This window comes from Paenibacillus sp. MDMC362 (assembly GCF_003269305.1).
Lineage (GTDB): Bacteria > Bacillota > Bacilli > Paenibacillales > Paenibacillaceae > Paenibacillus_AQ.
On the sequence record NZ_QLYT01000022.1, the window covers coordinates 1 to 57,671 of the forward strand.

At 47.5% G+C, this 57,671-nt stretch carries 51 protein-coding genes, 1 pseudogene and 1 riboswitch (1 of these 53 running past the window's edge); of the genes and pseudogenes, 16 read left to right on the forward strand and 36 right to left on the reverse strand.

Features of this window, described 5'->3' with window-relative positions:
- From DP091_RS11615 to DP091_RS11650, 8 genes are all read right to left on the reverse strand, one after another.
- Positions 1-2,541: Ig-like domain-containing protein (locus DP091_RS11615; protein WP_146746998.1), on the reverse strand; the 2,541-nt coding region annotated here is incomplete at its 3' end.
- 234 nt (positions 2,542-2,775) lie between these two features.
- A riboswitch (cyclic di-GMP riboswitch) is annotated at positions 2,776-2,863 on the reverse strand.
- Positions 2,864-3,491: 628 nt separating this feature from the next.
- The gene (locus DP091_RS11620; protein ID WP_113058483.1) at positions 3,492-9,506 is read right to left on the reverse strand and encodes a CehA/McbA family metallohydrolase; all 6,015 of its coding nucleotides are present in this window, start codon (positions 9,504-9,506) and stop codon (positions 3,492-3,494) included.
- A 108-nt stretch (positions 9,507-9,614) separates the two neighbouring features.
- Positions 9,615-10,721, reverse strand: a complete 1,107-nt coding sequence (locus tag DP091_RS11625; RefSeq protein WP_113058484.1) for an SGNH/GDSL hydrolase family protein — start codon at positions 10,719-10,721, stop codon at positions 9,615-9,617.
- Positions 10,722-10,735: 14 nt separating this feature from the next.
- Complete coding sequence (locus DP091_RS11630; protein WP_113058485.1) at positions 10,736-11,497, reverse strand: Cof-type HAD-IIB family hydrolase; 762 nt, start codon at positions 11,495-11,497, stop codon at positions 10,736-10,738.
- A complete protein-coding gene (locus DP091_RS11635) occupies positions 11,494-12,330 on the reverse strand; it encodes a carbohydrate ABC transporter permease (protein WP_071219381.1) in 837 nt (278 codons plus the stop codon). The genes DP091_RS11630 and DP091_RS11635 overlap by 4 nt, the downstream gene beginning before the upstream one ends.
- A gap of 29 nt (positions 12,331-12,359) precedes the next feature.
- Positions 12,360-13,310 carry a carbohydrate ABC transporter permease gene (locus DP091_RS11640; protein WP_113058486.1) on the reverse strand — a complete coding sequence of 317 codons (951 nt, stop codon included), beginning with the start codon at positions 13,308-13,310 and terminating at the stop codon, positions 12,360-12,362.
- Positions 13,311-13,416: 106 nt separating this feature from the next.
- Complete coding sequence (locus DP091_RS11645) at positions 13,417-14,892, reverse strand: ABC transporter substrate-binding protein (RefSeq protein WP_113058487.1); 1,476 nt, start codon at positions 14,890-14,892, stop codon at positions 13,417-13,419.
- 195 nt (positions 14,893-15,087) lie between these two features.
- A complete protein-coding gene (locus tag DP091_RS11650) occupies positions 15,088-15,672 on the reverse strand; it encodes a YdcF family protein (protein ID WP_113058488.1) in 585 nt (194 codons plus the stop codon).
- A gap of 322 nt (positions 15,673-15,994) precedes the next feature.
- Between DP091_RS11650 and DP091_RS11655 the strand changes: the two genes are divergently transcribed.
- Positions 15,995-17,179 (forward strand): ROK family transcriptional regulator, encoded by a 1,185-nt coding sequence (locus DP091_RS11655; protein WP_258394490.1) that lies wholly within the window; start codon positions 15,995-15,997, stop codon positions 17,177-17,179.
- Between the two features lie 677 nt (positions 17,180-17,856).
- On the opposite strand, the gene DP091_RS11665 is transcribed toward DP091_RS11655, so the two are convergent.
- Positions 17,857-18,408: a riboflavin biosynthesis intermediates N-glycosidase gene (locus DP091_RS11665; protein WP_113058490.1), complete on the reverse strand. Its 552-nt coding sequence runs from the start codon at positions 18,406-18,408 to the stop codon at positions 17,857-17,859.
- A gap of 2 nt (positions 18,409-18,410) precedes the next feature.
- Entirely contained in the window at positions 18,411-19,295 is an 885-nt protein-coding gene (locus DP091_RS11670) for an NUDIX hydrolase (RefSeq protein WP_113058491.1), read from the reverse strand.
- A gap of 471 nt (positions 19,296-19,766) precedes the next feature.
- Between DP091_RS11670 and DP091_RS11680 the strand changes: the two genes are divergently transcribed.
- Complete coding sequence (locus tag DP091_RS11680; RefSeq protein ID WP_113058492.1) at positions 19,767-20,876, forward strand: PRK06851 family protein; 1,110 nt, start codon at positions 19,767-19,769, stop codon at positions 20,874-20,876.
- A 185-nt stretch (positions 20,877-21,061) separates the two neighbouring features.
- On the opposite strand, the gene DP091_RS11685 is transcribed toward DP091_RS11680, so the two are convergent.
- Together DP091_RS11685 and DP091_RS11690 are read right to left on the reverse strand one after the other, a co-directional pair.
- Positions 21,062-21,466 carry a VOC family protein gene (locus DP091_RS11685; protein WP_113058493.1) on the reverse strand — a complete coding sequence of 135 codons (405 nt, stop codon included), beginning with the start codon at positions 21,464-21,466 and terminating at the stop codon, positions 21,062-21,064.
- Between the two features lie 128 nt (positions 21,467-21,594).
- Positions 21,595-21,822: a WYL domain-containing protein gene (locus DP091_RS11690; protein ID WP_306438116.1), complete on the reverse strand. Its 228-nt coding sequence runs from the start codon at positions 21,820-21,822 to the stop codon at positions 21,595-21,597.
- 70 nt (positions 21,823-21,892) lie between these two features.
- Here DP091_RS11690 and DP091_RS11695 point away from each other — a divergent pair, with 70 nt between their 5' ends.
- From DP091_RS11695 to DP091_RS11710, 4 genes are all read left to right on the forward strand, one after another.
- Positions 21,893-23,068 carry a sensor histidine kinase gene (locus DP091_RS11695; RefSeq protein ID WP_181469785.1) on the forward strand — a complete coding sequence of 392 codons (1,176 nt, stop codon included), beginning with the start codon at positions 21,893-21,895 and terminating at the stop codon, positions 23,066-23,068.
- Positions 23,055-23,702 (forward strand): response regulator transcription factor, encoded by a 648-nt coding sequence (locus tag DP091_RS11700; protein WP_113058496.1) that lies wholly within the window; start codon positions 23,055-23,057, stop codon positions 23,700-23,702. Before DP091_RS11695 ends, DP091_RS11700 begins: the two co-directional genes overlap by 14 nt.
- Before the next feature lie 152 nt (positions 23,703-23,854).
- Entirely contained in the window at positions 23,855-24,721 is an 867-nt protein-coding gene (locus DP091_RS11705) for a CPBP family intramembrane glutamic endopeptidase (protein WP_113058497.1), read from the forward strand.
- A gap of 43 nt (positions 24,722-24,764) precedes the next feature.
- Positions 24,765-25,019 carry a Rossmann-fold NAD(P)-binding domain-containing protein gene (locus DP091_RS11710; protein ID WP_181469786.1) on the forward strand — a complete coding sequence of 85 codons (255 nt, stop codon included), beginning with the start codon at positions 24,765-24,767 and terminating at the stop codon, positions 25,017-25,019.
- An 87-nt stretch (positions 25,020-25,106) separates the two neighbouring features.
- Here DP091_RS11710 and splB read toward each other — a convergent pair whose 3' ends face one another.
- Positions 25,107-26,135, reverse strand: coding sequence for a spore photoproduct lyase (gene splB / locus DP091_RS11715; protein WP_113058498.1), 1,029 nt, complete (start codon positions 26,133-26,135; stop codon positions 25,107-25,109).
- The gene (locus tag DP091_RS11720; RefSeq protein ID WP_113058499.1) at positions 26,128-26,376 is read right to left on the reverse strand and encodes a transcriptional regulator SplA domain-containing protein; all 249 of its coding nucleotides are present in this window, start codon (positions 26,374-26,376) and stop codon (positions 26,128-26,130) included. The genes splB and DP091_RS11720 overlap by 8 nt, the downstream gene beginning before the upstream one ends.
- 231 nt (positions 26,377-26,607) lie before the next feature.
- Between DP091_RS11720 and DP091_RS31845 the strand changes: the two genes are divergently transcribed.
- Genes DP091_RS31845 through DP091_RS11730 form a run of 3 tightly spaced genes read left to right on the forward strand, consistent with a single transcriptional unit; the run spans position 26,608 to position 27,739 of the window.
- Complete coding sequence (locus DP091_RS31845) at positions 26,608-26,766, forward strand: MerR family transcriptional regulator (RefSeq protein ID WP_258394491.1); 159 nt, start codon at positions 26,608-26,610, stop codon at positions 26,764-26,766.
- Positions 26,700-26,981, forward strand: coding sequence for a MerR family transcriptional regulator (locus DP091_RS31850; RefSeq protein WP_373456919.1), 282 nt, complete (start codon positions 26,700-26,702; stop codon positions 26,979-26,981). The genes DP091_RS31845 and DP091_RS31850 overlap by 67 nt, the downstream gene beginning before the upstream one ends.
- The gene (locus DP091_RS11730) at positions 26,978-27,739 is read left to right on the forward strand and encodes an SDR family oxidoreductase (protein WP_113058500.1); all 762 of its coding nucleotides are present in this window, start codon (positions 26,978-26,980) and stop codon (positions 27,737-27,739) included. Before DP091_RS31850 ends, DP091_RS11730 begins: the two co-directional genes overlap by 4 nt.
- A gap of 214 nt (positions 27,740-27,953) precedes the next feature.
- Here the strand turns inward: DP091_RS11730 and DP091_RS11735 are convergent, their stop codons facing one another.
- From DP091_RS11735 to DP091_RS11745, 3 genes are all read right to left on the reverse strand, one after another.
- A complete protein-coding gene (locus DP091_RS11735; protein WP_113058501.1) occupies positions 27,954-29,027 on the reverse strand; it encodes a hypothetical protein in 1,074 nt (357 codons plus the stop codon).
- Positions 29,028-29,219: 192 nt separating this feature from the next.
- Positions 29,220-30,281, reverse strand: coding sequence for a hypothetical protein (locus tag DP091_RS11740; protein WP_113058502.1), 1,062 nt, complete (start codon positions 30,279-30,281; stop codon positions 29,220-29,222).
- Complete coding sequence (locus DP091_RS11745; RefSeq protein WP_113058503.1) at positions 30,256-30,843, reverse strand: RNA polymerase sigma factor; 588 nt, start codon at positions 30,841-30,843, stop codon at positions 30,256-30,258. The genes DP091_RS11740 and DP091_RS11745 overlap by 26 nt, the downstream gene beginning before the upstream one ends.
- A 272-nt stretch (positions 30,844-31,115) precedes the next feature.
- On the opposite strand from DP091_RS11745, the gene DP091_RS31855 reads away from it, so the two are divergent.
- The 3 genes from DP091_RS31855 (at position 31,116) to DP091_RS11755 (ending at position 32,709) form a co-directional block, all read left to right on the forward strand.
- On the forward strand, positions 31,116-31,508 hold the full coding sequence (locus tag DP091_RS31855; protein ID WP_258394495.1) for a helix-turn-helix domain-containing protein: 393 nt from the start codon (positions 31,116-31,118) through the stop codon (positions 31,506-31,508).
- Positions 31,495-31,752, forward strand: a complete 258-nt coding sequence (locus DP091_RS31860) for an MmyB family transcriptional regulator (RefSeq protein ID WP_258394493.1) — start codon at positions 31,495-31,497, stop codon at positions 31,750-31,752. Before DP091_RS31855 ends, DP091_RS31860 begins: the two co-directional genes overlap by 14 nt.
- Before the next feature lie 324 nt (positions 31,753-32,076).
- Positions 32,077-32,709 carry an SDR family NAD(P)-dependent oxidoreductase gene (locus DP091_RS11755; RefSeq protein WP_306438115.1) on the forward strand — a complete coding sequence of 211 codons (633 nt, stop codon included), beginning with the start codon at positions 32,077-32,079 and terminating at the stop codon, positions 32,707-32,709.
- Positions 32,710-32,827: 118 nt separating this feature from the next.
- On the opposite strand, the gene rlmH is transcribed toward DP091_RS11755, so the two are convergent.
- The 3 genes from rlmH to DP091_RS11770 all read right to left on the reverse strand — a co-directional run bounded on the left by rlmH (position 32,828) and on the right by DP091_RS11770 (position 35,356).
- The gene (gene rlmH, locus DP091_RS11760; protein WP_071219366.1) at positions 32,828-33,307 is read right to left on the reverse strand and encodes a 23S rRNA (pseudouridine(1915)-N(3))-methyltransferase RlmH; all 480 of its coding nucleotides are present in this window, start codon (positions 33,305-33,307) and stop codon (positions 32,828-32,830) included.
- 269 nt (positions 33,308-33,576) lie between these two features.
- Positions 33,577-34,701, reverse strand: a complete 1,125-nt coding sequence (locus tag DP091_RS11765) for a cytochrome P450 (protein ID WP_258394494.1) — start codon at positions 34,699-34,701, stop codon at positions 33,577-33,579.
- A gap of 76 nt (positions 34,702-34,777) precedes the next feature.
- On the reverse strand, positions 34,778-35,356 hold the full coding sequence (locus DP091_RS11770; protein ID WP_113058505.1) for a TetR/AcrR family transcriptional regulator: 579 nt from the start codon (positions 35,354-35,356) through the stop codon (positions 34,778-34,780).
- A 265-nt stretch (positions 35,357-35,621) separates the two neighbouring features.
- On the opposite strand from DP091_RS11770, the gene DP091_RS11775 reads away from it, so the two are divergent.
- From DP091_RS11775 to DP091_RS11785, 3 genes are all read left to right on the forward strand, one after another.
- Positions 35,622-35,795, forward strand: coding sequence for a DUF3934 family protein (locus DP091_RS11775; protein WP_113058506.1), 174 nt, complete (start codon positions 35,622-35,624; stop codon positions 35,793-35,795).
- A 44-nt stretch (positions 35,796-35,839) separates the two neighbouring features.
- Positions 35,840-36,292 carry a HEAT repeat domain-containing protein gene (locus tag DP091_RS11780; protein WP_181469787.1) on the forward strand — a complete coding sequence of 151 codons (453 nt, stop codon included), beginning with the start codon at positions 35,840-35,842 and terminating at the stop codon, positions 36,290-36,292.
- A gap of 108 nt (positions 36,293-36,400) precedes the next feature.
- Positions 36,401-36,694, forward strand: coding sequence for a hypothetical protein (locus DP091_RS11785; protein ID WP_113058508.1), 294 nt, complete (start codon positions 36,401-36,403; stop codon positions 36,692-36,694).
- A 106-nt stretch (positions 36,695-36,800) separates the two neighbouring features.
- Here DP091_RS11785 and DP091_RS11790 read toward each other — a convergent pair.
- The 3 genes and pseudogenes from DP091_RS11790 to DP091_RS11800 all read right to left on the reverse strand — a co-directional run bounded on the left by DP091_RS11790 (position 36,801) and on the right by DP091_RS11800 (position 40,054).
- A pseudogene (locus DP091_RS11790) lies at positions 36,801-37,834 on the reverse strand (GTPase).
- A 268-nt stretch (positions 37,835-38,102) separates the two neighbouring features.
- Entirely contained in the window at positions 38,103-38,270 is a 168-nt protein-coding gene (locus tag DP091_RS11795) for a CxxH/CxxC protein (RefSeq protein WP_006207301.1), read from the reverse strand.
- Positions 38,271-38,686: 416 nt separating this feature from the next.
- Entirely contained in the window at positions 38,687-40,054 is a 1,368-nt protein-coding gene (locus DP091_RS11800) for a S1C family serine protease (RefSeq protein WP_113058509.1), read from the reverse strand.
- Between the two features lie 1,121 nt (positions 40,055-41,175).
- Between DP091_RS11800 and DP091_RS11805 the strand changes: the two genes are divergently transcribed.
- A complete protein-coding gene (locus DP091_RS11805) occupies positions 41,176-41,439 on the forward strand; it encodes an alpha/beta-type small acid-soluble spore protein (protein ID WP_181469788.1) in 264 nt (87 codons plus the stop codon).
- Positions 41,440-41,660: 221 nt separating this feature from the next.
- On the opposite strand, the gene DP091_RS11810 is transcribed toward DP091_RS11805, so the two are convergent.
- The 13 genes from DP091_RS11810 to DP091_RS11875 all read right to left on the reverse strand — a co-directional run.
- Positions 41,661-42,464 (reverse strand): MBL fold metallo-hydrolase, encoded by an 804-nt coding sequence (locus DP091_RS11810; RefSeq protein WP_071219359.1) that lies wholly within the window; start codon positions 42,462-42,464, stop codon positions 41,661-41,663.
- A gap of 7 nt (positions 42,465-42,471) precedes the next feature.
- Positions 42,472-43,221 carry a two-component system regulatory protein YycI gene (gene yycI, locus DP091_RS11815; RefSeq protein ID WP_071219358.1) on the reverse strand — a complete coding sequence of 250 codons (750 nt, stop codon included), beginning with the start codon at positions 43,219-43,221 and terminating at the stop codon, positions 42,472-42,474.
- Between the two features lie 38 nt (positions 43,222-43,259).
- Entirely contained in the window at positions 43,260-44,540 is a 1,281-nt protein-coding gene (locus DP091_RS11820; protein WP_113058510.1) for a YycH family regulatory protein, read from the reverse strand.
- Positions 44,537-46,366: a cell wall metabolism sensor histidine kinase WalK gene (gene walK / locus DP091_RS11825; protein WP_113058511.1), complete on the reverse strand. Its 1,830-nt coding sequence runs from the start codon at positions 46,364-46,366 to the stop codon at positions 44,537-44,539. Before walK ends, DP091_RS11820 begins: the two co-directional genes overlap by 4 nt.
- A complete protein-coding gene (gene yycF, locus DP091_RS11830; protein WP_113058512.1) occupies positions 46,366-47,097 on the reverse strand; it encodes a response regulator YycF in 732 nt (243 codons plus the stop codon). The genes walK and yycF overlap by 1 nt, the downstream gene beginning before the upstream one ends.
- A 915-nt stretch (positions 47,098-48,012) precedes the next feature.
- Complete coding sequence (locus DP091_RS11840) at positions 48,013-49,575, reverse strand: M23 family metallopeptidase (protein WP_113058514.1); 1,563 nt, start codon at positions 49,573-49,575, stop codon at positions 48,013-48,015.
- A gap of 271 nt (positions 49,576-49,846) precedes the next feature.
- A complete protein-coding gene (locus DP091_RS11845) occupies positions 49,847-50,533 on the reverse strand; it encodes a hypothetical protein (RefSeq protein ID WP_113058515.1) in 687 nt (228 codons plus the stop codon).
- 592 nt (positions 50,534-51,125) lie between these two features.
- Positions 51,126-52,415: an adenylosuccinate synthase gene (locus DP091_RS11850; protein WP_113058516.1), complete on the reverse strand. Its 1,290-nt coding sequence runs from the start codon at positions 52,413-52,415 to the stop codon at positions 51,126-51,128.
- Positions 52,416-52,825: 410 nt separating this feature from the next.
- Positions 52,826-54,190 (reverse strand): replicative DNA helicase, encoded by a 1,365-nt coding sequence (dnaB, locus tag DP091_RS11855; RefSeq protein ID WP_071219350.1) that lies wholly within the window; start codon positions 54,188-54,190, stop codon positions 52,826-52,828.
- A gap of 1 nt (position 54,191) precedes the next feature.
- A complete protein-coding gene (gene rplI, locus DP091_RS11860) occupies positions 54,192-54,635 on the reverse strand; it encodes a 50S ribosomal protein L9 (protein ID WP_071219349.1) in 444 nt (147 codons plus the stop codon).
- The gene (locus DP091_RS11865) at positions 54,632-56,632 is read right to left on the reverse strand and encodes a DHH family phosphoesterase (RefSeq protein ID WP_113058517.1); all 2,001 of its coding nucleotides are present in this window, start codon (positions 56,630-56,632) and stop codon (positions 54,632-54,634) included. The genes rplI and DP091_RS11865 overlap by 4 nt, the downstream gene beginning before the upstream one ends.
- A gap of 11 nt (positions 56,633-56,643) precedes the next feature.
- On the reverse strand, positions 56,644-57,561 hold the full coding sequence (locus tag DP091_RS11870; protein WP_113058518.1) for a DUF2232 domain-containing protein: 918 nt from the start codon (positions 57,559-57,561) through the stop codon (positions 56,644-56,646).
- 5 nt (positions 57,562-57,566) lie between these two features.
- On the reverse strand, positions 57,567-57,671 hold the 3' portion of the coding sequence (locus DP091_RS11875) for a MazG-like family protein (RefSeq protein WP_174819218.1). 198 nt of this gene lie beyond the right edge of the window; only the last 105 of its 303 coding nucleotides appear in the window; its start codon lies beyond the right edge, outside the window — the gene reads right to left on this strand; it ends in the stop codon at positions 57,567-57,569.

The following is a 57,671-nucleotide window of genomic DNA, read 5'->3' on the forward strand; positions in this document are numbered from 1 at the left end:
ATACTCGGTTTCGACTAAGTTCTCGGCTGTAATTTCATCGTACTTCCCTTGCAGTGCCGTTTTGTCTACTACTTCAAATTGTCTAGTCACAGTTTCCGACTGATTGTTATTTATACTAGCTGTAACATTGACCGTATATGCACCTGTACTCAGGGCCTTGTCAACTGGGAACTCCCAGTTTCCGTTCGCGTCAGCGGTCCTCTCCTCAGTGATGACAAATGTCGGGTCTGCTGCACTAACGATCTTAATCGTTACTTTTGCAAAAGGTTCTGTTACACCTTTCAACGTCGGCTTGGTCCCCGTAGTCTCACCATTGGTACTCGGTTGCGTCAATTCATTCTTGAATGATCGCCACACCAAATTATTATTACCTTCAGCATAACTTGCGAGAAGATGACCGTTATCGGCAAACAAATTACCTAGTCCTTGTAAACCGGCTCTGGCTGCTACACCAAAATTCGCTCCTACAGCCATACGATTATGTGCGGTAATACCTGCTTCTCCCGTAAAATCATCGTTTAAAGTAAGAAGCGTATTCCCTTGCAAAATAACGTTTCGCTCGGGTTTGTTCAATCCACTATTCCCTGTGATCTGTGCTGTACCGGAGAGAACCAACCGAGTGTTAGTATTCGTGCTGAGTTCAACCCCTCCGCCACTATTATCAGTGATTTTTCCTCCGGACATAATGAAATCTGCATTATCAACAATTAAGACCGCACTGTGTTCTGAAGTCGAATGCTTATTACCTGTGATTTCTCCACCCCTCATTTCTATAACCGCTTTTTGAGGGGCAGTACCTTTGAGATAGATTGCGGTTCCTCCAAATGAGGAAGAACTGTTACGCAAAATAGCGCCTTCTTCAATGATCAGTTTTGAATCATTATAGACATTTATTATTCTTCCTCTGTAGAAATCTTCCCCAAGCTTGGCATCAATAATAATATTTTCTAATGTAAGCTGGCCCTTCTCAAGACGAATAGGTGTATCTATATCTCCTGACTCACCGCTTGCCGCATCCTTTCCCGAGCCGCGCTGAATCACAGCGGTATCTACTGCATTGGGGTCTGTAGAAATCGTAACACTCTTGTTTTGGTCAAGATGAAGGTATTTTTTATCGGCCGTAACCGACAAAGCGATATTGTCCATGACATATATCGTTCCACCATCGACTACCTCCTGATAGCCTTTGTACAATGTAGCGTAAGGATTGTTCCGAGTTCCATCACCTGTGGTGTCACTGCCGCCGCTAGATACATAAACATCGGATGAAACTTCAAATTGTCTAGTCACAGTCCCCGACTGTGTTTTATTTTTATTAGCTGTAACACTGATTGTATACGCACCTGTGCTCAGGACCATATCAACTGGGAGCACCCAGTCCCCGTTCCCGTCAGCGGTTACCTCTTTAGAAACAACGATAGACTGGTCTGCTTCACTAACGATCTTGATCGTTACCTTCGCCAAAGGTTCTGTTACCCCGGTCAGCGTCGGCTTTTTCCCCATTACCTCGCCGTCGGCACTCGGTTTGCTCAAGTCATTCTTGAATGCTCGCCATACCAAATTCTTATTAGCATCATAACTTGCAAGAATTGAGCCAGAGTCGGCAATCAAATTTTCGACACTGCCCAGACCGGCATCTGTTGCTTGTCCAAACTGCGTTCCTGGTAGTATACTCTGCGTGGTAATACCTGCTTCACCAGTAAACACACCGTCTAGAATAAGATTTTTATAGTTTGCCATATTAACGTTTAACGCTTTGCCCGAACTATTGGTATTCCCCGTGATACGTGCATCACCCGACAGTAAGAGCATACCACCAGGAGTGCTGCGGAATGAAACTCCTCCACCAATATTGTCCGTGATTAGGCCCCCGGTCATAATAAATTGTGACCCATTATCAACCAAGACCGCCGCACCTGTGGAATTATTCCCTCGAATTTCTCCGCCTTTCATTACTACAACCGAACCTGTGTTGTCGACATGAATTACGCTTCCACTAAATCCTGAATTACTTCCACGTAAAACTGCCCCTTCTTCAATAATCAGTTGTGAACCTCCAAAGACATTAACTATTCTTCCATTGATCTTCTGATTATTGAAGTTACTATCAATGATAATATTTTTTAATGTTAGCTCGCCTTTAGTTAAATCAAAATGCGTATCAAGAGCATTAGTACCGCTTGGCTCGCCACGCTTAATCGTAACAGTATTTACTCCAGGGGCTGTAGTTATCGTAACACGCTTGTCTAAATTAAGCTTTAGTGCCTCTCCGTTTTTAGTTGTTTGTGTGATATTGTCCAGAAGATAGATCGTTCCTGTTCCCCCGTCGCTAATCTGACTATAAGCCTTACTCAATGTAGCATAAGGTTTACCTACAGTCCCATCACCATTGGTATCATCGCCACCGCTGGATACAAAAACTTCCGAAGAAGCAGCATAGCTGACTGGCATTCCTGAGCTTACCCCAAGGCCCGTGAAGACAAGGGTAAAAATCAGAAACATAACTCCAATTTTCCGCAAATTAATGTTGTTGCTTAGCATTTAGACCCATTCCTTTCTTGTGTGAAGTTTTCCATTTTCACCGTAGTGACGGCCCATTTTCACCTCTTTTTCACTACTTTTTCAACTGCTATGTCAGGGTCATACGAGCTGTAGTATTCGACTCAAAAAAACCGTTAGACTTACGGCTATTTCACAGCACTCGACTCCTTCAATAGAATAACTAAAAACCTCCATCCAAAAAGCAAATGCCAATAGACGGAGGTTTCCATCGTATTCGGCAACTGGCTGGCATAGGTCAATAGCACCATTAGCCCCTATAGCTTTGCGTCCCCGCTTTTCAACAGGTTTGCTCTTATCGTACGAGCTTTATATGTAATACTTGGTAACAAAACTACTTAAATTTTGATTCTTTTTTCATAAAAATACAAGGTACTCAGGTCTTATGTTTGTTGTATTTTATCAAATTATGTCTAATATAGTAGGGTTCTCTACCCTTTCGAATTGTACTATTCACTTCTATACAAAAACTTTACACGCCAGCGACTTGATGGATACTAACAAAATGAAGCTGTAATGCCAGTAGATTGACCCTTTTCTGTGGTATAAAAAGGCCCACTATTCATAAAATTTCTGAGTAAATGTCATCTGCTGATTTGATCCTGCGCTTCATATTATAAGCGACCGAAAAACTTTTCTTTACTTATGGCATGGTTCTCATTCAACACCATAAATACGGAATTTTTTCGCCGTCACTTATGATATTGTTCAGCTTAACGAGGCCTATCAGCTAAGAAATACGAAGTTGGAACCGGACCGGCAAGGTTTATCGACCAATATAAATCACTTGCGGACATATAAAGAAATGAGCCCAGTATAATTACCGGACTCATTTCATTTAACTGCCCAATACCTGGGATTCCTTTAATCAGGTCTTTTATTTACCTTTCCCGGCATAATAAATGTCGTTCCGCTTAAGGAGTCTCATGGCTTCACCGCCATAAAGGCAGGAAGGTGGCCCCGAGCCACCACTCCCCCATTCCGACTAAGGCTGAAGAAGTGAACTGATACGTGACTTCCTCATCCATGCCTTGGTTGACCCCCTCCATATCGCTTTGCTTCTGAGTCAAGGTTAGCTCATAGGATGAAGTCAAGCCATCATACTCTGCCGTGATGAGTACGGTTCCTTCCGACTTCGCCGTTACTACACCGCTAGCGCTGATCTCCGCTATAGTTGGATCACTGCTTGTATAGATGACGTTTGCCTCCACCTTTTCACGGCTTCCATCGCTGTACACTGCGGTAGTCACCGTTTGATCACTCTCGCCAACGACCAGTGTAGACATTCCTTCGAGCTCAAGCTCAATCAGGCTAACCGGCTCTTCTTCATTACCTTCTGATACCGATTGTAAAACAGGTCGTTTAGCAATATCGTCCCATCTCCAAATCGCGTTAAAGTCCCACCCTAGCCTGCCTGTATAGGTGGATGGAGTCTCTATTTCAATTTCAGATAGGCCTAATCCTTTAAGGTTTGTCAATGCTCCTTCAGCGACACCTTCTTTATCCACATTCATGCCGTCAAATGCATAATTATTTTCGAGCGTAGCGGTGTGCCCCGCAAGAACTCGTCCCATCACCCGGTTCGCCATCGTTGGCGCCGTAACCGAAGGGCTCAGGGCAATGGCATTTCTGACGACTGTATCATTGTATCCGTATCCAGTCACTCCGCCCGCATTGCTCGTCATCGCCCGAACGGTTCCAGACGCATACACGTTTTCTGTTAGGCTGCCCGAGTTCGTAATTCCGATTAGGCCGCCGGCCTGACTTACCTGAGCGGTTACATCCGCGGTTGAATAGCTGTTTCTTACGATACCATTAGAATAACCTACTAGACCGCCGACTGTGCTGGAGCCCGTAATGGAGCCTGTTGAGAAACTATTCTCTACCTCGCCATTGTTCGTATTGACGAGTATGCCTATTCTGCTTCCGCCAGTGACGCTGGCATCGGTCATGGCTATATTTTTAATCACTCCGCCATTGAGATGGAATAAGCCGCCGCTCGAAGAATGAAAATTAACTATTTTCTTCCCGTCGCCATCCAAAACACCGGTGAACGAAACCACTTTAAAAAGCGACTCAGCCGGTTGTCCAGAGTAATCCAGATCATGGTCCAACATATACTTTTCCGCCGGGAATTTTTCCATAACGTTCAAATCAGCAATGGACTTGATTTTGTAATAACCCGTTTCATTTCTTTCCAAAGGCACGACAGGCTCGCTTGCCTCTTCCGGATCACCGCTCAATACCGGGCGTTTTAAAGCATCATTCCACATCCAAACCGACTCAAAATCCCATTTCAATATATGGATATACGTATTGGAATTTTCAACCTGTTGCTGGGATAACCCTAAACCTTTTCTGTTGTCAGCGGCGGCAATACTTTCGCCTTCTACATCCACCATCATGCCATCAAACGCATAATTATTCTCAAGCGTTGCGGTATGCCCGGCAAGAACCCGTCCCACCACACGGTTCGCCATCGTCGGCGTCACGACTGAAGGATTGAGAGCAATAACGTTTTTAACAACCGTATCATTATAGCCGTAGCCAGTCACTCCGCCTGCGTTGCTTCTAAGCGCCTGAACGGCTCCAGATGCATACACGTTCTCCGTTAAACTGCCTGCGTTTGTAATTCCGATCAAGCCGCCAGCCTGGTTCAACTGAGCCGTTACATCTGCCGTAGAATAGCTGTTTCGCACGATGCCATTGGAATAGCCCGCTAGGCCGCCCACGGTGCTGGAGCCTTGGATGGAGCCCGTGACATAACTATTCTCTACCGTCCCGTTGTTCGTGTTAACGAGTATGCCTATATTACTCCCGCCAGTGACGCTTGCATTAATCATGGCAATGTTTTTAATCGTTCCGCCATTGAGATGAAATAAGCCGCCATTTTGTGATTTGAAATTGTCTAAGGATTTATGATTTCCATCAAAAATGCCAAGGAAAGGCGTCCCCTTGAATAAGGGTTCAAATAGCTGCCCTTCAAAATCAAGATCGTTTTCCAATATATAATTTTCATTTGGAAATTCGGAAATCGTCTTTAATTCTTGAATCGAACGGATGATGTAGTACCCGTCTTCATTCCGATCCAGCTTCGGCTTTGGAATATGATCTTCGTTAATTTGTTCCAAATTCCTTTGCAGTAATGGACGCTTGGCATCTTCATTCCAGATCCAGACCGAATCAAAATCCCAACCGAGGGTCTCCATGAAAAAAGCTGGCTTCGTGAATGCTTCTGCACCGCCCCCCTGTCCTTTTTCATTGTTTGGATCGGGAACCGTGACGCTCTCACTGCTAACAAACATATTTTCATCGGCGTAATTATTGACTAAAGTTGCCGTCTCCCCAGCTAACACTCTGCCGACAATTCGATTCGATGCCGTACCTGTAACAATCGATGGATTTAATGCCATACTATTTTGAATGACCGTATTGTTATAACCGTATCCGCTGATGCCGCCGGCATTGGATTCTTCTGCTATTACGGCTCCCATGGCATAGACCTGTTCGGTTATACTTCCCCGATTCGTAATCCCGATCAGGCCGCCGGCTTGCTTGCCCCTTGCATTTACTGTAGCTGTTGAATAACTGTTTCTAACGATACCGTTTGAGTAGCCCACAAGACCGCCAACTGTGGAATTGCCTCGAATAGATCCGGTAGTGTAGACATTCTCCACAATTCCGTCATTCTGATCAACCAGGATCCCAACATTGCTCCGGCGAACATCAATGTCTGCATGGATGATTCCTACATTTCGAATCGTCCCTTCATTAATGGCAAAGAGGCCTGCGCCGCCTGAAGAGATCATAACATCTGTAATCGTATGCCCTTGCCCATCAAACGTACCCGTAAATGGAGTGCCATTCGCGCCAATTGCCTCGATAAAAACGCCATTCCCATCAATGTCCCGATCTAAAATGAAATGTTTGTCCGGGAATTCATGCATTTTATAAAGTCCATTGGCACTTTTGATTTGATAGGGGTTGCCTTCCGAACCATCGCCCAGCATTCCTTCTTTAGCTATGAACGGGTCCGTTAACGGCTCTTGATCGATTGGATTATTAACCAATCTTACGACGATCGTATGTTCATCGCCAAATGCAAGAGGGTTATCAAATAAGATGATTTGTTCTCGTCCGAGATGTTCCAGCGTTGCTTCTTGAATAACCGTTTCCAACAGCTGTTCACCTGTATGATCCCGCTTTTCCCCGATCACGGTGACACGTTCAAGCGAGCTCGGGTAATTCAAGACCCCAACGCCCTTCAAGACGTTATTTTCCACAATTGCGCTCGTTAATTCCAAGTAATTAGCGGGTTGTTTAATCGTTAATGAATCAACCTCAACACCGTCGCTGTTGTAAGCTTTCAAGGTGAGCGATTGATCGTTTGATTCTAAAATAACACCCGTCTGCTTATTCTCATCATACACGATATGATCCCAGTCAAATGACTTGTTATCATAGAACGTTGGACCTGATGAACCAACGGTCACAAAAGTTGTGCCTAAATTCATCGCTTCTTCCGATATATCTTTTACACCGTCTCGTATGGTTGTCCGTTTATACACATGATCATGACCGCCAATATACAAACTAACGCCAAGCCGTTCAAATGCTTGAGACAATTTCACTCTCATCATGTCCATACCGGTCTCATCGCCGGATTGACCGCCATAATAAGGATAATGCCCCATAACGATTTTCCACTTCTTGTCGGTTGCCCGCAAATCTTGCTCCAGCCATGACAGCTGCTTGTCAAAATCCAGCACAGAATTCAGAACAGCAATGTGCATATCGCCATAATCAAACGAATAATTCGTTTCCCGGTAACTGCCTTCACCGTTCTTCGGCAGGTTGAAAAACCCGGAGAACGGCACGAGCTTCCGCTCTGTCGCACGTTCACGGTCCCCGACAATGTGAGCGGAAACCAGCCCCATATCATGGTTGTAAATATGGTTAAACACATCATCCCAAGCATACATATTGCCGCCGTTCTCGACCAAGTCTCCGACTTGAATCACCGTCTGTCCGTTTGAATTTTTCTCCTGCAGAACGTCCAGCATATTTTTAAAGAGCTGTAAGCTTTCCGGATTTCGATCCGGAACTCCAAGATCCCCCATCACATACATAACGGCTTCCTCTGAAGCTGGCGCGGTCCTAAAGCTATAACTGCTGCTCCAAGGTCCAGTCGGTGACATTCCATACCGATAGTCATACGTAGTCCCTAAGTCGAGATCTGTTAAATTCGCTTCATGAGCTGCAAGCACGCGATAGTTACTCTTGTCATACGTATCACCATAGGCCGCTTGAAAATAAGAGACTCCCGCTTGTACCACTTCCGCATGGTCCCACGTCGCCGCCGACTCCGGTTTATATTGAACATACGCTGTTTCTAATGCCTTATCGGTCACCAAGTTTATTCCTACTTCATGTTCGTTTTCACCTACATTAACCATGGGTTGGAATTCATTTAAAACTTTATCAGCATCCAGATTTTGTTGATCAACAAGCAATCGGATAAGTTCAACACGCGTATTTCCTTGAGCGTCGGTTGCTACATACTTAATGAAATACTCTCCATACATATCGATCTTGAAATGCTGATTTGCTACGGCTACCTCTCCCTTATCGTTTAAAACGATGGCTTCAACCGATAAGGATTGACCGCGATTATCTGTTGCCGAAGCGCCCAGCACTTCTACTTGGTCCCCGAGCTTAATGGTGTCCGGATATTGCCCGTGAACCGTAATTTCAGGCGCGTGCACCGTGCCCCTCGTTTCATCACCAATCCAAATTGGAGCACTTATAGCTTCTTCACCGTCAGCCTGAAAAGCTCTAGCGATGAAATAATCCCCATCTTTAGTTGCTAAGGTTACTTCCTTTTCAAATTTATGACTGGCAATATTACGATACGCCTTGAGAATTTCACCGCTGTTTTTATAAATCACGACTTTATCCAAAATATCATTAGCATCAGGGTCATTTATCCTTACTTTAAGTTCAATTTCTTTTGTTTTGGCCGGAAGGATCGCCCCCATCATCTGACCTTTGGCTGAAACCGCCATTTCTAGGTTCCGATCAAATGATACATAGGTGCGGTGGTTTCGCATCGCCTCGTAAAGACCTTCTCTTGTAAGGTTATCTCCCCACATACCGGTCACATGGGGCTGAACCATTCCCCAATTTCCTTTGTGCTCGTCTCCGCCAAACACAGGAGAAACATGCCAGCCTTGATCTAATGCCTTGGTATAGACTGCAAAATCATTTGAGGATTTGTATTCGATCATATTAAGGTTTCTGTCAACGTCTCGGTTATAATGTTTGAATTCATTGAAACTCCAATTACCTGACAAACGTGGATGATTAAACTGAGCAATTGCATGAGGATCTTGGGCAAGTCTTGCGTAAAAGGTTGGCAAATCATATTTGATGTCGCTCCAGCCCCAAGTGCCATCCGCGCCTACTCCATGTGTTCTTGCAAACCATGGGGCATTAAATAGGTTGATATGACCCGATTCATCATACCAGGTCACTTCCGTACCTGGCAGCGTAATAAATTCGTTATCGCGATTGTGAGCATCGGATTGCTCATGCAGCAGCTTGTATTCTTCTGAATAAGAGTCTTGAACATTCGTAATAAAATCACTGCCCGTACTGATGTCATAGGTTACGTCGTGTTCAGTCACTGCAAAAAAATCAAAGTCTGTATTAGCTTTCACAAACTGGTAGGCATCATTAGGCAACAATATCCCATCACTGAGAGATGTATGGCTGTGCATGTGACCTTTGAACAGTGAAGCTCCTAAGTACTTAGCTCTATGTTTTTGAGAAACACCTTCTTCTTTATCTGAAGACGCGGATACATTAATGCCGTAACAAAGATTAACAACCCCCGCAATGAAACAAGCCATCACAATAAAAGGCAGACTTCTTCTATTAGACTTCAATCAAAATCCTCTCCTTTTTCGGCTTAAATGGTGTTACAGGTGGATAAACAAGCAGCCCCTAACCAAAAAGTGCAGTCCGAAGGCTGTTCATACCATCTATCTTGTTCATTACAGCTGCAGCAATGGCTTAATGATAGGTGCAAGCGACTGTGCCATGCGCAAAAATCCGAGGTCCGTTGGATGTGTTCCATCTACCGTACAATCATTGACGAAATCATTGCCCAGCAGCTTCAAGCCGTCAACGAAATGGATATTACGGTCTCCTTCTGTCCGCCTCTGTTCCACATTCTCGATCTGGATCAGCCTGCGGCGATCATGAAGCTCCCTCCTCTCCATATAGAACTGATCTTCGGCAGTGCTAATCCTTGAGACTACTAATATAGGAACTTCGGGATGCCGTTCTCTCAGGATTTGGATAAACGCAGGCAGCGTTCGCGCGATGTTCCCGGCCTCGCCCGTATTCCCTTCATAATCAAGAATGAATAGCGCCGGTTCATCGATTTCCGACATGATATGCGCTAGCTCCGGCTCGCCCTTTCCATTCCCCGAGAAGCCAAGATTTACGAACTCCACCGGAATCATACGGCTGAGAATATTAGAATAAGCCATACCCGGCCGAGAGGCGCATCCCCCTTGCGTAATCGAAGTTCCATATATAATGACGGGTTTACTGCTTGCATAGGCAGGTGCATCGCTTATGGCGGCATCCTGATCTACACCGATCCATATCTCTTCTACCCCTTGGTAGAGCGGCAAGTTTAAGGTGACGGCCACATCTTTTTGTGTATCCCACTGATAAAGCTGGGATTCATATTCACTTTCCGTAGGTTTGAATCTAGCCGTGGTGATAAAGCTCTGTTCTCCCGGCTCTCCAAGATAGCAGTCAACCCCGCACTGCCCTGTAGGCGGCATATGATACATATTCGCCGGTCCGGCAAGACGCACCCTTATAACCAGCCTTGAAGAATTGGTGCGAAAGCGAATTTGCCCACCTGCCGTACAATAAGCAAGCGTATCAACCGCAGGCGGCAAGACAGTCCCTGAAGCCAAGGGCAGGCGTCTGTATATCCCATCCTGCGCAAGCCAAGGGAAGCCCGCGATGTGAAAGGGCGCTTCAAGCGGAGAATGCCATCTCAGCTGTTCGCCATTGGTTGCCTTCGGGTATATCGTTCCGCCCAGTTGATCTAAGTTTATCTCTTTCGATTGAACGGTCATCTATTTCTACTCCCTCACATTTGGAATACATATTTCTGAATCGCCTGAGCAACGCCGTCTTCGTTGTTGGTAGCCGTCATAACGTCCGCTATCGATTTGATATGCTCTTCACCGTTGGCCATCGCCACACCGAGACCTGCCGCCTTCAATAGCTTCGCGTCATTATCGCTGTCTCCCATCGCAATGACATCGGACATCGAGAAGCCCAGCATCTGGCAAACCTCACGCACTCCACTTTCCTTGGTAGTTCCTTTAGCTGATATCTCCATATTCGTAAGGGCCGAACGGGTAACTTCGAGCGTCCCCCAACGGAGCAGCTCCTCCTTAATTTCCGCGAGCTTCTGTTGATCATGGCTGCCGATTCCGAATTTCATCCAATCCCTCTCGAACATCTCAGCCGTCCAATCCTTGTCGCCCGTCAAGCTCTCCACGCTGTAGCCCCAGTACCACTCGGCCCGTTCGGCAGCAATGGCGTGCATAAGGCGGACCGTATCCCGCGGGAGGAAGACTCGCTTCTTAAGCTTCCCCGGCCCCTCCCAAATTTCCGCGCCATTGAGCAGCACCATCGGGGAATCAAGCCCCAGCTCATCCCAGAAGCCCTGTGCGGTTTGCAGGCCTCTTCCGGTGGAGAACATCACTTTAACGCCCTGATCAACGGCATATTGAAGCCACTTTTTGGTCTCTTCCGTAATGCACTTTTCATCCGTCAGAAGAGTCCCGTCCAGATCCAACGCAATCAGCTTATATTTCGCCTTCACTTGCTGCACCGTATTCATCCCTTCACCGCTCCCATGGTCGCGCCTTCCATAAGAAGTTTTTGGAATAAAATATAAATAATAATGGATGGTACCATCGCAATGGTTACACCGGCAAACAAAGTTACCCAATCCGCAGTAAACTCCATTTGCTTATTCGCAGAATACATTTGCACCGCAATGGGATATTTCTTGGGATCGCTCAAATAGATAAACGGCGCTAAGAAATTGTTATAGAACCCCAGGAACTTGAATACGCCTACGGTTACAATTCCCGGTGTAGACAAAGGAACAATAACACGCCAAAACTTTTGGAATAATGTAGCGCCATCCATCGTTGCGCTCTCCTCAAGCTCCATGGGCAGAGAGCTCATAAACCCTCCGAGCAGCATAAGGTAGAACACGCTTTCCCCCAGACTGGACAGGAGAATTAATCCGGTCAAGCTATTGGTTAAATTCAGTTCCCGCATAACTACATACTGGGGTACAAGCGCATTGATCCCGGGCAGGAACAGGGACAACATAATCAAGCCCCAAATCAATTTTCTACCTTTGAACTGCATTCGAGTAAGGGCATAGGCGTTAATTGTCGTAAAGAAAAGCCCAAGCACCAGACTTCCGCCAACATAATAAAGGGTATTTAAGAGTGATTGCCCAAACCCGTATTGATTCCAAGCCTTCGAATAATTCTGCCATCTTGGTTCTGAAGGCAGCGCCCATATATCTTTAAAAAACTCAGGATTGCTTTTTAATGATTCATAGATAACCCAGACTAAAGGAAATAATATGGTCAGCGACCAAGCATAAAGCAGCACACGCCACACAACGTCCATAAACGTTCGTTTTTCCTTCAAACTTTATCCCTCCGAACTTCATATGGAAACTAATACTCGTAGCCTTTGTTCGGCACAAATTTATCGATTAACAGCTTTGCCGTTACTAATATGACGAACAGGATCATACCGACTGCGGAAGCGTAGCCGTAATTCCGATACTCTACGCCAAAAGCCAAGTTAAACATGTAGAGGCCGATGACATCCGTCGACCCGAATGGGCCCCCATTTGTCATAATGAGGATGATTTCAAAGCCCTTCATCGTGCCAACGACCAGGAACAAAGCGCTGACCCGAATAATGGGCGTAACCAGCGGCATTGTAATTTTAAACAAGCGCGTCATATGTCCGGCCCCTTCAAGAATCGCCGCCTCGTACAATGACTTTGGAATCGCCAGCATCGCATTGGCAAAGATAATGACGTACAAGCCGACGCCGCCCCATACCCATGCCGGGATAATCGATGCAAGCGCCGTGTTTTCATTGCCCAGCCAATAGAAATTACCGGTATCAATGCCAATGAACTTTAGAAGCCCGTTCAGTAAACCGTACGATCCATCGTAAATGAAAGCCCAGAGGAGAGCGACTACGACCGTAGATAAAACATTCGGGAAGAAAAACAGTATCTTCAAAAGTTTATTTTCTTTATATGATTTATTTGTAATTAAGTAGGCAAGTATCAAAGAGATGATAATAACAAAGAAGGGCACCGTTATCATTAAAATCAAGTTGTGGGTAAGCGCGCGCCACACGTATTGATCTTGGAATGCGGTGACGAAATTGGACAGCCCGACAAACGTTGCATCCGTGAACCCGTCCCAATTGAGCAGCGCATAATAAACGGATAAAATGTTCGGAAACAACGTAAAAAGCAAATATCCGCCAAAGGGAGGCACAATGGCTATGAACAGAAATATCCACTTCTGCGTATTCGCTTTATCTAGACCCATACGCTTGCGCATAGGGGCTTTTGGTGTCGTCACAACGGTTGAATCAGACACAAGAGGTCAACTCCTATCTTACTAGACGTGTATAAGTCACTAAGCCTATGGGTCGCAGAAGTTACAACGGAAGAGCGGAGATGAATCCTCCCCGCTCCATCACGTCTTATTTTTTCTTTTCAGCCTCTACTGCTTTCTTCAGCAGCTCTTCAGCTTGCTCCAGAATCGGTTTCGGATCCTGCATACCCATAGCAAATTTAACAATATTCTCATTCAATAATTTTTCTGCTTGAGCAAGATTCGGATCCGAAATACTGATAGACCGGCTTGCTTTATAAGTTTGAGCATTATTATCCGCAATGTACTTCAGAACAGATTGGGCGGAGCTGGAAAGATTAGCTGTTCTGGCAGGGTCTTCGGTCAAATCCTTGCGCATTGGCAAAGCGCCTGCTTTTTCAGCAGCGAACTGTTGATTTTCAAGCGTAACCATCCATGTGATCAATTCTTTGGCCCACTTTTTGTTAAGCTCCGGCTTTGCTGCCCAGATATAGTTGAAGTTTGAAGTTCCGCTTCGAATCCAAAGCGTTTGATTGGTGTCATCTCTGAAAGGGACAGCCATGAAGCCCCAATCGAAATCCTCGGGTGTTGCTTCCTTCATCTCATTCTCGACATGAGTCCCTGTCGATACCATCGCCGCTTGCCCCTGAATAACCTGCATTTGCGACTGCGTATGATTCAATGCCGGAAGTCCTTCTGCAAAATATCCTTGTTGGCCAAGCTCGTAGATGCGCGTCCAGGTTTCAACCGTCTCCGGATTTGTGTATTGCGGCAGACCATAGGTTCTATAATTTTCGATAAATTCATCCACATGGCCATTGATATCAGCCAGCTCAAAGTTTTTGGCTGTTCCGAAAGCCCAGTTATGGTAGCTTGGATGAATACCTGGGAACGTTATGGGAGCAATGCCGTCCGCTTTAATGTCTGCTAGAAGTGTTTTAAATTCATCCCATGTGTTCGGGTTTTGGTTCCAGCCATGCTCTTCGAATAGCTTTTTGTTAAAAAACAACCCGCCAAAGCTGCTCGCCGTCGTAAATTCATACCTTTTCCCATTGATCAGCTGCGTTGACTCGTACATGCCGGGCATCATAAGATCCTTGACCTTTTTGTCCGGCACGTCTGGAAGAGGGTATTCCCATATGTCGTCCATTGGTTCAAGCTTGCCGGCTTCAGCGAGCCCCACAATGCCTCCCGCTGGTTCTGTATTGAATAGATCAAACATGTCATTATCATTGCCTGCAGAGATTTTTGTAGAAAGAATCGTTTTCATATCGGCCGAAGCCGTGATGTCTATTTTGACATTTGGATACTTGGCTGTGAACGATTCAACTGCATAATCGAACCACTCCCGGCCGTATCCTCCTACAAAAAAGCCTACCTTTAGCGTTACTTCCTCATTCTTCGGCAACCCGTTCTCATAAACATCTGATTCTGCAGATACACCTGGCTTATCCGACCCAGCAGGAGTTGTACTTGGGCTAGCCTCGTTCTTCCCACTGTTTCCACCGCAACCAGCCAGCATGGCTAAAGATAATGCCGCCGCAACACCCGTGCTCATGAATCGTTTCATTTTTCCATTAAACATTATTTCGCCCCCCGTTAATTAATAAATAAATTGGATTAACTATTTAAGCATAACTATGTTTTGTTAATTACCAATCAAGTCCGGGTAAATAATTTGTAAACAACTTCTGGCTTATAGCCAATTAAGCCTCACCTCCAATATAATCTGTAAACGCTTACATTCTAATCACTTATTGGGCAGTTGTCAATCATTTTGTCAATTGTTTTGATCATTGATTTCCCGCTTGATAATGGGGAGCGTTAATCGAAACGCCCGAATCTCCAAAAATGTTAATTTGAGTTGATATCCGACAATGCTTCTAAAGCTTCGATTAGCGCTGAAACCGCCATTCATGCCAAGACGATGCATAATATACTTCGTGCGGCGGACATGAAATAAATTGGTTATGATCATAAAAGATTTTAGCCGGTACTGCTCCATCAATTGCTTGCTAAAGATTAAATTCTGAACGGTGTTGTGTGACTTGTCTTCTTTTAATACTCTTTTTGCCGGAATGCCCTTCTCAACCAGATACTTCTTCATCAGCTCTGCCTCCGAGCAACGGGAACCAACGGCTCCCCCCGATACAATGATGTATTTGTGCCCATACTGCTGAAATCGTTTGTAAGCCTCATCCAGTCTTTCCTTAAGCAAAGGGTGTATTCGGCCGTTTTTAGATACATAGCCAAGCACGATAAGCGCATCTGCTTTACCAGGTTGTAATATAACTGCATGCAGCCAGCATATGTAAGCCAACGCCGTCATCGCTGCGATTGCAATTATCCATCCGATCCATACCATTACTTACTCCTCTAGGCGTCATAATTTTTGCATTTAATCAAATCAGTTTACAAATATAATATCCTTTTTTATTACAATGTCAATACAATCCGTTTCGCTTTTTAAGTATTTTTGAATTAACACCTTTCGTGTTGATTGTATCCTTCTGCATAATACTGCCATCTATCATCGTTTTTCTGGAAATCCAAGCTATATGTTAGATGAGTTAAACGAACTTGCAACTTTTATTCGCTACATATTAATGCTACACTTGAAGCAAAGTATGTTCCTAATTTGTCAAATGTTTTGAATCTATATTATATAAAACGTTGTTGGAAAGAGGATGCATATTGTGAGTGATTCGGTTAAACAAACCAGCCATATGTTATTAAAATCAATTAATCAGCAGAAGGTTCTTTTTCTCATTTATTCAGAGGGGCCGATTTCTCGCGTAGAGCTTGCGGAAAAGACTGGACTAAGCAGACAAACGGTAACCAATATCGTGAATCGCCTGTTGGAGGAAAAAATAATCGTGACAGGGGAACTTATCGACTTGGAGGCTGGAAGCGGAAGGAAAAGAGTCGGCCTTCATATCAACAGCGGCCATTTTTATGCCATCGGGCTTGAGCTCGCCGGCAAATACATTCGCGGAAAAGTGTTCAACCTGCGTCAAGAAGCTGTTGCATCCGCAGAACGCACGAGCAACAAATATGGTTCTATCGATGTGCTGATGCAGCTGCTGCATGAAGTTATCGATGAGCTGCTCACCCAGGTGCCCAACACCTCCAAGGTTAAAGGGATCGGAATCAGTATGCAGGGTCTGGTAGATTCTCAGCATGGCATCGTTCTGCGGACACCCGGCATAGGCGTTCATCGCCTGCCGCTCAAGCAGCTGCTTGAAGACCAATATAGCATCCCCGTGTATATCGAGAACGATGTCAATCTGCTCTCCGTCAACGAGAATATGAACGGCAGCTTGAAGGATTCCCATAACAATATCACCATCAAGTTTGATTATGGTACAGGCGGCGCGATCGTCCATGATAAACAAATTATAGCGGGATCAAGCTTTGTTGCAGGTGAATTCGGGCATTATAAAGGCTTCTATGGAGAAGATGCTTATCCATGCCATTGCGGCAGATCCGGATGCTTAACGACGCTGGCTTCCAGCAGCGGACTTAGTGTTTCCATCAAATGCACACTAGAGGAGTTCGCAGAAGGCATAAGAACAGGAGATCCTAAGTTCCTTAGTTTATACGAAAAAATTGTCGATGGCATCGCGATCGCCGTTACCAATATCATTACATTTTTAAATCCAGACAGTCTGCTTATAACGGGCCGAGTCATTCATACCATCAGTCCCGAAATGTTCAACGAGATTAGAGCCAGGGTGATGCACCAGTTGCCTGTAACAGTTAATAACGTACAATTAATCTACCTTCATAACAAACCGGATGAAACCAAGCTAGCTGCCGGGTTAGTTATTAAACGCGCATTTGAAATACCGCTGGATACTTTATCTCTTTAATTGACCCCTATTTTTTGATGTCATTCCTAAAATGGATACGTCGATCGTACGCAAAAAAACAGAACTCTCCAGACTCGGAGAGTTCTTTCTTTGTTATCCATATGTTTCGCCCATATCGACAGTACGCTGTTATTACCCCTAGTAGACGTATTGTGCGCTAGTGGGTCGATTCCGTTTGCGTATCAACTCGGCAAGTTTAGATTAGCCAGTCGCCGTATCTCATCGCTTAACCTTCGATTGACTGGATACACTTCTTCTATGAAGTCTAAAATGCGAAGTGCCGATTCGGGAACATGATCGTATCCCTGTATCATGTTTCCTATGATTTCCGCAAAACGGGGGTATCTCCTCTCTACCGTCCTCGAACAGGACTTTATAGCCAACATCCGAATTCTTAAACGAATAGGCAAGAGGGTGTACGTCCTCGAGCCAATCCAACCGGTCTATATATCTGTTTTTCTCCCCTGGTTTTGGAATGCAAAAAGGGTCCAACCCACTTCTCAGCGAGGTTGAACCCGAAGGTTGCATTGCCTTTATTATCCTACCGTGAAATTATCACGTATTCTTATTACTGTCAATCGAGAAACTTGCCGTCACTTATGATAAGGTCATTAAAGTACCGTAATCTCACTCTCAAAAATGACTTTCAAATAGTCACCCTCAATCCTGCCCAAAAACTATCTCTGCAGCAACTCGTCCCGCGCTTCGGTCAGCGCGAACCCCAGCAGGTTCTGGCCCCGCCATTTCACGGGATTCTCCGCATCCGGATTGGACTGGCCCATGCCGATCCCCCAAATGCGGTCCTGCGGGCTGGCTTCGACGAGGATGCGATTCTTCGTCGACTTGAGATAATCGCCAAGCTCCGGATTCTGCGAAAACTTGGCCAAGCTGGCTCTTTTGACGATGCCGTAGCATTCCGTGTCCCAAGTATCCTTGTCAAAGTTTCGGACCGCACGCCCATAAGCCTTCATCTCCTTGGGATGCTTAGCTGTAAGGATCGACTCCAACATTTCGTGGTCTCCGAACAGCCTTGCCTTCTCGGCCATCATAAACTGCTCGGCACAGGAATATTCCGTCCCCTCTACCGTGAACGGGCACCTCCACCACTGGCTGAAGCAGCTTTTGTCGATGCTCCCGTCCTTAGGCGGCGTATGGCCCCAAAAGAATACAAACTTGAACGTTTCCCCTGCGTTATGAGCTTTTCTTAGCTCATCGAGATTGTAAATCATCGTTAGTCCTCCAATTTCCTCCGATACAAGCGGGATGGCCGATGTCCCGCATTTTCGGTGTAATGATCGGTCTCCGCCACGAGATCGGCCACCTTGCGCCGGAAGGCCGCCTTCAATAGCTCTTTATCCAAAATGACCTCATAAACCTGCTGCAGCTCCGTCAAGGTAAAAAGCTCTGGCATTAAGTGCAGCGCAATATCGGTATAATTCACTTTTCCCCGCAGCCGCTCGATCGCGCATGTTATAATCTTCGCGTGGTCGAAGGCCAAACCGTTATTCGATACGATCTTATATTCCGTGCTGGTCGATGTTGTCTTCACGGTCAACCTCCTCGCCACGACCGCCGAAAGCTCCTCTTCACCGCTTAGCTTGAGTTCGTACTCCATCGTCTTGACGTATCCGTCCTCTATCAGCTCTTTCTGCTCCCGCAGAAGCCGATAGGAGACCTTGAACCAAGCGGCGTCGGCCGCATCGTCGCCCGCCTGAAGCTCCAACTTATCGCTGTTGATCAGAGCCATGTAGCTGCAGCTCATCACCCAGGTTCGGGGATCTCGCCCGATATCACTGAACGTATACAACTGCTCCAAATAAACGTCGTCCACGCCGCTTTCCTCGCGCAGTTCCCTTGCCGCAGCCTGCTCAGTCGTCTCGCTCGGCTGGACAAAGCCGCCAGGCAGCGCCCATTTACCCAGGAAGGGGTGGCCTCCCCGGCGGATGAGCAGAATGCGGAGCTCTTTTTCGGGTAATTTCCGATAGCTGTCAGCCGCCTCATCCGTAACCGTGAAGATCACCATATCGGCTGCCACTGAAGGCCGCTCGTAATCTTCTGCCCGGTACTTCTCCAAAAATTCCCGTTCCGTAAGTCCATCCCGATCCAACAAATTCAATGAGGGCGCCTCCTTGTTTTTTGATTCTATATGAGCTGTGGTTACGGGTTTATTTTACTCCCTGCTCCATCTAATTCTAACCATTCAGCGGCAATTGAGGTAAACAGCGCCAACCACGCGATTTCGAACAGGTTCCAGCCGCGCGCAACCTTCTTCACAATTCATCCCCTCTGCTTTCTCCGCTGGTTTATAGTACGAAAACACTCACTCATTCTTAGTATCATTTTGTTAATAACATTATGTTACTATCAAAAATAACAGAAAAACCTGCGCAGGGCAAGTGAAATCTCCCCATTTATCGCAGGCTTGATCTTCTACCTTCAGTAATCCCTTCAACAAATAGCGAAAATCATGGGAGAGGACGAACACCACTTGTTACAACGCGGAATATACAAATGAATAGGCACTTATCCCAATCATGCTTATTCTGTCTACTTTGCGAATCGGAATAGGCACTAAGGAGGGTTTAGGTTGGTACTAACATCATCTCACTATTTTGCCCAAGGCAACACTGCGCGCGGGGCTCATTTCTTGTATGAATCCGCATTTGGCGGGCTGAACAAGATCTTTGTGCTTACGGGGCCCCAAGGTACGGGGAAATCGACGGTCATGCAAAGCTTGGCGGATCGCCTGCTGGATCAAGGCTTGCATGTGCAGTGCTTCCACTCCCCTCTCCGTCCCGACGAACTGGATGGCATCATTTGTACGGAACTGAAGGTTGGTTTTGTCGACGGGCGAGTCCGTAAGGGGATTTCGGATAGCGGGGCCAGTGACATCGTCTTTATCGATTTTGGGGAAGCGTTCGATAACAGCCTGATTTCACCGGCAGACTTCGTCACGATAGAAGATCTTAGAGGCAAGCTTGAGAACGCCTATTCAAATGTGTATGAAACATTCGCAACGGCACTATGGATTCATGACGAGTGGGAAAAATATTACATTGGAAATATGGATTTCGCGAAGGCCGACCAGATTGCGCTGGAATTGATTCAAGAATTATACGCCGGTCATGAAAGCGATACGTCAACCGCTCCGCGTCACTTATTCTTCGGAGCTGCGACTCCGAGGGGGGCGTTCGATTTTATTCAAAGCTTGACCGCTCAGCTGGAAAGACGGATTTTCATCAAAGGAAGGGCGGGATCGGGCAAATCCACTCTGCTTAAAAAGCTTGCCTCCGCTGCCGAAAAGAAAGGAATCGACGTACAAGTGTTTCATTGCGGCTTTGATCCGAACAGTCTGGATATGCTGATATTCCCCGAGCTTCGAACAGCGATCTTCGACAGTACCGCTCCGCATGAATATTTTCCGGATCGGGACGGAGATGAGATCCTAGATATGTATACACGGACGATAGCTCCTGGAACCGATGAAGCCTATGCTGACGAGATAGCGGCTATCAAAGCACGCTATTCGGCAATAATGAAAGAGGCCACCTCCCAACTGGCGGAAGCCGAAGCCATCGATTCTCAAATTAAGGCCTATTATGTTGCGGCCACCGATTTTTCGATCGTAGAGAAACTCCATCTGCAATTACAGTCCGAATTGAATGAGCTGATCAGCTCCATTCAGCCTTCAAAATAAGATACTACCCAAAGCGTTCTATTTCGGGCGGGGCCCAGCAGTCTAATACAAGCTGAGCCCCGTTTTGAAATTGAATCTCCTTCCACTTCTCGGTTACCGATTTGCATCCCATTATTGCCTTCCCTTATGGTGCGGTTCACCGCGCTGTCTGTAACGGCATGTTTTATGGCCATCCTTACTGCCCGTCAATGTCTACCTCTAAACCGTTTAATCGCATCCTCGGTCACCGGCTCAAAGAGGTTAAGTAGGTTGCCATCGGGATCGCGGAACAGCATAGAATGGTTCCCCCACGGCATCATGGTCGGTTCCTTTACCCAATGATCGACAAATGGCTTCAAGCGCACATATTCGGCTTCGACATCGTCGACGCGGAACTCAATAATGACCGTGCGATTATTGGCCCCCACTACGGAACCGGCGCCGAATAGCTGCGCCGTCTGGGAGTGGCCGATTGCAAGGGTGCACGATGGCACAACGAGTTCGGCAAATACAGGCGCGGGGCGCTCCGCCGAAACCCCCATGACTTTCTCATAGAACTCGACGAGACGATCCACGTCGTCAGTAATGATGCGTACAGAAGCGAAATTCACAAGAGATCATCCTTCCTAATAATGGGTTTGGCTGTGTCCTACAGCCGTTGTAAAACATACATTTTCCTTATCTATCTCCTTTACATTTACCTGTCCAATTATAAAAAAACGCTACTGACAACCTTATGTCAGTAGCGTTTTAGATTTTTTGGGGCTTCCTCACGAATTTCATTTCGGAATGATTCGGGTTCCAACACGGTTACGCCCGCTCCCCGACCAAGCACCCATTGCAGCAATTCATCCAGCTGACGAACACGTAAGACCACATCCAATCCATCTTGATGCTCTTTCATATCCTCTACGTAATGATAGTTCGATTCCTTCACTTTATCTGCGATGTCTTGGTTAGCTGCTATTGTCTATGCCGAGTTTTATTTGGCTGGAATGCGAGGTTCCAAGTTTATAGATTTCCTGTATGATGATGTTATGAATAGAATATTATCTTTTATGGATTGGGGTATATTCGCTCTTCGTTTATACCATTACATTTTGCTGTTGTCCCAGGCTCTGACGGTAAGTGAGTTTTCGATCCGAACGTTATTAGACGTGATCTGGCTGAGCATAGCCCTTGTCGTCCCTTTGCTGTTCTGGTTTCCTGGCCGCCGGACGAACAAAATTTGGTTTTGCATACTGGAGCTATTGCTTGGCGGTTCTTATTATGTGAATTCTGTCATTCATCTTGATCTGACTTCAAAAGCGGACTATTTGTTGCCGAGTCTTACAATGGGGTACTTATTGACTAAGCAAACCCTTTGGATCATTCCCTTACTTGTTTCCATTCCCTTTTCCTTTCAGTCTTTCCTCAGATTATCTTGGGAGCAAACCCTAAGTGTCGGAACAGACAATCTGCTATTCTGCTTCATTGGCATGTGGGCAAGCTTCGTCGCCAAGGCGTATAATCAGAAGAATACACTGGTGGCCGAAGTGGAACGTCAAAATAAACTGTTAACTCACTACTCGGCCGAGATCGAGAAAATGACTCTGCTTGAAGAGCGCAACCGCATGTCGAAGGAGCTTCATGATACACTGGGACATTCCTTTATCTCACTCATTCTGAGCCTTGATGCCTCTATTGCCCTTATGGATAGCAAGCCTGCCGAGGCCAAAGATCGATTAACTCGCTTAAGAACATTGGCTGAGAATAATCTGGACGAGATGAGAAACATCGTTCACGAGATGGGAGAAGAAGAGGAATCAAGTCTGATTCGACAGGTTGAATCCCTTGTGGTCCGTTTCCGGGAACACACGGGTACGGTCCTGACTTTGAGTCTGCCGGAGACAGAACGCTCCATACGTTTTGAAGTCCGGCAAGCGGTCCTTCGGGTCATCCAGGAATCCCTTACCAACGCATTAAAGCATGGAAAGGCATCTCAGCTTCATCTGGAGCTTACATATTCCGAGAGCGATCTGCAATTGTCCGTACGAAATAACGGGAACCCGATCGACAAGCTCAATTACGGCTTCGGCTTGACCACGATGAAACAGCGGGTTGAGCGGTTGGGTGGTCGCCTTCAGCTATTATCCGGGGAGGGAACTCCAGCAATGACCGAAGTTCGATGTGAAATCCCGCTGAAAGGAGTGATGCCGCATGGAGAAAATTAAGGTGCTGATTGCTGATGATCAAGAATTGATTCTCGAAAGTTTACATATCGTGTTGTCCATGGAAGAAGATTTGGAAATTGTCGGTTTGGCCAAGAATGGCGAAGAGGCACTGAAAGGCTGCGAGCAGTTTATGCCGGATATTGTGTTGATGGATATCAATATGCCCGTCATGGACGGCGTCGCCGCAACGGCCCTGATTAAAGAACGAATACCTGCAGCCAAAATCATCATGCTGACCTCCTATAAGGAAGTTGAATATGTATTAGCGGCGTTAAGCTGTGGAGCAGTAGGTTATCTGCTCAAAGCCCTTCATCCCAAAGAACTGGCCGCAGGCATACGGGTGGTTCAGGCGGGAGGGACTCTAATCTCGCAGGAAATGGCAAGTAAAATGATCAAAAGCATCAACAATGCCACCCCTGCGAGAACTAATGAATTCGGGCTCACTGCCCGTGAAATAGACGTGCTGCATAAGCTGGCTTCTGGCCTTCGTAATCAAGACATTGCCGAGGTGCTGTATCTTAGTGAAGGCACGGTCAAAAATTATATCTCAACGATTTATTCGAAGCTGAATGTGAAAGGAAGGCGGGAGGCCGCCCGTAAAGCCCGAGATTCGGGAATGCTGGATCATTCATAAACCGATCATCTCCAAGAAGCTGGTAACTCATTAGAGTTACCGGCTTTTTTCGCATATAGCCATAGATTAAATGATGACAAAAGCGCACTGTGTCTTATGACTTTTTCAGCCTATACTCATAGCATCAAGCAACCGAGGAGGCAATGTAAGACATGAAGAAAAAAGTGTCCGAAAATAAAGAAAGTATGCAAAATGGCGGGAAATTAAGCATTCGGAGTTCATTTTGGCGTTTTCCAATCGTCTGGATGCTTGTGGGAGCTATCGGTATTGTTCTTATCGATACGTTATTCCGGCAGCAGACAGAACGAGTAGATGGGGTGATTTCACTTGCCCTTACACTAGTAATGGGGTTGCTGGCCATCTTAGTTTATAAGCTCACGCTGACATACCTGGCCCGGCGTTCCACTCCAGAGATAGCTAGACAACGCGCAGGGATTGAAGCTGTCCTTGGCGCACTTACCGGAACAATTTTTATCGCAGGGTCCGTCTTTATTATTGTGGCGCTGGGAGGTTACTCCTTTCAGTGGGCAAGTTCTGCGAGTGTGGGTTCAGTTCTAACGTCTTCCATTGGAGCAGCTTTAGCAGCAGCCATTGTCGAGGAGCTTATCTTTCGCGGACTTATGTTTCAAGCCATTGATCGATTGGGGGGGAAACCGCTCGCACTCGCTGTGACCTCACTATTCTTCGGAATTGCCCATCTTGGCAATACAGGGGCAACATTGTGGAGCGGGTTCGCCATAGCCCTGCAAGCAGGTGTTCTGCTCGGTGCCGCCTTCCTGTGGCGGCGGAACTTGTGGTTTGCCATGGGACTGCATTTTTCGTGGAATGCCATTGAGGAGTTGCTAGGCATTCCTGTTTCCGGACACTCATCTGCCGGTCTATTTACTGTAGAGGTGAACGGTGCCACACTTCTCACAGGTGGCGATTTCGGACTTGAAGGTTCCATTGTTCCGGTTGTGATCAGTCTTCTAATCTCCATTCCAATGCTAATTGGGGCTGCACGTAAAACAAGGGAATGAGGCTGGGAACCTTCCTGTATCAAAGTAAACACGGCAGGCCGAGGTGATCCGCCGCGTTACCGGCCTGAACGCCAAGCATATCCATATCACACCAGAGGAATTCACTGAGAGGCATAAAGCCGCCGGCTTGCCGGAGAGCTATGCCAAATACTTGGCCGGACCGGATGTCCGCATTCGCCTCGAAGGGTTGGAGGAACAGGTAACGGACACGGTATTTCGTGTAGCCGGGCGAGAACCGCGTTCTCTGGAGCAGTTCATCTCGGAGCATAAGACCTCGTTTCCGGAGCGTAAAACGTGACCCTTTAACATCTATAGAGAGAAATCAAAAAAAGGCACCCCATCAGGTGCCTCTCTTCTTTGGCGTATCTTTATTCAATCCGTTTTATTACGTAAAATATTCAATTTTCGCATTAGGGAAATAAGTCTGGATATACCTGCCTAGCGTATCTTTAATATCCTCCTGTTCTTGATCAGAGTACACGTATTTTCCAATCCCATACCGCCCCCACTTCCACTTTCTCTTCGTTTCATCAAGTTCCAGCTTCGTCATCGGATAGTTTTTCTCTATGACATTCTTCGCTGGTTTAGTAAAGCGATGCTGAATCAGCTCGAAAGTCAAATCTCTAGTGGAAGAATGGGGAAGTGCGGATTCTAATTTCTCGAACATATCCTTATAGCCCTCTTTCCATCCATCATGCAAATATATAGGGGCAATAATGAGGCCGAGTGGATATCCTGCCTCCCCAACCTTTCTGGCGGCTTCGATCCTCTCTGCCTGTCTGGATGTACCCGGTTCAAAATTTTTAATAATATAATCGTCATTCATACTAAATCGAAAGCGAGTCCGCCCATTATGCTTGGCATCAAGTAAATGATCAATATGAGCAAACTTCGTTACGAAGCGTAGTTGTCCCAAGTCAGACTTACCAAAATATTCGATAGCCTTCTTGAGCGTATGGGTTAAGTGATCAATACCCGCGATATCCGATGTACATGATGCTTCAAACCTTGTAATTTCAGGGGCTCGCTCTTTCATATATTGGTCCGCAGCTTCAAAGATGTCGTCAATATTGACATAAGTCCGAATGTACGGCTTACTTCCCATCGTCGTTTGTAAATAACAATAATGACAATGGCCCATGCACCCTGTTGCAAACGGAATTGCAAACTCTGCCGAAGGCTTTGAAGTATCGAATTTTAAGGTTTTCCTAACCCCGACAACTAATGTTGACTTTGCTATTCGATATTTTTGAATATCATTGTCTCCAGGCAGGTTCCGAATTTGGTTATGTGAGGTCGTCTCGCGGATTTCGATGCCCATGGTTTCAAACTTGGATATTAATTCTCTTCCCAACGGATAATCCAATGCCCTTGGCTCTACATATACGAGTTGAGGCACAAATGGCTTAACCATAATACGCCCCCATATCAGTTAAACCGAATGCCTCCCTATAGGCGTGCTCAGCTTCACTTGCTGTTGGGTACACCGCAACCTCATCGTTTAATGGGTAATACGTCTCATAAATAAATAGCGCATAATTTCCCGGCGAATCAGGATCATTCACTACGGCAGCTTCCTGGACATTTGCGACACCCTGAACATGCGGGTTACGAATGATTACATACACAATCTGTCCCGGTTGATATTCGTTCATCACTTCATCGACCCCTATCCTTCATGTTTCGGTTAGTATCAAACAAAACAGTCAGGATTATGCCTTCATGTAAGGAGATCCGGTACTGGGGCATATAAGGTAGGACCAACCCGGTTCACCGCTGTCTGAAACGGCATATGCACGTATGGAAACTAACTGTTGACTTAAACCATGGTTTAAATCGTATCCTATTCTTGTCGACATTGAAATGTAAGATTTGGAGGCCTTCAAATGAAGTATTGTTCCATTAGCGAAGTTTCAGCCAAATTCAATATTCCAGAATCAACATTGCGTTATTACGAAAAAAAAGACTGCTGCCACGAATTGAGCGTGATGAAGCAGGCAGGCGGTTATTTTCTGAAGTCCAAATGGCGCTCCTTCAAACTGTAATTTGCTTAAAGAATACTCGTATGCCAATAAGGGAAATTAAGCAGTACATGGATTGGATCCAAGAAGGGGACACGACAATCGAACGCCGACTTGAAATGATGACAAAACACAAACAGAACGTGCTGGATGAGATTTCGTTAATGACAGACTCTTTGCAAGGTATTGATGAAAAAATAAAGCGCTATACAGATCGAATCAAGGAGGAACGATCATGAATCTTTCAGGGAATACAATTCTCATTACAGGTGGAAGTGCTGGAATCGGATTAGCCTTTGCAGAAAGGTTCATAAAGGCTGGAAATAAAGTCATCGTTACTGGACGGCGGGAAGATGCACTTCGCCATGCGAAAGAAAAACTTCCAAGCCTGATAACCCGTGTAAGCGATTTGAATAAGGAATCCGAGCGTGCAGCATTGTTTGACTGGGTAACAGCAAGCTATCCCAAAGTAAATGTGTTAGTTAATAATGCAGGGATCCAACAACGTTTTAACGTATTGAAAGCAGATACGACAAACAATTGGAGCTATTACAACAAAGAAATCATAACGAACCTTGAAGCACCGCTCCATCTCTCTATGCTGTTTGCTCCGTTTTTTGCAAAAAAAGAATCGGCGACCATTATTAACGTAACATCTGGATTAGCTTTTACACCATTTGCGATGGCTCCGATCTATTCAGCAACGAAAGCGGCACTTCATTCGTTTACGATGAGTCTAAGGCATCAGCTGTCCGATACGTCTGTCGAAGTTATCGAAGTCGCTCCTCCTGCAGTAAATACAGATTTAGGCGGTGCGGGATTGCATACGCATGGTGAACCACTAGACGCCTTCGCGGATGGAATCTTCAACGAAATAGCAAAAGGAAAAATGGAAATTGGATATGGTTCTTCTGTGGCCCGCTTGCGCATGTCACGAGACGAAATCGACAAATACACAGAAAATATGTATGAGGCAACGAAAAACACCGTTGAATAACCGCTTGTTTAAATAGCTACTACCATGACGCAGGCCCTGATCAGCCAATCTACATTGTCATGACGCAAATTGGCTTCAATAATGGATGCATTCTTTATTAACAAAAAAGCATCCATTATTGATCGCCAAAAAACTTTCCTTACTTATGACATCTGCTCGCCTGCTTCAAGTTTTTGTGCCGATTTCAAAAACATCAAGATTTCCACATTTAGAATTAGTTGATTAATAATTTTGGTCCCTCATTTGCAGGCCCTACGATCGTGTTTCCGCCGAAACTGAGATGCTGACCATACTTCTCTACTATAAATTCGTTAAACGATCCGTCTGCATCCACTGTGGCAATGACTGTGGGAGCCCCTTTTTTGGTGAACGTCATTTGATCCTTGTCCCATGCATTTGTCCCTCTTGCTCCCTTATATCCTTTCAAATCCAGATTTAGCATCGTTTTTGCGTCTTTCACTGCATTCTTCATTAATGTATCCAATGTCAGCTTCTTGATCTTTGCATCTTTTTCTTTTTCATTCTTTTGGAATTCTTTGTAATTATCTATGCTTTTACCATTACTCTGATATACGCCTGCTTGAAGCAGTTCCAGCGTTTTTTCTTCAATGGCAAAGCTCGCATTCATCGTTTTGGATTTATACTTATATTGATACACATTCGGTTTGCCATCACGGACAAACACACGATCCAACTTAGCCCCCTGCTTGACCTTTCCATTGGTAAGCTTGGATAATGCCTGAGCAGCCTTCTTCTCCACGCTTACCGGGGCATCATCAGGAGCATAATTCACACCATGAGCCTGCTCCTTCTCTGTCATATAAACTTGTTTATTTTGCTTGGCATTCGATGAGATCGTACCCACACTGTAGTTTGACTCTGAGATACTCACATACTTTGGTGCTTCCCCTGGGAACAAAGCTTCCCACGATTCCTTCAATTTGGTTTGATATTTCCCACCGTTTAAATCTTCATAATTGATTTTAATACTGATGGTTTCGAGCTTTCCGTTAGCTTTATAGGCGATGATATCGTCCTTGAAGTTCTCTCTTTTTAAATGGATAGATTCTTTTGCAGCAGTTCCTTGAATCAACGTATACGTATTTCCTGTCAATTCTTTAAGCTTATCCTGGGCCTTTTGCATAAGCGTTTGCTCAGATTTAGCATCTTGCTTAATGTATACATTCTCGTTGTTATGCGAATTAGCTTGAATCGGTGTATCATATCCAAGCAGACTTCCTGATAACAAGGCTGCTCCGATGATAGAAAAAATATTTTTTTTGTTCATACTAATAAGCTCCTTTATAATTTATTACCCACAGCTTTTTAATGGAATGCTTCAGTCACGTTGAAATAAATCTATAGAAGACCAGTAGTCATCACCCCCTCTCTCTGCCTTAAACGGGCAGAGCAGCACCTTCAACCTGCCAGGCAGTACAGCTTGTGCCATTTAATTCAGCCTAATCCCTGCACCTTCTGATTAGTCCGTACCTTTTTCAGATAACTGCTTTAGCTCAATTTTAATAGAATAGATCGTTCCTTTAGAGGTGAACAACGCAGTCACGTCTGGAGAACCCTCTTTTGTGAACGTTAATGTATCAAACCGTGATTCAAGTTTGGATACGTTATAAACAGCCAAATCCAAATTCATCCATGCCTTAGCTTGTTTCACTGCTTCCTCATGAATCTTGTCCAGCTCAATTGCTTTTGTTTTCTCAACTAAGTCATGATAATTATTTTTATCATCCAATTGATTAAGTTGATCCGATAGCGGAAAAGCTACAACCCTTGTGATCTGATTCGTATTTTTTTGTACATCAATGAGGATAGAACCCTTGTGTGTATGATACACGAACTTATATACCGGATTTTGATTGGGTCTTAAGATCATTTGACTTACTGACCGTTCACTCTCTTTAAAATCCCCAACTATATGAAAAGCTTGGTCCGCTGCATCCTTTGTTGCATCTGGAACCTGCTCCTCTTCAATCGTTTGCTGCGCATAATACCATTTACCTTGGTCAAATTCGATGGAATTATTTTCGTTTCGCGCCTCTATGTGAAATGTGTTCGGTTTATATTCGTACATAATCACATCATTAATTCCTTCTCCTTGAGGGAAAATCTCATCCCAAACCTTTTGCAGCTGGCTTTTAAACTCCTGGTCCTCAATGTCCTCAAAGGGAATCATCCCCGTATGAAATTTCTTATTTCCATCCAAATCTCGTGAATAAATGGTATCCACCTTCTCATTTGGACTACTTTTCATTTCTTTGGCAAACGGATTAATATATTCAAGCAAAGATAGCCGCTCTATGGCTTGAGCCATGACAGGAGTTAGAGACACACAAAAAGCAACCAATGCCGCTGCGATAACGCCCACTCTTCTTGTGAAGAATGGCTTTTGTCTTGACACGCTTTTGGATTCAAGCTTTTCTACAATCTTTTGACTCATGCTGTACTCTGGCGTCTCCGTATCCCGAATCATTTGCTCCACCTGATGAATACTTACGGTTTTAGATGGATTTGGTGATCGACGCATTCACTGTTCCTCCTTCACTAACTTCCTTCGTCTGCAGTTTTTTGCGAAGGCGTTCATACTTTTTGCGCACGGTTGCTGGCTTCATATTCATGATTTCACTAATCTCGTTAAAGTGATATCGATGAATTGCCCGGAGAACTAATATATGTCTCTCTTCGGCAGTCAGTAAATTTAGATAATCCTTCAGTGTCGTTTGACTGTCTATTTGCTGAGTCGGGGTTTCAGGCTGATCGTATTTATAACGATCTATAAAACGAAACCACCTTTTTCTGCTCCTGATTTGATTCAGACTGTAATTGTAGGCAATTTTGTACAGCCATGCCGAGAAACTCATATTTGGACGATACTTATGTATCTGTTCATACACTCTAATAAATATTTCTTGTAGAGCGTCCTCGGCTTCTTCCTTGCTTTTGAGCATATGGTAACAATAGATATACATTGGTTTTTCAAAGTTTTTAATAATTGAAGCGAAAGCTTCCTTATCCCCAAGTTTAGTCCTTTCAACCAGCATCTCAATTTCTCCTGAGCTTGATTCATACTCTCTGTAGTCTCTATCCAAAAGTCATACCCCCTCCTGCCTACACACTTAATACACCAATGCAGCTCATTTTGTGACAGCAGCATCAAAAATAATACTTAGTAACATCATCGATCCTGAAATGATGAAAAAGAAAAAGAATATTTACGAGTATAAAGCACTAGGAAAACCTTGTTTTCCACTTGTAACGTACGAAGCCGGCTATAATAATCATGTATAGAGTGCTTTTGGTCTATTTGGTTAATAGCGATATGTATCTTCCATATGATTAAATAGAGGTGACCCACTTGAAAATGAATCGTTCCTCATCCGCATTAGGTGACTTCCTTAAATCACGCAGAGAACGGTTGCAGCCTTCAGAGGCCGGGATTCAGCCGCTGCCTGGACGAAGACGCACTCCGGGACTTCGAAGAGAAGAAGTTTCTTATCTTGCCAATATAAGCGTGACTTACTATGCCTGGCTGGAGCAAGGCAAGGAGGTTAATCCTTCGCCGGAAGTGCTGCTAAGTATCAGCAAAGCGCTTCAGCTTGACGAAGACGAGCAGAAGCATCTATTCGATCTGGCCAATGTAGATGTGGCGAGCGTCGTCACAGTGCCAAATAACGGTGGGCCGGATACGGGAGTTCTGCAGAAAATCAGGCTTCGATCTTTACAAGAACAACCCGTTATATATGGAACGGTTTGAACGCTTGACGCGGGAAAGCGTGGAGTTCGTACATTTCTGGGAGCTATATGAAATCAAACAAAAACGCGTAGCCACTGCTTTATTCCGTGTTCCTGACGCACAGGAGATGGAGTTCGAGCTCCATTCCGCGGCTGTAATCGATAATGACCCGGGACTGCACTGGTGTTTCTTTGTTCCGGTGCCCGGTTCAGGCACGGAGGAGAGATTATTGCGTTTACTTGAGCAGGACAGGCAGCTACCATAGACTGTTACTCCTGTTAACAGAATAGACGTGCTGTGGCTAGCACCCTCCAGTTGTTTGTATGATTCAGAGGAAGACAACGATTGGAGGGTATTTAGTTTGCAAACATGGTTCATTACAGGAGCGTCAGGAGGCTTGGCTTCACGTATAACTCGCCGGTTGCTTGATAGGGGGACCGTGTAGCTGCAACGGTACGCAAGCCGGGGGGCTGGATGATCTGCAGTCACAGTATGGCTCACAACTTTGGCAGGCTAATTTAGATCTGACAAACTCTCAGCAAATTGCTGAAGTGGTGGAACGTGCATTTTTAGAACTGGGCACATCGATGTGTTTGTCAATAATGCAGCCTATGGCTTGTATGGCGCAGTGGAAGAAGCAAGCGACAGGCAAATTGAGCATCAGTTTATGACCAATGTGCTTGGCTCCCTACGTGTGGTGCGTGCAGTCCTGCCCTTTTTCCGTAAGCAGGGCGGCGGTCACATGGTACAGATTTCGAGTATGGCGGGTCATTATTCTATTCCGGGTATGGGGCTGTATTGCTCTTCGAAATGGGCGGTCGAAGGAGCCTTTGAAGCGCTAGCTAAGGAAGTGGCTCCGTTCAATATTAAGACCACTATGGTGGAGCCCGGCGGAATCCGAACGAATTTCATTACAAGCAACGCCGTATTCGGCGAGCGGATGGACGAATACCGGGATACGGAGGCGGGCCAATTCGTTAGCCTGATGAAGGGAGAACTGCCTGGTACAGATATGAGCATGTTCAATCAAATGGTTGTCGGCGATCCGGATAAAATGGCGCAGCAGATTATCCGTCGTGTCGACCAGGGAGAGGGTCCGATACGTATGGCGTTGGGCAGTGATGCCTATGAGCAAATCCGGGCAGCCCTGCTGGACACAGACTGGCCGCTCTGGAAGCACAGAAAGAGCTGGCTTACTCCACTGATTCAGATGATGTGGTAAAACAATTTTAAAGGATACCAAAGCTTTCGACATCTACGGCAACTGATATGCTCCTCTGAAGTAGTCGGTTTATTTATTAATCCTATCTACTTAAAGGGGAGCATATTAAAACTTGCCCTTATTTATGATACGGTTCCCCCCGATTAATCTTCACCGCACGGTAAATCTGCTCCACCAGCACCAGCCGCATCAGCTGGTGCGGCAGGGTCATCCGCCCGAAGCTAAGTTTTGTCTGGGCGCGCTTCAGCACGTCCTCAGAGAGGCCGTTGGAGCCGCCGATGACAAAGGCGACGTTGCTGGTCCCGTACGTGCCCAGCTTGTCCATATGGGCCGCCAGGTCCTCGCTGGACCACAGCTGGCCGCCGATTGCCAGGGCGATGACATGGGTGTCTGGCTTGATATGGCTGAGAATGCCCACGCCCTCCTTCTCCTGCACTTGACGCATTTCCGCTTCGCTCATGTTCTCCGGCGCTTTCTCATCCGGCACCTCGTGCACGGACAGGCGCACGTAAGGCGCAAGACGCTTACTGTATTCGGCAATGCCCTGCACCAGATACTTCTCCTTCAACTTGCCTACGCATACCATCTGTATATTCATGGCGTATTTTCGCTCCTTAAACTCTGCTGTTATGTCGTTCATTCTAACATTGTACCGCGGCCAATTAAAGGACATACACAGACCCTGCCCCGCCTTCCTACAGCAAGCTCCCTCATTTCCTTTTCAATACAAAATCAATCCAGCAGCGCCTTAGAGTATTGAGAATCACCAACTCGTTTACTTCTAAGCTTGTTCGACCGAGTTTGTCCAACTAACATCAATTAGCGAAAAAAAACCACTCTCCCTAAGAGTGGCTCTTCTCTTCCTATCTATTTTAAAATGATCGGCAGCTCTTTCAGCGCGAACATCATCGTGCTATTCATCCGTGCCAGTTCTACGGAGCGATCACGGCGATATTCGGGATAACGATCCAGCAAAGTCTGAAGGGCAATCCGGGACTCCATACGGGCCAGCTGGGAGCCCATGCAGTAATGGATGCCGCTTCCCAGGCCCAGATGCGGGTTGGGGTTGCGGTGGATGTTAAATACATCCGGCTGATCGAACACATCCTCGTCATGGTTGGCCGAGGCCATCCAGATATAAACGTACTGCCCTTGCTTCAGCTCCTGCCCCCGCAGCACCGTGTCCTGCTTCACGCTGCGGAACATCACTTGAACAGGCGAGAAGTAACGGAAGACTTCTTCGATTGCCCCTGGAAGCAGCGCTGGGTCTCCAAGCACCTCTGCACGGACCTCAGGCAGACTGTCGAAGGCAAGCACGGCCGATGAGATCAGATTGGTTGTCGTTTCATTACCCGCTACGAGAAGGAGAATACAGAACCCGATAATCTCCAGTTCGGTTAGGTGTTCATTGTCGATACGCGCCTCCACCAGCTTCGTGATTAGATCCTCCTGCGGATGGCGTCGGCGGTCCTCGGCGATCTTCGAGAAGTATTCGCTCATCTCCCGCTGACACTGATAGTAAGCCTCCCCATTGTCGCCCACCAACGCGTCCGACCAGGCCTTGAATCGTTCCCGATCTTCCATCGATACGCCGAGCATCTCCGCGATCACCGTGATCGGCAGCGGGCTTGCGAGATCGGCCACGATATCCATCTTCCCCCTCTTCTCCGCTTCATCCAGCAGGGATGTCGTAATCTCCTGGATCTTGGGGGCAAGCGATTCGATCATGCGAGGCGTAAAAGCATGGGATACCAGCTTGCGCAGCTGACGGTGCTTGGGCGGGTCCTGCCGAAGAACACTGGATTCAATGGGATCATCGGAAGAAGAGCCCCCTTGGGAAGAGAACACTTCGTAATTCGTGAAGACGGATTTAACATCCTCGTATTTAAAGACATTCCATGCTCCATTGCCATCCATCGTCGTCACCGGAGATTCCGTTCTCATCTGGCGGAACCATTCCAGCGGGAGTAAACCGTTCTTATTCCATTCCATGCTTAACACCTTCGCTTTCCATCGCAAAATTTGAACTGACTGGTCAGTTAAATGCATGTAAAAAAGAAGGCCTTGCTTATTCTAGCGATATAAACAGGCCTTGGGTAATCATCGTGAAGGCAAACCGCTCCAGATCCTCCCGCGAATAGCGGTCTTGATGATTCAGATAATAATTGCAGGTACTCTCCAGCGTACCGACAATGCTGGCAGCGGCCAGGTCGGGATCAACGGCACGACACAGGTTCTCCTCACACTGACCTTCCTCAATCATCCTTGCCAGAAAGCTTAAATAATTCCTTTTCAGCTCCTTTAACTCATCGAGGACATCTTGCTCGATGCCGTTCGAGATCTCATTAAATACGATGTGCGAGAAATGGCGGGATTCGAGAAACAGATCCAGATGATGGCGAATGGTGCGCTCCATCTTCTCCTTCATCGGCAGGGAGGAATTCAGGTCTGCCTCCGTCCGCTGCATGATATCTTCGAAACCCTGCTTCACCACCGTTTTGAAGAGCTGGGATTTACCCGGGAAGTTATAGTACAGTGTCCCCTTGGCGACCTGTGCGCGGGCGGCAATCTCGTCCATGCTTGCGCGGTGATATCCGTTCTCGGAGAATACTTCAATGGCTGCTTGGATAATTTTATCTTTGCTCACAGTTGGATCGACCCTTTCACATCTATAGTTCAGTTCATCGTTCTTGTTCTGACTGGTCAGTTCAAAAATAAGATACCACGCTGGGAAAAATTAGTCAACCGAACGACATGCCTACACCAATACCGGAATTCTTGCTCTTATATTTCGATTCTTATGCTGGTTTCCGTGGTATCCTATACATATGGCCCAATACAGTGTATATTTCAACAGTGCTGGTAAACAATCAGCATATAGGGACAAGAATTTACCGTAACGGAGTGATTGATTGAGTAAATCCAAGGGCAAGGGCGGAACAGGCAGAGGCACGGGCAAGAAGGGCTGGAGCCGCTGGGATGCAAGTGCGAGAAGAGCGAAGAGTAAACCCAAACCTTATACCAGTAAAGGGGCCAAGCAGGCAGACGCTACATCGGATGCCGAGAATCATAAAGGTACCCCATAATGAACATATGGTACAGATTGACCTGATACAACATATTGAAGGAGATGAACGGATTGGACAATCAAGAATTGATAACGGATATGCCCGAAAATTATGAGGGGCTCAAAAGCTCCGCCAACCGAAACGCCAATTGGAGAGAACGGTTAGATGCGGTGGAAGCGTTGGGAAATTGGAAAAATCAGAAATCCATTGATATTTTGCTGCATAGACTGAATACGGATGCGGTTTATCAAGTGAGAGAGGCAGCCTATCGTAAACTTCTGGCCTTTGGAGAGGACGTGCAGATGCCGGAAAGACCCAAAGGCGAGCTGATGAAGGACGTTTCGAAGGTGCTGCTCCGCATCAAAAAAAGCCTTCCCCGTGACCACACGTATGAAGACTTCAAAGAGAAATTAAAAAAAATGAGGGTCGACATCTACGACACGTACGAAGGTGACAAAGGCGCTGATTTTGATCACTGGCTGGAGCAAACCTGGTCTTCGTTATTAAGACGATAACAGTGCGTCAAGCCTTCCGGAGCTGACTATGTATATGAGAAATCCGGTTATGTTATACTGAACACAAATATTAGTTATAGGAGTGGTACTCTGAGAAAGCAAAAGCCCATGTCGTTTGAAGATCTGTTGAAGGAATTACAAGGCCAAAAATCGGTACAGGAGGATCCGGATAACATCTCTCTGGATAAGCTGTTCAATGAATCGTTTATGCGTAAACATTCATCCCACAGCAGTTTTGGGGATTTTGTCGTAAAAGGTAACTTTCAAGTGGAAACGCACGAAGATATCGATAACATTCCGGATGAACTGTTTGACCGTCATGTTTCAAGAGAAACCGATTTCCCGGATTGGAAATCGATGCTGGAGCAGGCAAAAGCCGATTACGCGGCTGCCATCAAGTAAATCATGATAAAGTCGCTGCAATAACGCAGCTATGATCAGGGGCCCCAAGGCCCCTTTTTCTATTCCATTCGCCATCCGTGCTGGCATATGATATGATTCTCCACGCTCACTCGGGCTTGGATTCCGATTCCGTCTCCGCCTTATCCCTAAACTTCTTATAGAGCTTCGTAATATTCGCCGTATTGATCTCGATATTGTGCTCGTAAGCGTATTTGACCGCATATCCCAGCGCCAGGGTGGTGGCGCCCGCTACCGTCGCTCCGGCAACCGATCCCGCTCCAGGGAAAACCTTCACGATCTGCCGGAAAATGCTCTTGCCGATATTCCCGAATATCGTAGCGATGACCAGTTCCTTCGCCGTCTCCTTGCTGATCGGCCTATTGTACAGCACCGCAAGCCTGGTGAGCAAACTCACCTGAATGCCGGTAATCGGAATAATATCCGATCCCGGAATAGGTGATGCGCCTACCGCTCCTGCCGAGATCGAGGCTCCGATGATCCATCCATTGGCAGTAGCCGACTTCTCCTTGATACTTTTGGCAAAGAGAATGTCTTTAGACTTTTTTTAAGGATCTCCAGAATGCTGCTCCGCAGCCGGTCGATATTCTCACCCGTCCGTGAGGACACCGGCGCAACCTCATAGCGCCCTCCGGTCTCCTTCTTGATCCGCGCCACCAGACGGTCGATTTCATCTGCGGCATCAATTTTGTTCAGCACGATCAAGATGTTCGTGTTCACGGCCTGAATCATCTCGAAGGACTTCTTCTCCGCCTCGGAGAAGACAGTGCCCGCAGCGTTCAGGAAGAATAGAACGATATCCGCTTGTTTATAGTATTTCAAGGTTATCTCCGAGTTCGCGGTGTTCACATCATTCAACCCGGGTGTATCCATGAAGTAAATATGCTCCTTGTACTTATGCGGTTTAATTTCCGTCGTTTCCCCAGGCTCTGCCCCGACGCCAGCGACCTCTTCACCCACGATCCGGTTCATGGTGGAGGACTTGCCTGTGTTTACATCACCAATCAAAGCGATGAGAATTTCCTGCTTCAGCTGACGGTTGATTTCATCCATTTCCTTCTCATAGGCCGCATCAGCTGCCCGGCTGATCTCGTCTTCCCATGATCTTCTGTAGTCACCCATTACTGATCGGCTCCATTCACGATAGGTTATCGCGCCTCGTTGTAATCTATACATCCATCATACACTATGAAGGTCTGTACAACGAAGCCGGTTGCTCATTCCAGAGACAATGATCGGAATGTTAGGCCGTACTTATTATTTACCTCTTCGCCCACTCCATGAAAAGGCTGTTGATGAACGAAGCCGCGCCCCAAGAAAGTCTAACAAAAAAAGCGTGAAATCATCACGCTTTCTCATTCGCATTATTTATTTAATTAACATATTCACGTTACACAACTAAAAACTCAGCATGCTTCTCGCACTCCGCGCACTTCACCGGTGGGTCCCAGTCCGAAAACTCGGTCTCCTTCAGATCAACAATATCCGGGGCATCCTCATATTCATCCACGAAATTTTCGATCGCTAGTTCCACATGTTCCTTGCATACGACGTACATTCTATGCATCCTTTCTATCTTTCGCCTCATGTTGTGTTTATCTTCAAACCAGTATAGCCACTCTTCTGTTCTACCACACTCTACGAGAAAAAGAAATGTTTTTAACCCATTTGCTCATCCCGGCCGGATCTCAATCCACAAAAGCTTCCTGTCTATCCATGGATTTCACATCAATAGTCCTTATGACCCGCCATCATTTCAATGCGGACAGCAAAAAAAGAGCGTAATCCACGCTCTTCTTCGCGGCCGTTTCACGGCTCGTATCTAACCTTTTTCAAATCTCTCTATATTGGATACTATTCAACGCTAACCGTAATATATACCCAGGAAATGCTGCACTAAATAATGGACAAGCACGTTCACCCTAAAAAAAACCGCAGTGATTCAGCCAACCACGTCAGCCGATCGAGCCTGCCTTATTCTCCAGGCTTTTCTTCCAGCTTCACCTTCAGCGACTGCAGCTTGCCGTCACGATAGAAGGTCACGTCCAGGTCTTTTCCTACCTTCGTGTTATAGTAAAGGTGCTTGCGCAGCTCCAGCGTCGTCGTAATCGGCTTGCCATCCAGCTTGACGATCACGTCATTCAGCTGCAGACCCGCATCCAGCGCAGGTCCAAGCGCATCCAGCACGACCACGCCTTCGGTTACCGTCTTCGGCAGCTTGAGGTCCTCTTTCTCTTTCTTGCTCAGCGGAGCATACGGATTACCCAAGTCCACGGTATATACGCCGAGATAAGGGCGTGCAATATGCCCCTTCAGCATCAGCTCGGTTACAATCTCCGTAATTTCATTGACCGGAATCGCAAACCCAAGCCCTTCTACGCCGGTATCCGCGATTTTCATCGTGTTGATGCCGATAACTTTACCGTTCAAATCCACTAGGGCGCCCCCGCTATTCCCCTCGTTAATGGCGGCGTCGGTCTGAATGACCTCCTGCTCCCAATCATAGATGCCATCCTGGTTCAGGGATACCGGTATCACGCGGTTCGTGTAGCTGACAATCCCGGATGTGAGCGTGTCACCCAAGCCCAGCGGGTTGCCGATGGCGATGACGGTTTCGCCGAGGCGTAGCTTGGAGGAATCCCCAAACTCTGCAACCTCTCCGATACCTTTACTGTCAATCGACAGAACGGCAATATCACTAACTTTGTCCGCGCCGACCAAGGTGGCCTTCTTCTTCTCGCCGCCTACCAGCACAACCTCCAGGGAAACGGCACCATCAACCACATGGTTATTCGTAATCACAAAGGCTTTGCCCTCGAGTTTCTTGAAAATAACGCCAGAGCCCAAGGTGTCTTCCTGTGAGCCGCCGAAATCATCTCCGAAATCAAAATCCTCACCGAAGTCGAATCCCTCCGGAAGCTCAAAATCCCCTTCTTCCTCTGGCAGGGTACCGAAATCCTCTTCCAACCCTTCTCCCTCAAGGCCTTCCTCTCCAGGCATTGCGGTCTCTTTATGTGTCAGCACACTGACAACAACCGGTCGCACCTTCTGAGCAACGCTAACAATCCGTTCATAGGGATCCCCATCGGACTTGGACAGCTGATGGCTGCCATTAATCAAGGTAACCGGTGAAGAGGTCGCAGGATGGCCTGTTATGAAGCTGAACAGCATCACCGCGATCAGAGCACTGCACACAGAACTGATTGCGGAAATCTGGAATGTGGATAAACCCTTTTTACGGCGGGTCGTCCGCCACTTCGTTCGCTCAGGTCGGTCCTCGCTGGTATTTTTGCTCCGTCTGGAAATTTTAGTTGAATAGAAATCATCGTCAAATAATCCCATTGCGATCCCTCTCTCCCCTTGGTTGCTACGCGTCAAGATACTATTACCAGCTTCAGACCCTCCGCCATTACCGACTGACCTATGAAATCATCTTGTCGTCATAACAACCTGCCCTGTACCGAGTGTATCTAGCTTCCTATGAAATCGGCAGCGTGCCACCTGTTAAATATCTCTCTACTGTAAAGACTATTCAGCGGCCCAAAAAGTTGCATTTTTAAGCATTCTATTTGAACTTTTATCGAAATATCGCTCTACCAAGAATATTTCAATCCATTGCCCGAAATCTAATTCCATAAAAGGTATGTATTCCCACACAACAGTTCAAAAAAAACCCTGTATTCTTCTATTACCACAAACAGGGCGACTTAAGCGCGAAACATCTGTTTTTTCTAAAAAAATATGGGAAAACTTGGGCCATCCTTATTTTCATTATACAAAATGCCTGGTGCCTTGTTCGATGCAAGTGCTCAACAGAAGCATTCAGACCTTCTAGTGTTCCTATTGTACCACACGAACAGAGGTTCACGTCAGCTTTCTTTGATAAAAACAAATGCCAAATTGATGGCAATTTAATGAGTCGGTACAACGACATATTCTTCAATCCATAACAACGAATAGCCCGGATGAACATATTAACCTTGTATACGTAACAGCCGACCAAACGGTTCCACTATGAAGGGATTTTCTCTAATGATCCAAATTCCTCTCTTCCGGCATATCTGCTATTCCCAACTGCCTGCCACCCTCATTCGCGCATTCCCCCTTAACATACTACCCGACAATTGTGTAAAGAAAATGGCAATGCCGTCAGTCTTCCATGACGAATTCGAATCGCGTTTGAACCGCAAGCCGGAGGATCTCCGGCGACCCACACATCATTCCTATTTGGATTCCCCGCAACTTATTCTTCCTAGGTCACCCATTAAAAAAATACTTCCAGCTCCTTACGCTTCACACCTACAGACAAGATCGGTCTATCCCGGTTCTACTACTCAAATGCCCCCGTTTCCATTCTCTTCAGCTCTCCCTCATATTTGAGCTGGTTAGGTTATCCATTCATCTGCAGGTGACCCGCAGGGAATGTTATGAAGGGGAAACCATACTGCAAGGAGGGTTATGGGATGGCAAGAAGATCAAGACGGCGCCGGAGTCCCGAAATGCAGCAGTTCATGACCGACGTCATGCGGAACGAAGGCTATCAAGTGGACTCGCTGAGACAGCAGGACGTCAAATATGAGGTGGCCAAGTCACTCGGTGTTCCCCTTAAACCGGGCGACAACAGAGACCTGACCACCGAGCAGGCCGGTAAAGTCGGCGGTGCGATTGGCGGTTCCATGGTCCGGGAGATGGTGCGTATGGCACAAGAGAGTCTCAGCAAGCGTTAGAACGAGCCTCTTCTCGGAACTCAGTATCCCTTAAACAGCAAAACAGCCCCACGTCATAGTTCCCTATGATCGTGGGGCTGTTTTAGTTATGCCTATATAATGATAACTAATATAAAATGGCTCAAAAAGGAATACTTCATTGGTAAGAATGTCGTTATCTAAACTCCCTGTGCGTACGGTGTATGTCCGGGGCATGCCTTGGATGGCTGCCGACCATATGCCTATTCGCCCACCTTATCCCAAGGGGTCGGGCGGTCATAATACGTATCACACAATTTAAACTCGCTATCCTTGAAGAAGCAGCCTCGGTCCTCCATCGTATCGCGGACGGTCATTCTCGCCAGCTCCATCATGTTGTGATCCAGGCTGAGATGGGCCAGATACGTTCGTTTGGTATCCCCCGTCAGCAGCTCGCTTAAGGCATCGCCTGCCGAATTATTCGACAAATGCCCCATATCGCCGAGAATCCGGCGTTTGGTATTCCACGGATAGCGTCCCATCCGAAGCATCTCGATATCGTGATTGGCTTCCAGCACCAGGACATCCGATCCATCCAGCGCTTTCTTCACCTTATCGCTGACATAACCGAGGTCCGTGGCAACGCCCAGCTTCTCGTCGCCGTCATAGAAGCAATAACCGACCGGTGCCGCAGCGTCATGGGATATTTCAAAAGGCTCCACCCGCAGTGTGCCAAAATCCTTGACCTCATGACTCTCCAGCACAATCCGGTTCTCTTCCGCAATCTTGCCCAGCGACTTGCTCATCGCTTCCCATGTTTTCTCATTCGCGTAGATCGGCAGATTGTATTTGCGCGCCACCGCGCCAAGCCCACGGATATGATCCGAATGCTCATGCGTGACCAGGATCCCGTCGATTTCTTCCCCCATCATTTCTCGTTCTTTCAACAACTCATCGATGCGCCGTGCACTTAAGCCCGCATCAATCAACAGTGTCGTATCCTCATTGCGGACAATGGTCGCATTGCCCGTTGAGCCGCTCGACAGCACGGAAAATGAAATCCCCATAGTCTTGTTACTCCTTTGTCGTATCGCTTTTTGGCGTCAGCACGTCCCCGCTGATGCCTTGTACATAGATCATCTCGCCATGATCCAATGTAAACCGCCAGGTTGGCGCTGCTAACTGATCCTCCGTATTAAACAACTGTCCGTAATAGCCCAGCTGAATGTCCCTTACCGCCGAATCGGGCGGGATGAAGTTACGTTCAATGAGCGTTTCCAAAGCCTTGGATGCGGGCAGAACCTTTTGTTCCTCCATATCGTCGGTTGGCATAATCTCAAACACCGGCTCCCGGTACGCATGGATCTTCTGGGATTCGTAAATGAACTCCAGCTCCACATTGAACAGCGGCCACTCCTTCTGCACTAGCGGCCGAAAGACGATAATATTCTCTTTATCCGACTGCGGATCATGGCGATAATTGCCGAGATCCTTGATCTTGCCCTCAAGTGCATTCCGCAATTCCTTCTCATCGGCATAAATCAGCTCCGTATCAATCGGCTGCTCCAGCCCTACCGGCCCTCCCTGCGCTTCCGCGCTGTAGATATAATTAATCTTGGGCAGCTGCGGCGTTTCCGTCGGAATCGGACTCAGCAATTGAATCCTATTCTCCTCAATCACCTGTTGCGTGCTCTCGGAAAGCGAGGTGAAATCCAGATTGGAGCCGACCTGCTCGCGGTAATCCATCCAGAGCTGATAGCCCAGCACCAGATTCAGCAGCAAAAACGCGTAAATCAATACATTTTTGGCACGGCCCCAATCCATGATGTTCCCTCCTTATGATTCAATAACGATCTCTATCATTATTCGAGTGTGATAACTGACCCGTTCTGGAGCTCCAAGGCCCATACTGGCTTTAGCAGCAGTCCTTCTCCCGTTAGGACCGGTAAATAGGCAGGATCCAGACCTATAACCATATTTTCCCCCTCAATATATGGCTTCAGCTTCGCTTCCAGGGCCTCGCCCCCTGTCAGCTTCACCATCTGTTTCTTCAAGGCAGCAGACTCAAGATATAACAGCGAGCGCTCATACGAGGTTACCGTTCCCTGCTGTAGATCCAATTCCATGACGCCATACTGGAAGCCCGGTGTATCCAGGATCGGGAATCCGCCATAGTACTGCTGGAATTTCACCAGCGTACGATCCTCGGATTCCCCCGCCTTAGCCAGCCTGTACGTGCCATTCCAGCCCCCGTGCTGATTCACGAAATCGATAGCCGACAGCACATCCTTACCGGGGCTGCTCTCACCGGATGGCGGCGCAGCCGGATCGGTATAACTGATCCATTTTTGCCCCTGATCCACCTGCAGGCTCCGCTTACTGTCCGTATAAATCTCGGAGCCGTCTTTTTCCCGGATGTTGCGCGTGATGCTAGGGTCAAAGAACAGGCTGCGCTGCATCTGCTCTACCGTATATTCGCCAATGGGCAGTTCAATGCTGACCATATTCAGTTCCTTCGCCGGGGTATAATACCGGCCATCCACCATCTTATACGGCGTCCAGCTCAGCCCGAAGTCCACCAGCTGATCCACATCCTGGACGGTCAAATCCGCCTGGGCGGCTTCATAGACCACATCGCCCTCCGTGCTGAAAAACATGACATGGATCTTCGCTTCGCCTTCCACGCTGTACAGCCATATTTTATTGATGCTTTCCCCTTCAAACAGGGTGTCCGGGACGATCTGCATCACTCTTTGGAGCAGCGTAACCGGAATGCCCGAATCAAAGCTCAGCTCAATGCCCCGATTCTCGGAGCGAACCTTGGCCCAGTCAATGTTGCTGACCATCCGCCGCTGGAAATTATCAAAGGTCCGTCCTTTAAGCCTGTTATATACGAGATTGTAGAATGTATCGTTCGGATAGAACACCGTATGTTGGTCTTCGCCCAGATGAATGATCATCTTGTCGGGGAAGAGCAGATTCTCGGCCTTTTCCTCCGGGCCCATTTCCTCGGTTCGGATATAGGCGTTCTTGGATTGCACAACCGAATCACTGCCCGGAAAGCGGAAAATCAAAACGTAACTCTGCAGCAAACTACCCACGACCAGCACAACCAACAGAATGGTCTTTAATCGCTCCTTCACGTTAATGCCCTCCCCTCGTTATCCAGGGGCAAGGTGAAGGTCACCGTGGTGCCTTTCTCCAGCTCGGATTGAAGCGTAATAAAACCTCCATGTGCCCTGACAATTTCCCGGGCAATGGATAATCCGAGGCCTGTCCCGCCTAAATTGCGCGTTCGGGCCTTATCCACCCGGTAGAAGCGCTCGAAGATCCGGTCCAGATCCTTCTTCGGAATGCCGATCCCGGTATCCTTTACCGATAAGGACAGCATGCCATCCTCCGTTATGCTTGCATCCATGGTGATAGTGCCTCCGTCTGGCGTATATTTAAGGGCATTGGATATCAGGTTATCGAGAACCTGATCAATGCCATCCCGGTCCAGCATAGCTGTCGATACGCCCGGTTTCACCTCAATAATGGTACGGATACGCTTTTGCTTCATTTGAAAAGAGAAACGATCCTCTACGTCCTCCAGCATCTCCACAATGTCCGTTGGTTCCTTATGCAGGGCAGCCTCCTTGGAATCAAGCCGTGACAGATGCAGCAGGTCCGTTACCAGCCGGATCATCCGTCCGGTCTCATTCTGAATGACGCCGACAAATCGCGGCCCCATCTGTTTATCCTCCAGCGCCCCATCCTCGAGCGCCTCGGTATAACTCTTGATGGTGGTCAGCGGTGTGCGTAGCTCATGGGATACATTCGCCACGAACTCTCGCCGTGATGCTTCCAGCTTTTCCTGCTCGGTAACGTCTTGCAGCACTGCAATCGTACCGGTGATGCCGATTTCCCGACGGTGAATCGGAGTAAAGGTCACACGCATCATGAACGGTTCACTGCCCTCGCGCGGCACAATCTCCAGCAGCTTGGAATCATGGCCTTCGCTGCGCGCCAGCGCCTCCGATTCGGACTCCTCAAGACCCAGCAGGGATACAATATCTTGTCCTGCCAGCTCTTCCCCCTCCACGCCCAGCATTTCACTTGCGCGCCGGTTCATTAGAATCACGCGTCCCGCTTCATCGGTTGCGATAACACCGTCGCTCATATTGGTCAAAATCGAAGCAAGCTTCTCTTTCTCTTCTTCGTTCTGTGAAAGGGCTTCGCGCAGACGACTGGTCATATAGTTGAACGCCTGGCTGAGCTGGCCGATCTCATCGCTGCCGAACACCGGCGTTTTCTCGGTAAACCGGCCGTCCGCGACGGCCCGGGCATGCTTGGTCAGCTCCTTGATCGGATGGGTAATCGTATGCGACAGGATGACGCCAAGCACCGCCGTCAAGCCAAGGGCCAAGAGAATGCCCGATATAAAAATATTGTTGATCCGCTGCATCGTGCCGTACAGCTCACTCATGCTGGCTACGATATAAATCGCGCCAACGATTTTCTCGTTGTACATGACGGGCTTGGCCACCACTTTTTTGCGGATGTTATCATCATCGATGATATACTCTTCATTATCCTGTATACCCTGCAATGCCCGGCTGACAACGGTCTGCGTGTTCTTCGTGTTCACGTAATCGGCATGGGAGGGCAGCGAGGTCGTCAGTACCCGTCCGGTGGAATCCAGTACCTGAATCTCGGCTCCGTTCAGATTGAACAGATTGTTCACCATGACGCGCAGGCTCTCATACGGGTCCTCCTCCGTAACATTCTCGCCTCCAAGGGTCTTGGCCGCCAGAACCGACATCAGCTCTGCGCGTTCCTGCAAATCCTTCGTGAAATTGCTGGTCAGCGAGTTCTTCATCGCACTAACAAAATACACCCCGATCAGCTGCATCGCGATCAGTATGAGAAGGACATAAATAATGATGACCTTCGCCTGAATGGTGCGGAAGAAGGACAGCCACTTCATTACAGGCCTCCATTTTTAGCGCTGCGCATCAGGTAGCCTAGTCCGCGCCGAGTCAGGATATATTCCGGCTTGCTCGGATTCTCTTCAATCTTCTCGCGAAGTCGGCGAATGGTAACATCCACGGTCCGCACATCGCCAAAGTATTCAAAACCCCATACCGCCTGCAGCAAATGTTCACGAGTCATCACTTTACCGGCATTACGGGCCAAATAATATACCAATTCGTATTCGCGGTGCGTCAAATCGAGCGCTTCCCCGCTTTTATATACCATGTACATATCGGTATCAATGAACAGCTCAAACAGCCGCAGGCCTTGTCCGCCTGCACTTGTGCCGCCTGTGTTACCCGCTGAGTTGTCCGGCTTTTGCTGACGGCGCAGATGCGCCTTCACGCGTGCCAATATTTCTCTGGTGCTGAACGGCTTCGTCACGTAATCATCCGCGCCAAGCTCCAGTCCAAGCACCTTGTCAATCTCCCCGTCCTTTGCCGTCAGCATGATGATCGGGATCTGCAGGTTCGCGGCACGTACCTCGCGGCACACATCCATTCCGTCTTTTCCGGGCAGCATCAAATCAAGCAGCATTAAATCCGGCCGCTTCGTAAGCGCAATCTCCACCGCGCTAATGCCGTCAAAAGCGCAGATGACCTCATAGCCCTCTTTTTCCAAGTTAAACTTTAAAATATCGGCGATGGGTTGTTCGTCATCCACCACCAGAATGGTTCCCTGCATTGTCCTGTTCACCTCATACCTTCACTTAATGAGGATGTTCAAAAAGTCCCTCTTTGAACTCACACTTAAACGGTCTTCTTCCCATTTTACCACACCTGCCGACGCTGCACACCCACCGCTCCTGACAGTTGACCCGATTCAGGGGGAGTTTTCTTTGGTTGAAATTTATAACTTTCCTGGATTATGATGGGATATAATTCTCAAAAAGGGTTCATCCATCTTATTTAAGTTAATATTGAGAACTCAATCTATAAATACAGGGAGGAGTTATTTGGATGGAAAGTACAACTATAGTTACTCATTTTAGACCCATATATACTCTGTTTATCCTCATTCTGATGATCACATTGTTCATCATGATTTTTCGGAATCGCCATAAAGTAATCAATGGTTTTACAATCGCAATAATTACCCTTACTAGTTTGGCAGTATCCGCTCATCTGACCTTTCAAATAGGTTACCTTGCAGATGAATTGGGAACAGGCGGCGACACTGTATCCTTTAATATGTTTATTGCAGTAGTGATACTATCGTTGGTTAATCCCCTAGTCTACGCCTACAAAAGAGATAGTTTTTATTAATGTTTCCCACCCACACCGCCTCCCAACGGCCTACCCGATTCAGGGGGCGGCCTACCCGCTTCCCGGCGGAAGGCACGGGGATGGATTCGACAGATAAGGGAAAATATCTTGGAAGACGCCTTTGGGAGTCCTTTGTTCCCTCATAAAATTCAATTCAGACAAAGGGCGGACAACAGCGGCTGGAAAGATATTTCCCGTTCTGTCCCACATCCCCAACTACTTCTGCAAAGACGCAAAGATGGCCGCCCCCGTTAAGGAGCGGCCATCTTCACTATTATGATATATGAACCAATAATGGCTTATGTCGCATTGGTTTATCTAGTATAACACAGAACTACAGATAATTCATCGGATTTTGAGCAACTCCATTTTTTTGCACTTCGAAGTGGAGATGAGTTCCAGTAGAGCGGCCCGTATTGCCCATGACACCCAGCTTGGACCCTTGTCCAACCGATTGTCCGTTGCTTACGGAAATCCTGCTCATATGCCCATACAGGGTGCGGTATCCATTGCCATGATCGACAATGACGACATTGCCGTAACCGCTCTGCTGACCGGCGAAGACCACTCTGCCCGAGGCGGCTGCCATAATCGTGCTTCCGCCAACCATATCAACACCTTCGTGGCTTCTTCCCCAGCGATGACCGTAGGAGCTCGTAATGCGCGCCCCGCTGACTGGCCATGCGAACATGCTGCCGCCGGATTTTTGAGTCACCGTTGCCGCTTTTTTCTTCGGCGCTACCTTGGTGCCTTTATACACAACTTCCGGAAGGGATTCCTGAACCACCTGTTGGCCTGTCCATTGCTTAGAGATGACCTTGCCGTTCTCTTTGGTTACAATGTAGTCCACGGTTTTGACGCCATCCCGCCCGGGACGAACGACCTTTCGTTTCCCCAGTGGAAGCTCACTGCTCTTGCGGACAATCGTTTCCGGCTTGCTTGGCTGCTTCTCCGACACCGCCTCCACCGTTCTTACCGTCAGCGGTGCTTCCGGTTTCGTTACCTGCAGCTCGGCCCCGATCTGAACGTATTTCTCCTCCAGCCCGGGATTCAGCGCCATGACGTCAGCAGACTTCATGCCAAAATGCTGCGCAATTGAGGAGATCGTATCTCCCTCTTTCACCGTGTATACCACCGGCTTGTCCTTCGTGCCCGTAAGCACTTTCACCGCTTCTTCCACGCCCAGCACCTTGTTCGGGTCGGCCTTCGTGTTGGCAAGCGAGATCCTCTCCTTAATCTCCACGGACTGGAGCCCGCTTCCGTCATCGCTCTTCTTGCTCGATGCCGACGTCTTCGTAAAAGCGACCCTCTGGGTCTTCTCCTCCTGGGCAGCTGCCGGAGCGAACTTCAGCTTGGCCGCTTCGACGGCAGCTTTGGCTGCCTGCTGATCCTTCACGATGGCGACTGTCTTGCCGTTCACCTTCAGCTCCACACCACGGGCATATGCCTTTAGGATGTTATCCAGCTTTTGGAGAGTCTCTTCACTGTTCACCTCTGGTTTAAAGGAACGATCAGCCTTCGTTGTAATGCCATCGGTGTGAAGCACCATAAGTACGTCAGGGTGCTCCTGCTGATACTGCTTTTGCTTCTCTTTGAGCAGCTCGTCAAGCTGGGCATCATCTTGAATGGTACCGATCGCTTTTCCATCTACATACACATGATAGAACGGAACCGTATTCGCGTTCACATACGCTTTTCCGCCCGTATATATCGATCCTGCTATGAGCAATGCCCCTGCCGATATCCAAATCCACCTGCGCGGTGTAGTCCATCCCCGTTTTTGTGGATTCGACGGCTCCGAGGGCTCTCGATTCGAGTTGTTGTTGTGGGCGGAATGATCGGCTGCTTGCTTGCGCAAGAGGCTCTCCATCCACCGCTTCCCCTTAGAACCTTTCATGTCTCTCTCCTTTAAGCCTTGTTCATATGTAAGAATCTGTTCATTTGAACTCGCTGACTTAGTATTGATTATGACACAACCTGTCAAAAGGTATCAAAATTTTAACCTTTTCGATCTTCGTATACTTTAACATAGCCATTACAATCATTTCAAGTTTACGAAAACAGCGAAAAACCCGCGCCGGGCGCGGGTTTCCTGATATTCCCTAATATATAGCCTCCGTAAGTCAGTGACAAAACAGTGACAGCACAGTCCTGATAGCCGTTAGACGTTATTCTTTAAGCATGGTAATCAGTTTGTCGAATTCCTCAGCATTCAAATATTTGGATATGCCCTGCTCGATGTCCGCAAGTTCAGCTGCGGTCAATCCATCCTCCATCGCCGCCGAGATCTTCTGCATTTCCGATTGGGGCAGTTTATTCATCAGCAGGGTAAAAATCTCTTCCTTCTCCTCTGTCCGCAAGCTGTCCTTCCGATCCACAATTTCTCCCGGCGTCATCACAATCTCCTGATCTTCCAGCGAGGAATCGCCAGGCTGCTCCGTCGTGTTTGTACCCATCACCGGCAAGGAATTATCAGGTGCCTCTTCATCAGTTGGCGGCTCACCCGTCATTCCCGCCGGGTTCGAATTCGCCTCGTTATCTTCTTGGGCCTCACCATTACGATCCAAGCCGCTCCCTGACGTTGGTTCATCGGTCGTGACATTCTTATCTTCTGCCCTATTGTTATCCTCCGCGGGGGTGACACTGCCGACATCCGGCTTGGTGCCGGAGCCCATACCTAGCATCGACTTCATGATACCTCCAACCCCCATCGGCTCCGTCTCCAGCTGAATGTTAAAACTGGACAACACCGATTGAATATAGGCATTGACCACGATGCCTGTTGTCACAATCGTGAGGGTGCTCACCAGGATGGCGGTCAAGCTAACTTTCAGCAGCCATTTCGTCCACTTCATCCGTATTCCTCCTTCCTCCTACATACTCTCAAATGACATGGCCATAATTGCTTCCTTTTTCCAGTATTGACGGCTCGGAATCGCTTCAATCCTCTTTCCCTCACTTTTTCTACCTCCATTTGATATATTTCGTGTTTCCGTTAGTTTTAGGCCCATTCTATATAAAAAAACCGAACTCATCCCTAGCAACCTAGTAGATGAATCCGGTTTTTTATTATGCTGGATCGTCTACCTTGTCCAGCTCTCAAGAAGGCCACACGCCTCATTGAATTCGTATGGCTTCTGCCACCCCACATTGATCTGACTGCATATACCCGCTGCCTTTAGCCCCAATTCCAAATTATCAGCGTGCTGTCCTCTATGTCTCTCTCCATTATAGGGTGGATGGGCAACCGGCTAAGGGATAATATTCTTCAAAAGAAGGGACAAATTCTTCCACATTTAGGGTATTCATGTTATCGCAGGATGCGTTCTGATCTCGACCTTCTTTGCCAAAAAAAAACCGCCGATACTATCATCGGCAGGTTCATAAAAACCTATCTTATCGTTGAAGTCGAACTTCTAGTCTCTCTACTCTTGGTCCAACGCTAGATTACTTCTCGTAAATCGGAAGCACTTGATTCGTCTGCTCCCGGTTGCGGCCCACGGAGAAGATGGCAATCGGAATGCCGGTCAGCTCGGATACGCGCTCTACGTAGCGGCGGGTGTTCTCCGGCAGATCCTCCAGCGTTTTGGCGCCGGTAATGTCTTCACTCCAGCCTGGCAGCTCTTCATAGATCGCTTCGCACTCGGCAAGCATTTTGAGGCTTGCTGGGTAGTGCGTAATCTCTTCGCCGCGGAATTTATATGCGGTACAGATCTTAACGGTCTCAAGACCGCTCAGCACATCCAGCGAGTTCAGGGACAAGCCGGTAATTCCGCTCACACGGCGGGCATGACGCACAACTACGCTATCGAACCAGCCTACGCGGCGAGCGCGTCCGGTTACCGTGCCGTATTCATGTCCTTTTTCCCGAATATACGCCCCGATTTCATTGTCCAGCTCCGTTGGGAAAGGTCCATCCCCTACACGCGTCGTATAGGATTTAGCCACACCGATCACCTGCTGAATCTTCGATGGTCCTACACCGGAGCCGATACATACACCGCCTGCAGAAGGATTCGAGGACGTAACGAACGGGTACGTGCCTTGATCGATATCCAGCATGACGCCCTGCGCGCCTTCGAACAATACTTTTTGATTATCATCGATCGCATCATTCAGGATGACGGAAGTGTCGCGCACATATTTACGAATGATTTCGGCGTATTCCAAATATTGCGCTAAAATCTCTTCAACATCGAGTTCTTCCCCACCATAGACCTGGGTAATGACTTGATTCTTCTCCTTCACCAGATGGCGAAGCTTCAGCTCGAACTCTTCCGCATCCATCAGATCTGCGATCCGGATGCCGTTACGTGCCGCTTTATCCATATAACAAGGGCCGATTCCCTTACGGGTTGTACCGATTTTGTTCGGACCTTTGCGGTCCTCTTCCAGAGCATCCAATACCATATGATAAGGCATGATAACATGAGCACGATCACTGATTACCAGATTATCCGTGCTGAACCCGTTATCATGAATATAATTAATCTCTTCAATAAGTGCAGCCGGGTTAACGACCATACCGTTTCCGATCACACAGGTTTTATCTTCATAGAATACTCCGGATGGAATCAAGCTAAGCTTGAATTTTTTACCGTCAATCAGAATGGTGTGGCCGGCATTGTTGCCGCCTTGGTAACGGGCTACCACGTCAGCGCTTTCCGCCAAATAATCCGTGATTTTCCCTTTCCCTTCATCTCCCCATTGTGTTCCCACAACGACTACCGTTGACATATTCATTCCTCCGCCCGGGCTGTTACACCCTTAATATTTCGCGAAACACTGATGAAATAACCTCTACAAACTGATTAATTTTCAACCTCACTGCACTAAAGCAGCAATACCAGTGTAACAGTCCCCATTTTTAAAGTCAAATACAAAAACGAACAATCGCACATCAGTGTGTACGATTGTTCGGAATTAGGACGAGATTATCGAATGATTGCAGCATTATTCGGGGAACCTCCATAAGAAAAGCGACTGTCGACGTACTTTCTCAGAAGACAGACCGCGGTTAGAGGAGATTTTTTCTTGCGATATCAGGAAGGCTCAAGCTTCGAAGTTTATACTTGATATCTTAAGAAATGCCCTTAACTTACAACCAGCGGCAGGGATCTGATCTGATCAGTTAATTTATAAGGTCGTCATCCGGCAGCAAAGGCATCGGCATGCGTTCGCTCGTAATTGACGAATTTATTAAAGTTTTTCAGGAAGACCAGTTCCACCGTACCTACAGGACCGTTACGCTGTTTAGCGATAATGATCTCGATGATGTTCTTCTTCTCGGTTTCCTGATTGTAATAATCATCCCGGTACAAGAACGCAACGATATCGGCATCCTGCTCGATCGAACCCGATTCCCGAAGGTCACTCATCATCGGACGCTTGTCCTGACGCTGCTCCACGCCCCGGCTGAGCTGTGACAGCGCGATAACCGGCACTTCGAGCTCACGGGCGATTTGTTTAAGCGTTCGCGAGATCTCGGATACCTCCTGCTGCCGGTTCTCTCCGGCCTTGCCGCGTCCATGGATAAGCTGGAGGTAATCGATCAGGATCATGCCAAGACCCTTCTCTTTCTTCAGGCGACGGCACTTCGCACGGATATCAGCAACCGTTACACCCGGTGTATCATCAATGTAGATCTCGGCTTCCGACAGAGCTGCGATGCCCATCGTAAGCTTGGACCAATCCTCATCACCTTTGAAATCCCCGTTACGCATGACCCCTGCATCCAGGTTAGCCTCCGCACAGATCATACGCTGTACGAGCTGCGGTGCTGACATCTCCAGACTGAAGATCGCCACGGTTTCTTTGGCGCGAATGGCCACGTTCTGAGCAATATTCAATGCAAACGCGGTTTTACCTACGGAAGGACGGGCAGCCACGATGATCAAGTCGTTTCGCTGGAATCCACTTGTCATTTTGTCCAAGTCCACGAAACCGGATGGAATTCCCGTTGTATTCCCCCGGTTCTGATGGAGAACCTCCACCTTCTCGAACACTTCCATCAGCACGTCTCGGATCGCAATAAATCCGCTGCCCGTGCGTCGATTGGAAATCTCGAGAATGCGCCGCTCTGCCTCGCTGAGCATACCGGATACATCTTCTCCTCCGGTATATCCTTCACTTACAATCTGTGTTGCGGTGCGAATCAACCGCCGCAGCATCGATTTCTCTTCGATGATCTGGGCGTAATAATCCACGTTCGCAGCCGTCGGAACCGCATGCGCCAGCTTTGCTAAATAGCTGACACCTCCGACCTCTTCCAGCTGCCCTTTATCTTGCAGGAGAGATGTAAGGGTCACCAGATCGATCGGTTGATTGCCTTCCCCGAGCTGCACCATAACCTCATAGATCATCTGATGCGTTTTGTCGTAGAAGTCCTCGGCCTGCACCCGCTCCATCGCTGTAATCAGCGCTTCACTTTGCAGCAGAATGGCACCCAGCACCGCCTGCTCTGCCTCAAGGTTCTGCGGGGGGACCCGATCGAAATAGAGTTCTCCTCCCATATTACTCCTCCGTAATTTGAACCTTGAGCGTCGCCTTGACGTCAGGGTGCAGCTTCACCGGAATCTGGGTAACACCCAGACTGCGGATCGGATCGCTAAGTTCAATTTTGCGCTTGTCGATTTTGATCTTTTGTCCTGCCAGCGCTTCAGCAATTTGTTTGCTGGTAATGGCGCCGAACAGACGACCGCCTTCTCCAGCCTTAGCTTTCAGGACAACGGTCATCTCTTCCAGCTTTTTGCCGAGCGCCTGTGCTTCTTCCTTCTCCTGAGCCTTGCGCTTCTCCTCGGAAGCCTGCTGCTGCTCCAGCGTTTTCATGTTGCCGTCGGTTGCGGGACGAGCGACCCCACGCGGAATCAGGAAGTTTGTTGCGTATCCTTCCGAAACTTCCTTCACTTCACCTTTCTTGCCTTGACCCTTCATATCTTTTATGAAAATGACTTTCATTCAAATAACCCCTCTTTCGCTTCGATGTCCTTCAGTACTTCCATCAACTTCTCCTCGGCTTTCTCAGGCGTCGTATCCAGTTGTACTGCGGCGTTCGTTAAATGTCCGCCTCCCCCGAGACGTTCCATAATCATCTGAACATTCATCTTGCCCATGGAGCGGGCGCTAATGCCAATCTTGCCGTCTGTGCGCTCGCTTATGACAAACGATGCCTGCACATCCGTCATATTCAGCAGCATATCCGCCACTTGAGCGATCAATAGCTGCGGCATGGGCTCCCCGCTCTTCGATACCGCTATGGCGATATGGTCATATACCATTTTAGCATGTTTCACGATTTCTGCCTTCGCTATAAATTCTGTCAGATCTTCCTTGAGTACCCGCTGAATCATCATCGTATCGGCACCGTGACGACGCAGGAAACCGGCAGCCTCGAACGTTCTCGATCCCGTGTGGAGGGCAAAATGCTTCGTATCCACCGTGATCCCTGCCAATAAGGCCGTTGCCTCAACCGGTGTAAGGGATACCCGTTCGTGAATATACTGCAGCACCTCCGTAACCAGCTCGCAGGTTGATGAGGCATACGGTTCAAGATAGATTAGCACCGCATCGTTAATAAACTCTTCCCCGCGCCGGTGATGATCCATTACAACGACCCGGCTTGCGCGATGAACCAGCCGCGGCTCCATCGTCATGGAGGCTTTATGCGTATCAACCACAACGAGCAATGTATGCTCTGTCATGATCTGCATCGCTTGTTCGGTAGAGATGAATCGGTTCATCAAGGCTTCGTCCTTCCGGACCTCATCCATCAGCCTCGATATGGACGGATTCATTCCCTCCATCACGATATAAGCCTCCACTTTATACATCTGAGCTGCTTTCAACACGCCGATTGCAGCGCCGACCACGTCCATATCCGGCAGCTTATGACCCATGATGATCACTTTGTCGCTCTCCTGCATCAAATCACGCAGCGCATGTGAGATAACACGTGCTCTTACGCGGGTCCTTTTCTCCACTGCATTGGATTTACCGCCATAGAAGGAGAGCCTCTGGCCCGCTTTGACAGCTGCCTGATCTCCGCCGCGGCCCAGTGCCATATCCAAACTGGATTGTGCCAACTGCCCAAGCTCCGTGATGTCGTCTGAACCGAAAGCAAGGCCAACGCTTAGCGTCAGCGGTACCTTCAGATCGGCGGTCATCTCCCGGACTTCATCCAAGATGAGAAAACGGCTGTTCTCCAGCGCCTCAAGCGACCTGTGGTTGAGCATCATTAAATAGCGGTCCGAGGAAAGTCTTCGCAAATAGACGTTAAATTCACGCGCCCAATCGGTAATCTCACTGGTTACCTTCGCAATCAGTGCCGTCCGCTGTTGATCATCCATCCCCTGCGAGGCTTCATCGATGTTATCCATCATGATAATGCCCAAGGCCAATCGCTCATCCTCATACCGCTGCCTTAGCACGGCCAGCTCGGTTATCTCATCCAGATAGATTAATCGCTCATCCGGAATGACCGTTGCTCCATAGAACTTATCCTCGTGGGAGATCTCCAGACGGATTTCTTTCGGCAGCTTCTCCTTGTTATCCTTCTTCTCCTGAGCTTCCTTTATCGCGACAACCAGCTGGGGAAACAGTTCCTCTAAGGATGCGCCGACCAACGACTGCTGCGGAAACATATTGACCACGAATTGGTTATGCCACTCCACGGTCTTGTCCTCGCTGTACAGGACAATACCAAATGGCAGCACGCTGACCGCTTCGCCTTCGACCCGCTGAATCCGAAATGACAGATCCCCAATATAATCGACCAGCTCGCGGCGGAATTTCATCTCCGTCTTCAGCATGGCATAGCCGCCTGCCACCGCAAGCAGCAGACCGACCAGCCCCAGAATGGTATTGTAGAACGACAGAAAAATAACAAGCAGAAGCACCAACGCAAACGCCCAGACGGTATGATAGCCGTGCCAGCGCTTCTGCAGAAATTTAGGCATGACTCATCACCCTATCTTTTGGTTTTACTAAACGCCTGACGAAGTGGAAATGCCAGGTCCAGGATTCCGATAATCATAGCCGGCGGGAACAACACAATCGGTATAGCCGTCAAAAGCGGTACGATCGGATGCCACTTCCGTTCGTGGGTGAGATAGTAGAAGAACCCCAGCGCTTGGATCATGAAGCAGATCTGCAGCAAAGGCGTAGCGTTTGCCACGATCATCTTCATGAAGTTATTGTCTGAATTAACGGTTGCTATGTTGATGAAGAATATGAGCAAGTAGTACCAGATCAGGGAACGCGGCAGCATCCATTCTCTAGCTGGCTTCAGCCGAGGCACGGACAAGCCCATGCTGCCCAGCGTGGGACGAGCCAAAGCATGGGTTACCACCGTCATGAGGAACGAGCTGATAATCATCGCAAATGGAACCAAGCGCATCGTTTGATCTTTAATTAATTGTGTATCGAGTTCGGTGCCAAGGAACTGTCCTCCCAGGCCTCCTTCTACTCCCATCTCAGTGAGCGGAGCCGTCGTCATCTTCACAATCTCATCCACATACTCCGACAGATTTAATTGGAAGAAGGCGGTACTGATCATGAGCAGAAGAAGCATCTCCACCAGCATGACGGCCATGCCATACTTCAATACCTGCATAGCTGCCTTCCGCTTCCGGTACAAATACCCCATGACAATCCCCGGAATGGCAAAATAGATCGCAAATAACACATAAATGGGGTGAATCAAAAGCGCGATCAGCCACACTGGCACCACATGGATGATAAATGATTTTGTATTCAAAGCCGTAAACAGAATCGCAATCGGCAGAACTAACAAGAAAGCCGTTACGATCGAAAAGGGTGTGAGTAATGATAGCAGCAGAAGCAAATAAATAACGCTCCATACCGCCGTAGTCCAGCGCAGTTTCAATATGTTCACCTCTTACGCAAATGTTCTTCGAGCGCGGAAATATCCTGGTACCAATCTTCCAGCTGATGTCCTTCCTGCTTATGCTTTTTCAATTTCTCTAACAAGAGATC

Excerpts from the sequence above, each read along its gene's own strand:
- rlmH (WP_071219366.1), bottom strand. The coding sequence starts at position 33,307 with ATGAATATACAGATGGTATGCGTAGGCAAGTTGAAGGAGAAGTATCTG.
- DP091_RS11780 (WP_181469787.1), top strand. The coding sequence starts at position 35,840 with ATGAACGGATTGGACAATCAAGAATTGATAACGGATATGCCCGAAAAT.
- walK (WP_113058511.1), bottom strand. The coding sequence starts at position 46,366 with ATGAAGTGGCTGTCCTTCTTCCGCACCATTCAGGCGAAGGTCATCATT.
- DP091_RS11650 (WP_113058488.1), bottom strand. The coding sequence starts at position 15,672 with ATGGTATGGATCGGATGGATAATTGCAATCGCAGCGATGACGGCGTTG.
- DP091_RS11865 (WP_113058517.1), bottom strand. The coding sequence starts at position 56,632 with ATGCCTAAATTTCTGCAGAAGCGCTGGCACGGCTATCATACCGTCTGG.
- DP091_RS31855 (WP_258394495.1), top strand. The coding sequence starts at position 31,116 with ATGAATCGTTCCTCATCCGCATTAGGTGACTTCCTTAAATCACGCAGA.
- DP091_RS31860 (WP_258394493.1), top strand. The coding sequence starts at position 31,495 with ATGGAACGGTTTGAACGCTTGACGCGGGAAAGCGTGGAGTTCGTACAT.
- DP091_RS11695 (WP_181469785.1), top strand. The coding sequence starts at position 21,893 with ATGAATAGAATATTATCTTTTATGGATTGGGGTATATTCGCTCTTCGT.
- DP091_RS11700 (WP_113058496.1), top strand. The coding sequence starts at position 23,055 with ATGGAGAAAATTAAGGTGCTGATTGCTGATGATCAAGAATTGATTCTC.
- DP091_RS11720 (WP_113058499.1), bottom strand. The coding sequence starts at position 26,376 with ATGAACGAATATCAACCGGGACAGATTGTGTATGTAATCATTCGTAAC.
- splB (WP_113058498.1), bottom strand. The coding sequence starts at position 26,135 with ATGGTTAAGCCATTTGTGCCTCAACTCGTATATGTAGAGCCAAGGGCA.
- DP091_RS11805 (WP_181469788.1), top strand. The coding sequence starts at position 41,176 with ATGGCAAGAAGATCAAGACGGCGCCGGAGTCCCGAAATGCAGCAGTTC.
- DP091_RS11730 (WP_113058500.1), top strand. The coding sequence starts at position 26,978 with ATGAATCTTTCAGGGAATACAATTCTCATTACAGGTGGAAGTGCTGGA.
- DP091_RS11765 (WP_258394494.1), bottom strand. The coding sequence starts at position 34,701 with ATGGAATGGAATAAGAACGGTTTACTCCCGCTGGAATGGTTCCGCCAG.
- rplI (WP_071219349.1), bottom strand. The coding sequence starts at position 54,635 with ATGAAAGTCATTTTCATAAAAGATATGAAGGGTCAAGGCAAGAAAGGT.
- DP091_RS11840 (WP_113058514.1), bottom strand. The coding sequence starts at position 49,575 with ATGAAAGGTTCTAAGGGGAAGCGGTGGATGGAGAGCCTCTTGCGCAAG.
- DP091_RS11785 (WP_113058508.1), top strand. The coding sequence starts at position 36,401 with ATGTCGTTTGAAGATCTGTTGAAGGAATTACAAGGCCAAAAATCGGTA.
- DP091_RS11740 (WP_113058502.1), bottom strand. The coding sequence starts at position 30,281 with ATGCGTCGATCACCAAATCCATCTAAAACCGTAAGTATTCATCAGGTG.
- DP091_RS11655 (WP_258394490.1), top strand. The coding sequence starts at position 15,995 with ATGCATATTGTGAGTGATTCGGTTAAACAAACCAGCCATATGTTATTA.
- DP091_RS11800 (WP_113058509.1), bottom strand. The coding sequence starts at position 40,054 with ATGGGATTATTTGACGATGATTTCTATTCAACTAAAATTTCCAGACGG.
- DP091_RS11850 (WP_113058516.1), bottom strand. The coding sequence starts at position 52,415 with ATGTCAACGGTAGTCGTTGTGGGAACACAATGGGGAGATGAAGGGAAA.
- DP091_RS11665 (WP_113058490.1), bottom strand. The coding sequence starts at position 18,408 with ATGATTTACAATCTCGATGAGCTAAGAAAAGCTCATAACGCAGGGGAA.
- DP091_RS11795 (WP_006207301.1), bottom strand. The coding sequence starts at position 38,270 with ATGTACGTCGTATGCAAGGAACATGTGGAACTAGCGATCGAAAATTTC.
- DP091_RS11645 (WP_113058487.1), bottom strand. The coding sequence starts at position 14,892 with ATGTTTAATGGAAAAATGAAACGATTCATGAGCACGGGTGTTGCGGCG.
- DP091_RS11705 (WP_113058497.1), top strand. The coding sequence starts at position 23,855 with ATGAAGAAAAAAGTGTCCGAAAATAAAGAAAGTATGCAAAATGGCGGG.
- DP091_RS11845 (WP_113058515.1), bottom strand. The coding sequence starts at position 50,533 with ATGAAGTGGACGAAATGGCTGCTGAAAGTTAGCTTGACCGCCATCCTG.
- DP091_RS31845 (WP_258394491.1), top strand. The coding sequence starts at position 26,608 with ATGAAGTATTGTTCCATTAGCGAAGTTTCAGCCAAATTCAATATTCCA.
- DP091_RS11630 (WP_113058485.1), bottom strand. The coding sequence starts at position 11,497 with ATGAATACGGTGCAGCAAGTGAAGGCGAAATATAAGCTGATTGCGTTG.
- yycF (WP_113058512.1), bottom strand. The coding sequence starts at position 47,097 with ATGCAGGGAACCATTCTGGTGGTGGATGACGAACAACCCATCGCCGAT.
- dnaB (WP_071219350.1), bottom strand. The coding sequence starts at position 54,190 with ATGGGAGGAGAACTCTATTTCGATCGGGTCCCCCCGCAGAACCTTGAG.
- yycI (WP_071219358.1), bottom strand. The coding sequence starts at position 43,221 with ATGGATTGGGGCCGTGCCAAAAATGTATTGATTTACGCGTTTTTGCTG.
- DP091_RS11810 (WP_071219359.1), bottom strand. The coding sequence starts at position 42,464 with ATGGGGATTTCATTTTCCGTGCTGTCGAGCGGCTCAACGGGCAATGCG.
- DP091_RS11735 (WP_113058501.1), bottom strand. The coding sequence starts at position 29,027 with ATGAACAAAAAAAATATTTTTTCTATCATCGGAGCAGCCTTGTTATCA.
- DP091_RS11625 (WP_113058484.1), bottom strand. The coding sequence starts at position 10,721 with ATGACCGTTCAATCGAAAGAGATAAACTTAGATCAACTGGGCGGAACG.